The 57,671-nt window shown below is 67.5% G+C and carries 46 protein-coding genes (1 of these 46 running past the window's edge); 25 read left to right on the forward strand and 21 right to left on the reverse strand.

The features are described from left to right. On the forward strand, window positions 1-341 hold a 341-nt coding region (locus ABGB08_RS30280; protein ID WP_347596793.1), incomplete at its 5' end, for a hypothetical protein. A 1,092-nt stretch (window positions 342-1,433) separates the two neighbouring features. On the opposite strand, the gene ABGB08_RS30285 is transcribed toward ABGB08_RS30280, so the two are convergent. Both ABGB08_RS30285 and ABGB08_RS30290 read right to left on the reverse strand, forming a co-directional pair. Beyond that, window positions 1,434-2,111 carry an MAE_28990/MAE_18760 family HEPN-like nuclease gene (locus ABGB08_RS30285; RefSeq protein ID WP_347596796.1) on the reverse strand — a complete coding sequence of 226 codons (678 nt, stop codon included), beginning with the start codon at window positions 2,109-2,111 and terminating at the stop codon, window positions 1,434-1,436. Continuing rightward, window positions 2,111-3,274, reverse strand: a complete 1,164-nt coding sequence (locus ABGB08_RS30290; protein WP_347596799.1) for a DUF262 domain-containing protein — start codon at window positions 3,272-3,274, stop codon at window positions 2,111-2,113. Before ABGB08_RS30290 ends, ABGB08_RS30285 begins: the two co-directional genes overlap by 1 nt. 1,375 nt (window positions 3,275-4,649) lie before the next feature. On the opposite strand from ABGB08_RS30290, the gene ABGB08_RS30295 reads away from it, so the two are divergent. Together ABGB08_RS30295 and ABGB08_RS30300 are read left to right on the forward strand one after the other, a co-directional pair. Beyond that, window positions 4,650-4,856 (forward strand): CopG family transcriptional regulator, encoded by a 207-nt coding sequence (locus ABGB08_RS30295; protein WP_347596802.1) that lies wholly within the window; start codon window positions 4,650-4,652, stop codon window positions 4,854-4,856. After that, entirely contained in the window at window positions 4,841-5,290 is a 450-nt protein-coding gene (locus ABGB08_RS30300; protein WP_347596804.1) for a PIN domain-containing protein, read from the forward strand. The genes ABGB08_RS30295 and ABGB08_RS30300 overlap by 16 nt, the downstream gene beginning before the upstream one ends. 21 nt (window positions 5,291-5,311) lie before the next feature. Here ABGB08_RS30300 and ABGB08_RS30305 read toward each other — a convergent pair whose 3' ends face one another. After that, window positions 5,312-5,629 carry an ATP-binding protein gene (locus ABGB08_RS30305; RefSeq protein WP_347596807.1) on the reverse strand — a complete coding sequence of 106 codons (318 nt, stop codon included), beginning with the start codon at window positions 5,627-5,629 and terminating at the stop codon, window positions 5,312-5,314. Continuing rightward, window positions 5,626-7,563, reverse strand: a complete 1,938-nt coding sequence (locus ABGB08_RS30310) for an ATP-binding protein (protein WP_347596808.1) — start codon at window positions 7,561-7,563, stop codon at window positions 5,626-5,628. Before ABGB08_RS30310 ends, ABGB08_RS30305 begins: the two co-directional genes overlap by 4 nt. 227 nt (window positions 7,564-7,790) lie before the next feature. Between ABGB08_RS30310 and metH the strand changes: the two genes are divergently transcribed. Both metH and ABGB08_RS30320 read left to right on the forward strand, forming a co-directional pair. Beyond that, window positions 7,791-11,393, forward strand: coding sequence for a methionine synthase (gene metH / locus ABGB08_RS30315; protein WP_347596811.1), 3,603 nt, complete (start codon window positions 7,791-7,793; stop codon window positions 11,391-11,393). Window positions 11,394-12,151: 758 nt separating this feature from the next. After that, a complete protein-coding gene (locus ABGB08_RS30320; RefSeq protein WP_347596814.1) occupies window positions 12,152-12,787 on the forward strand; it encodes a DUF4240 domain-containing protein in 636 nt (211 codons plus the stop codon). Here the strand turns inward: ABGB08_RS30320 and ABGB08_RS30325 are convergent. From ABGB08_RS30325 to ABGB08_RS30345, 5 genes are all read right to left on the reverse strand, one after another. Continuing rightward, complete coding sequence (locus ABGB08_RS30325; RefSeq protein WP_347596817.1) at window positions 12,784-13,143, reverse strand: hypothetical protein; 360 nt, start codon at window positions 13,141-13,143, stop codon at window positions 12,784-12,786. The two genes, ABGB08_RS30320 and ABGB08_RS30325, sit on opposite strands and share 4 nt — an antisense overlap. A gap of 157 nt (window positions 13,144-13,300) precedes the next feature. After that, window positions 13,301-14,023: a dienelactone hydrolase family protein gene (locus ABGB08_RS30330; protein WP_347596820.1), complete on the reverse strand. Its 723-nt coding sequence runs from the start codon at window positions 14,021-14,023 to the stop codon at window positions 13,301-13,303. Window positions 14,024-14,185: 162 nt separating this feature from the next. Beyond that, on the reverse strand, window positions 14,186-14,470 hold the full coding sequence (locus ABGB08_RS30335) for a PepSY domain-containing protein (RefSeq protein ID WP_347596823.1): 285 nt from the start codon (window positions 14,468-14,470) through the stop codon (window positions 14,186-14,188). Window positions 14,471-14,516: 46 nt separating this feature from the next. Beyond that, window positions 14,517-15,776, reverse strand: coding sequence for a HAMP domain-containing sensor histidine kinase (locus ABGB08_RS30340; RefSeq protein WP_347596826.1), 1,260 nt, complete (start codon window positions 15,774-15,776; stop codon window positions 14,517-14,519). Window positions 15,777-15,879: 103 nt separating this feature from the next. Next, complete coding sequence (locus ABGB08_RS30345) at window positions 15,880-16,560, reverse strand: response regulator transcription factor (protein ID WP_347596830.1); 681 nt, start codon at window positions 16,558-16,560, stop codon at window positions 15,880-15,882. 92 nt (window positions 16,561-16,652) lie between these two features. Here ABGB08_RS30345 and ABGB08_RS30350 point away from each other — a divergent pair, with 92 nt between their 5' ends. After that, a complete protein-coding gene (locus ABGB08_RS30350; RefSeq protein ID WP_347596832.1) occupies window positions 16,653-17,108 on the forward strand; it encodes a hypothetical protein in 456 nt (151 codons plus the stop codon). Between the two features lie 174 nt (window positions 17,109-17,282). Here ABGB08_RS30350 and ABGB08_RS30355 read toward each other — a convergent pair whose 3' ends face one another. Further along, window positions 17,283-18,698 carry an LCP family protein gene (locus tag ABGB08_RS30355; RefSeq protein ID WP_347596835.1) on the reverse strand — a complete coding sequence of 472 codons (1,416 nt, stop codon included), beginning with the start codon at window positions 18,696-18,698 and terminating at the stop codon, window positions 17,283-17,285. Window positions 18,699-18,813: 115 nt separating this feature from the next. Here ABGB08_RS30355 and ABGB08_RS30360 point away from each other — a divergent pair, with 115 nt between their 5' ends. Continuing rightward, window positions 18,814-19,815 carry a glycosyltransferase family 2 protein gene (locus tag ABGB08_RS30360; protein ID WP_347596838.1) on the forward strand — a complete coding sequence of 334 codons (1,002 nt, stop codon included), beginning with the start codon at window positions 18,814-18,816 and terminating at the stop codon, window positions 19,813-19,815. Here the strand turns inward: ABGB08_RS30360 and ABGB08_RS30365 are convergent. Together ABGB08_RS30365 and ABGB08_RS30370 are read right to left on the reverse strand one after the other, a co-directional pair. Further along, on the reverse strand, window positions 19,766-21,424 hold the full coding sequence (locus ABGB08_RS30365; RefSeq protein ID WP_347596841.1) for a CDP-glycerol glycerophosphotransferase family protein: 1,659 nt from the start codon (window positions 21,422-21,424) through the stop codon (window positions 19,766-19,768). The genes ABGB08_RS30360 and ABGB08_RS30365 overlap by 50 nt on opposite strands. A 78-nt stretch (window positions 21,425-21,502) precedes the next feature. Continuing rightward, the gene (locus ABGB08_RS30370; RefSeq protein ID WP_347596844.1) at window positions 21,503-22,885 is read right to left on the reverse strand and encodes a bifunctional cytidylyltransferase/SDR family oxidoreductase; all 1,383 of its coding nucleotides are present in this window, start codon (window positions 22,883-22,885) and stop codon (window positions 21,503-21,505) included. Between the two features lie 242 nt (window positions 22,886-23,127). Here ABGB08_RS30370 and ABGB08_RS30375 point away from each other — a divergent pair, with 242 nt between their 5' ends. The 6 genes from ABGB08_RS30375 (at window position 23,128) to ABGB08_RS30400 (ending at window position 28,966) form a co-directional block, all read left to right on the forward strand. Further along, window positions 23,128-24,576 carry a CDP-alcohol phosphatidyltransferase family protein gene (locus ABGB08_RS30375; protein ID WP_347596847.1) on the forward strand — a complete coding sequence of 483 codons (1,449 nt, stop codon included), beginning with the start codon at window positions 23,128-23,130 and terminating at the stop codon, window positions 24,574-24,576. Beyond that, window positions 24,573-25,196, forward strand: coding sequence for a DUF5941 domain-containing protein (locus tag ABGB08_RS30380; protein WP_347596850.1), 624 nt, complete (start codon window positions 24,573-24,575; stop codon window positions 25,194-25,196). The genes ABGB08_RS30375 and ABGB08_RS30380 overlap by 4 nt, the downstream gene beginning before the upstream one ends. Before the next feature lie 98 nt (window positions 25,197-25,294). Next, entirely contained in the window at window positions 25,295-26,026 is a 732-nt protein-coding gene (locus ABGB08_RS30385) for a phosphocholine cytidylyltransferase family protein (RefSeq protein WP_347596853.1), read from the forward strand. Between the two features lie 122 nt (window positions 26,027-26,148). Beyond that, window positions 26,149-27,189 carry an iron-containing alcohol dehydrogenase family protein gene (locus tag ABGB08_RS30390; protein ID WP_347597035.1) on the forward strand — a complete coding sequence of 347 codons (1,041 nt, stop codon included), beginning with the start codon at window positions 26,149-26,151 and terminating at the stop codon, window positions 27,187-27,189. Next, a complete protein-coding gene (locus ABGB08_RS30395; RefSeq protein WP_347596856.1) occupies window positions 27,167-27,925 on the forward strand; it encodes a CDP-alcohol phosphatidyltransferase family protein in 759 nt (252 codons plus the stop codon). Before ABGB08_RS30390 ends, ABGB08_RS30395 begins: the two co-directional genes overlap by 23 nt. Before the next feature lie 159 nt (window positions 27,926-28,084). Beyond that, entirely contained in the window at window positions 28,085-28,966 is an 882-nt protein-coding gene (locus ABGB08_RS30400; RefSeq protein WP_155361570.1) for a glycosyltransferase, read from the forward strand. Here the strand turns inward: ABGB08_RS30400 and ABGB08_RS30405 are convergent. From ABGB08_RS30405 to ABGB08_RS30425, 5 genes are all read right to left on the reverse strand, one after another. Further along, entirely contained in the window at window positions 28,963-29,691 is a 729-nt protein-coding gene (locus ABGB08_RS30405) for an acetoacetate decarboxylase family protein (RefSeq protein WP_347596860.1), read from the reverse strand. The genes ABGB08_RS30400 and ABGB08_RS30405 overlap by 4 nt on opposite strands. Before the next feature lie 41 nt (window positions 29,692-29,732). Continuing rightward, window positions 29,733-30,818 carry a glycosyltransferase family 4 protein gene (locus ABGB08_RS30410; protein ID WP_347596863.1) on the reverse strand — a complete coding sequence of 362 codons (1,086 nt, stop codon included), beginning with the start codon at window positions 30,816-30,818 and terminating at the stop codon, window positions 29,733-29,735. 60 nt (window positions 30,819-30,878) lie between these two features. Next, on the reverse strand, window positions 30,879-32,900 hold the full coding sequence (locus ABGB08_RS30415; RefSeq protein WP_347596866.1) for an acyltransferase family protein: 2,022 nt from the start codon (window positions 32,898-32,900) through the stop codon (window positions 30,879-30,881). 243 nt (window positions 32,901-33,143) lie between these two features. Beyond that, window positions 33,144-35,267 (reverse strand): LCP family protein, encoded by a 2,124-nt coding sequence (locus ABGB08_RS30420; protein WP_347596869.1) that lies wholly within the window; start codon window positions 35,265-35,267, stop codon window positions 33,144-33,146. Between the two features lie 268 nt (window positions 35,268-35,535). Continuing rightward, window positions 35,536-36,675, reverse strand: a complete 1,140-nt coding sequence (locus tag ABGB08_RS30425; protein ID WP_347596872.1) for a hypothetical protein — start codon at window positions 36,673-36,675, stop codon at window positions 35,536-35,538. A gap of 705 nt (window positions 36,676-37,380) precedes the next feature. On the opposite strand from ABGB08_RS30425, the gene ABGB08_RS30430 reads away from it, so the two are divergent. From ABGB08_RS30430 to ABGB08_RS30475, 10 genes are all read left to right on the forward strand, one after another. After that, window positions 37,381-39,438 carry a hypothetical protein gene (locus tag ABGB08_RS30430; protein ID WP_347596875.1) on the forward strand — a complete coding sequence of 686 codons (2,058 nt, stop codon included), beginning with the start codon at window positions 37,381-37,383 and terminating at the stop codon, window positions 39,436-39,438. 31 nt (window positions 39,439-39,469) lie between these two features. Continuing rightward, window positions 39,470-40,333 carry a hypothetical protein gene (locus tag ABGB08_RS30435; protein ID WP_347596878.1) on the forward strand — a complete coding sequence of 288 codons (864 nt, stop codon included), beginning with the start codon at window positions 39,470-39,472 and terminating at the stop codon, window positions 40,331-40,333. A gap of 87 nt (window positions 40,334-40,420) precedes the next feature. Beyond that, a complete protein-coding gene (locus tag ABGB08_RS30440) occupies window positions 40,421-41,314 on the forward strand; it encodes a glycosyltransferase family 2 protein (protein ID WP_347596881.1) in 894 nt (297 codons plus the stop codon). Beyond that, on the forward strand, window positions 41,311-42,387 hold the full coding sequence (locus ABGB08_RS30445) for a glycosyltransferase family 4 protein (RefSeq protein WP_347596884.1): 1,077 nt from the start codon (window positions 41,311-41,313) through the stop codon (window positions 42,385-42,387). The genes ABGB08_RS30440 and ABGB08_RS30445 overlap by 4 nt, the downstream gene beginning before the upstream one ends. A gap of 140 nt (window positions 42,388-42,527) precedes the next feature. After that, on the forward strand, window positions 42,528-43,370 hold the full coding sequence (locus tag ABGB08_RS30450) for a class I SAM-dependent methyltransferase (RefSeq protein ID WP_246269223.1): 843 nt from the start codon (window positions 42,528-42,530) through the stop codon (window positions 43,368-43,370). Window positions 43,371-43,377: 7 nt separating this feature from the next. Further along, on the forward strand, window positions 43,378-44,307 hold the full coding sequence (locus tag ABGB08_RS30455; RefSeq protein ID WP_347596888.1) for a lysylphosphatidylglycerol synthase domain-containing protein: 930 nt from the start codon (window positions 43,378-43,380) through the stop codon (window positions 44,305-44,307). Window positions 44,308-44,528: 221 nt separating this feature from the next. Beyond that, entirely contained in the window at window positions 44,529-45,668 is a 1,140-nt protein-coding gene (locus ABGB08_RS30460; RefSeq protein WP_347596891.1) for a glycosyltransferase family 1 protein, read from the forward strand. Between the two features lie 15 nt (window positions 45,669-45,683). Beyond that, window positions 45,684-46,781, forward strand: a complete 1,098-nt coding sequence (locus tag ABGB08_RS30465) for an NDP-sugar synthase (RefSeq protein ID WP_347596894.1) — start codon at window positions 45,684-45,686, stop codon at window positions 46,779-46,781. 4 nt (window positions 46,782-46,785) lie between these two features. After that, complete coding sequence (locus ABGB08_RS30470; RefSeq protein ID WP_347596897.1) at window positions 46,786-47,730, forward strand: DNA-3-methyladenine glycosylase 2 family protein; 945 nt, start codon at window positions 46,786-46,788, stop codon at window positions 47,728-47,730. Window positions 47,731-47,779: 49 nt separating this feature from the next. Continuing rightward, window positions 47,780-50,386 carry a bifunctional FO biosynthesis protein CofGH gene (locus ABGB08_RS30475; protein WP_347596900.1) on the forward strand — a complete coding sequence of 869 codons (2,607 nt, stop codon included), beginning with the start codon at window positions 47,780-47,782 and terminating at the stop codon, window positions 50,384-50,386. Window positions 50,387-50,568: 182 nt separating this feature from the next. Here ABGB08_RS30475 and ABGB08_RS30480 read toward each other — a convergent pair whose 3' ends face one another. Continuing rightward, on the reverse strand, window positions 50,569-51,354 hold the full coding sequence (locus ABGB08_RS30480; RefSeq protein ID WP_347596903.1) for a MerR family transcriptional regulator: 786 nt from the start codon (window positions 51,352-51,354) through the stop codon (window positions 50,569-50,571). A 131-nt stretch (window positions 51,355-51,485) separates the two neighbouring features. Here ABGB08_RS30480 and ABGB08_RS30485 point away from each other — a divergent pair, with 131 nt between their 5' ends. Beyond that, window positions 51,486-51,974, forward strand: a complete 489-nt coding sequence (locus ABGB08_RS30485) for a hypothetical protein (protein WP_347596906.1) — start codon at window positions 51,486-51,488, stop codon at window positions 51,972-51,974. 382 nt (window positions 51,975-52,356) lie between these two features. Here the strand turns inward: ABGB08_RS30485 and ABGB08_RS30490 are convergent, their stop codons facing one another. The 3 genes from ABGB08_RS30490 to cofD form a co-directional block, all read right to left on the reverse strand. Continuing rightward, window positions 52,357-52,890 carry a hypothetical protein gene (locus ABGB08_RS30490; RefSeq protein WP_347596909.1) on the reverse strand — a complete coding sequence of 178 codons (534 nt, stop codon included), beginning with the start codon at window positions 52,888-52,890 and terminating at the stop codon, window positions 52,357-52,359. A 251-nt stretch (window positions 52,891-53,141) separates the two neighbouring features. Next, on the reverse strand, window positions 53,142-54,419 hold the full coding sequence (locus ABGB08_RS30495) for a coenzyme F420-0:L-glutamate ligase (RefSeq protein ID WP_347596912.1): 1,278 nt from the start codon (window positions 54,417-54,419) through the stop codon (window positions 53,142-53,144). Between the two features lie 466 nt (window positions 54,420-54,885). Beyond that, window positions 54,886-55,827: a 2-phospho-L-lactate transferase gene (gene cofD, locus ABGB08_RS30500; protein ID WP_347596915.1), complete on the reverse strand. Its 942-nt coding sequence runs from the start codon at window positions 55,825-55,827 to the stop codon at window positions 54,886-54,888. Window positions 55,828-56,218: 391 nt separating this feature from the next. Between cofD and ABGB08_RS30505 the strand changes: the two genes are divergently transcribed. After that, on the forward strand, window positions 56,219-57,671 hold the 5' portion of the coding sequence (locus tag ABGB08_RS30505) for a hypothetical protein (protein WP_347596918.1). 209 nt of this gene lie beyond the right edge of the window; only the first 1,453 of its 1,662 coding nucleotides appear in the window; its start codon is at window positions 56,219-56,221; its stop codon lies beyond the right edge, outside the window.

The following is a 57,671-nucleotide window of genomic DNA, read 5'->3' on the forward strand; positions in this document are numbered from 1 at the left end:
ACGACCTCGCCGCCCACAGCCTTGCCGATCAGGCCACCGCCCGCGCATCACGATCCGGAGTACGGCGGGACAGCCTCCCCTTTTCACGCCGCAGCGGCGTCACCCCGGGGCACGAAGGACTCATTCATGACACGCTCGGCCGCAGGCAGATAAAGACCCGGATGCTCATGCACGATCCGCCGCGTCAGCCTGCCCCACAACACCTCATCGACCAGCTTTCGGACATGCTCCCGATGCGGCAACTCGGCTCTGAGCGGGGATTCGGGGAACAGCTCGGTCATTCCTCTGCCAGCCTTGCAATCCGCGCCGCCGCCCTGGTGTCGAACACCTCGATACGCTGATCCCGGCTGCGGCCCCAGGTGAAAACCCAAGCTCCATCCGTAAACCACGCCATCACCCGTATCGGGCCACGCGCCCGCGAGATCCGCACCGCGGGCACCCGCTCAGGCCCAAGCTCAACAGCCGGACTCACCCCCAGCGTGTGCAGATCCCACGCCAGCCGCACCAAGTGCACGTACTGTTGCTGTCCAATCTCCAAGGTCGAGCCTTGCTCAGTCGCCGCCGAGCTCATCTGGATTCCCGGGATCCGTGGTACCGCCGCAGGCCGCTCCATCACGCACCCTCGTTTGCAATCGCTATGGCAACAGCCGGCGCCGCCACCGCGTTGGCGGCCAGTCCCGTGTTGACCAGGTGCGCACACGCGATCGGAGGGTTACTGCATAGGGGGTGCATATCGACTCCCGACGTCTTTGGCGATACGTCGTTGAGCCTCGTACAGCGCTATAGTCCCTCTACACCGCGACTAAGGACGTCTTGGGACATCTTGAAGAAAGTGTAGTACGTCCCTTCTCTTCCGGCCTTATGGCATGACCGCGATCCGCGCAGGCTTCCACTTAAGGCATCGGGTGGCCAGGCCGCAACGATCGCTCACTTCGGTGCGCGTCGTACAGGGTCGGGGCGATCGACGCCGTGCCCTCCTTCGTCGGGCCTCGGCACCGTGTTGGCATGGCTCGCATGGCAATCTTTCCAACGGATTCGCTAACGCCGACCGCCCAAGAGCGCATCGGAGACAACCAGATCTTGGTGGGAGTCGGGAGGCCCTGCCGCGCGGGATATGCGCGGGATGATCTTGCGAGGAGTCATGCTCAGCTTGAGTTTGGACGCAGGTCAGAGACTAGGTACTGGCACCACGCAGAGTGGTCTTGAAGCCGCTGAGCCAAGTTCTGCTCTCGCAGATTCGAGAGCTGGCCGCAAAGCGTAATGCCGAATTGTTCTCATAGGTGATCAAGGTCGGCACTTTGTGCCGCGCGGCCCTGCGCTCTGCCGAGAGGCCGTTCTCGCATGCGGCCGAACATGGGTCGCAGTGATCGACCGCGGCACAGCCTTTCTGAACCAGTCCGAAGCCGTTATGGCAGCATCAATCGAAGGGGTGATCAACGCAAGTAGGTCTCATCTCTCACAGATTGATAAATTTCCCGCATAAGAGTTTCGCAGAGGCCAAATATTCGCCCCTCTAGCTTCAGGAACGCCGGGTCGCTTGGCAACGTAGCACGCTCTCCGTGAGCAATATTGTTCCTAAGTTTCAGGAGGCCATCCATCGTGCTCGTAAACTGATGAAAATCGCTTTCGTCAAGAGCAAGGAGCGCCAGGTTACGTCTTAACACGGACGCGGAAAGATTGGAGTCTGCGGACGCGACAGAACGGGCATCAATAGTTGCAATTTGGCCCTGAAGTCCAATAATAGCTTGTATTAGCTCAGCATCCTTCATTACTTGTCGAGCGCGAGTAGCTGATGAGTCGTAAGGGTCTGCCACTTCAGATGCCCGATAATTTTTAAACCGATCAACGAGACAGGCCGCATAAAGTTGAGGCTTTAAATGCATGATCTGCACTTGGGCGTTATTAATCACGATGGCATACTGCTCAAGCGAGAATTTGGCGAAACCTTCAAGATGCGCATAGAGCATGACTAATAGCGCTCGTCGGCGCACTGCATCCGCTTCAATTTTCGCGGACGTAAATAGATTCCGCAAGTGCCGGATCTCATCTCGGCGCCATGTTAACTCATTCTCTAATACAGCCCGTATCGCCGCGGCTTCTCTGGTTGACATCACTGAAGTATGGCGGAGAGTTTTTCGGAAAAGTAGTCGATACGCTGCCTGTACGCTTGGGCAGTGTTCTTCCCCCCGCCAGTTAGAGATCGCATGCCCGGAGATTTCTTTATTTCAGCTATGAGGCGCCCAAGGCGTTCCATCTGATTTGAATTTTGGGGATCTAGCTCACCAAGAATTGGCTGAATTCCTAGCGCGAGGCCCTCGAAGTGGTAGACCGCAAATTGCCCTCGAATGTTCTGCTTTGAGTCAACAGACCCGAATATGCGTTGCCCCAATTCCGCAGCACATGCTCCCCCCGCAGCTGCAAGCACCTCGAAAGTGCGCAAGAAAATGGGTTCAGCCGTTTCTGGCGTGAAGGGGTTAACGTCGCCATCCGGAACAAGACCGGAAGCCGCCTCCATGTAATCGGTGAGAAAATCTCCCACCTCATGGCGATATCTTCCCCCCCAATGCAAGAATGCAAAGAAGCGGAGTACCAACTCCTGGTCATACCTCTTCTCTCTTTGGCCCTCTGCCACAGTTCCTGTACAGTAGCGGAAACTGGGCGTCTTGGACAAACGGATGATTGTGTCATTGAAGTCGGCGCTTAGTAGACGAATTGTGCAATTGCGAATCTCTTGAGCCTCGAGCGACTCCCCACCGGAGTTGAGCCGCTTAAACATGTAATAGCGCAGTCGGCGATCGCTCTCCTTTCTCAGGATCTCAGCCCGTATAAAGTTTCTTTTCAGTCGCCGGGAGAGGGCCGCCGGCAGCGTATCGTAGGTATGATCATTCAACTCTGTGACGATGTCACAGTCTTCCAGCCTTAGGGGTCCTTTTTCGGCCCCTTCCTTCGGAGGAAGCAAGCCACGGAAGTTTAGATACGATGAAATCCGCTGAAGCCCATCAATGAGTTCGAAAACGTTCTCCTCAACCTCCATCAGGAATATTGGGGGGATCGGTAGTTCGAGAATTAGGGTCTCAATAAAACGAGATTGGGCGCCGGGGGTCCACCTAAACAAGCGTTGATATTCCGGTTGGATAACTAGCTCACCTGTTGTGTACATGTCTGCTAGCTCGTTGAATGAGATATCGAGCTGTCGCGTTCGGACATTCGATACTTTGTTGTCAACCGCATCGATGAGCCGGACATCTTGGCTCAAAGTAGGATCAGTAGTCATATTTCTCCTCGAGGAGGGTTCCACGGCTTAGGGTATCTAGTCGGCACATGATCGGAGAGACTTGGCGCTGGTTAAGCGTTCGGGATCAGCGATAGATACCAGCCTGTGACACAGCCTCGCCCACGTCCTCCGCCACCTCGAGAGAGGTGGGCCACTCCAGGACGCGCACTTTAACCTCCGGGTGGTCATACACGTACTCGTCGGAGGGCGGTGTGGAGTAGGTGTGGCAACCGCTGCGGCGTCCGTAGACCGTTTCTCCCTTACGATCGCCTGACTTCGGTCGGCCGCCGTAGGTGGTTGGGGGCGATCGGCGGGTTGGGACTTCGTTTCTCAGCTCCAACCCAACGGACACGTAGGCCGGGGTTGGCGGAAGTACTGCAACGCGTACTGCAACGGAGGCACACAACGCCTCGCGTTCACGTGCTCCGGCACTTGGTCACGGTCGGATGGTAGTCCCCTAGTCACGGCCCGGATGGTCCTGATAGAGAAGAGGTCAGCTGGGCCGGATAGGCCAGCCAGTTGCCTTGCGAGTGGTCGGCGATCTTCCAGGAAGAGCGGGGGGAGGAGGGCGGCGCGGGAAGTGTCTGGCGACCTGTCGTGGGAGCTACCCCCCCGCTAGGGTGTGGATCCGACTGCTCCGGGCCGTGGGGAACATGTGGAAATGGTCAGCATCGACAGGCTCAAGATCCGGGACGTTGTTCCAATTAGTCATAGGAGTCGAGCGGTTTCCTTGGCGTAGGCGGGCGGGCTTGTGGCAGACGCGCCAGCGGTCGAGAGTAAGCCGTATCACTCGCGGTGATGAGGCGAGAGCCTTTAGAAAGCGCCACCGAGCGCCTCCTGATCATGGTCTGTTCCGTGACTGTTCCGTGGGAGCGCCGAAACCGGCGGCAACCGATGAAAGGTCGCGGAAAGCTTATGCCCTGGTCAACGGCTAGATCCATGGGCTCTTGCAGGTAGCCCAAGAGTGCATCGGAGAACACCCAGATCTACGAGGGCACCAACCAGATCCAGCGGATGGTGATGGCCCGCCAACTCCTGAAGTAGCCCCTGACATACAGGAACCCCGCCATACGGGGTTCGATGGCGGGGTTCCTTGTGTCCGATTCGACATCCTAAACGATCACTGTTCGGTCCCTGCTCCGAGAGATCGGCTGCGGCCAGAACAGGCGGTCGTCGATTGCCTGCCGGGCGTGATCGTGGGAGCCCGGCATCATGTGGGCGTAGAGCGTGAAGCCGGATCGGCATGCCTGGCCGGTTCAGAGCCAGGAGACGTCGCGGATGATGTAACCGGTGGTCATGAGCGCCGGATGTCTGGGCATGCCAATCCTCCCCCTGGTAGGATTGGAGTATGGGTGAACCGTTGAGGAGCGACAAGATGAGCATCACCGTGCCTTCAGATGTTGCCGCCGAATTGCGGGCCCGGGCAGGGCAGGGCAACGTCTCGGCGTATGTCACCCATGCGCTGGTCCGGCAACTGGAGCACGATCGGTTGGGAGACCTGGTAGCGGAGCTCCGGGAGTTTCATGGCCCGGTCACCGAAGAGGAGTTGGCGGCGGCGCGGGCTGAGTGGCCGAGGTCGTGAAGCGCCGACAGCGGGTACGTCCGCGCGAGCTTGGTGCGCTCATCCTCGACAACGAAGGCCTGTCGCGTGCGGCGACGGACAGGGCGATGTACGTCCGATTGCACGCGGCACACCTGGATGGTCGGCGTGTCCTCACGTCAGCCGCCATTCTGGCTGAGGCGCTGCGTGGTACACCACGTGACGCCGGGATACATGGTGTCCTCGGGGGTGTGGTGGTCGAACCGGTCAGTAAAGAACTGGGGGAGCGGGCCGGGAAATTGATCGGCGCGGCGGGACTGGCCACGGACCAGGCCGTTGACGCCATGGTGGCGGCCACGGCATTGGCCCAAGAAGGCCCTGTCGTGATCGTCACGTCCGACGTGCCGCACCTCACCGCTTTGACGGCGGGCCATGAGCGCGTACAGACCGTCCATGTCGACAAGATCGGCCGGTAGCTGCCGGTCGTAGCCGAGCCATCACTTCTCGTACGGCAGCCGCACAGTAACGGCAAGGCCGCCCTCGTCGCGTGGCCGAGCGGTGACCGTGCCGTCGTGCGCGCTGGCGATGGCCCGGACGATCGACAGGCCGAGGCCGCTGCCGCGGTCGGAGTTCAGCCGGTCGCCGCGTAGCCGCCGGAACGGCTGGAAGATCGCCTCGATCTCGTAGGCCGGTACGGCAGGGCCGGTATTCTCGACCACCAACTCCACCATGTCGCCGCGCCGCCGGCTGGTCACCCATGCCGCGCTGTCCCGCAGGTTGTGCCGGATCGCGTTCTCCGCAATGGCCCGGATCACCTCACCGCGACCGTGTCCGGTACGACTTCTCCGTGTACTCGCTGAAGATATTCCACAGCGTGCTCCGCGGCCGGGTCGTGGTTCAGCCGCTCCCGGTAGAAATGAAGCCGATCCTCGCAGTCGTCGATGATCTCGCTCCACGTTCGGGCCCAAATGCGTACGCCTCCCTCCCACTCGGCGATGCAGCCCGGTGGGCGGTTCGGTGCGCTGGCATCCCGCCTGACGATGTCCGTCATCTCGGTTGAGACGACCCAGAAGTCCCAGGCAACGCGGGCGTCACGGAATTGCGGGTCGCTGACGATCGCCTCCGCGTAACTCTTGATCTGGGCGACCTCTACCTGGCCGATCTTGACTTTGGGAGCCTTGAGCTCGACTACAAGGTGTTCTCGCCCGGCGCTTCCGCGGTGTGCGCGTCCGAGTAGGAGGTCGACGATGCCTGTCCTGCCGTCGTCGCGACGGACCGGATTCAGCTCGCCATCCTCGGGCTCACGGCCCAATTCTTTGAGATGACGTATCAGCACCGCATCCAGGCTCTGGTCGCTGACCATCAGCGCGTAGGCGTCGCCGAAGATCCAGGTCTCACGTTCCAGGATTTTGTGTAGTTCGCTTCGTTCCTTGATGGTTCGGCTGATCTCTGGCTCGAAGACGAGTTTCTTCAGGGCCGCCAGGAAATCGAGCCGGTCACTTACCTGTCCGGTTGCCTTGATCACTTCGGAGAGGCTCGTCCGCTGGAGGATTCGTTTGAGCTCCTCCTGTTCCGACTGGGGCAGCCGGAAGAGTTCGTCCAGCACCGGATAGAGGCCGCTCGGGTCACGAGAGATGATCTCGCGGAGAAGGCGCAGAGTAGTCCTCTTGCTCTGCGTCACGCCGGGTAGACGCCGAGAGATCCTGGTGGCCACCTCGTCGAACATCTCGCGTTCGACCGCCTGGGCTGGCTGGGCGGGCTCCTCGGAGTAGGGATAGACCCCCTCGGACTTCCATTCCTGGATGAGCCTGACTCGGCGCTCCTGGTCGCGTCTCTTGACGTGCGCACGCAGCGTTTCCCGCGCGAGCGCGAGGAGGGGGCCGATCTCATCCATCTCCGCCAGCGGCAGGTCATTCCGACGCTCGACGAAGCCGTCCCAGAGCAGGTACGCCGTGAAGTGGTAACCGGGTGCTTGAATACCAGGCGAGGGTTCATCCAGTACGACGCCATTGGCATCACAGAGAGCGAGCACCCGGCCGACATCCTTCGGCCATTCGATGACACGGAGCCTTGGTTCGGTGTGACCGTCCGTGTCTGGCCAGGGCACCCGGTATTCGGCCATGTCGGTCCACACTGTGGCGGGATCAAGGGCCGTGCCCTGATAGACGATCCGCACATCGAGATTGGCTGCCAGAAATGGCGCGAAGGTCGAGGCCAGCTGCTGAGCTGTGTCGTCCTGGGTAAGTCGGGTAACGAAGTCCGCGGGGACCGACGCTTCCACCCGCGTCCCATACGGCTCCCGTACGTACTCTGGTTCGGAAATATCGAAATCAGCAGGTCGGTCGACTGCTCCGCTGATCACCGTTCGTTCGATCCGACCGTCTGCCGCCTTCGCGACCGTGACCCAGCGAACTTGCTCGCCGAGCGCGAACGCGCGGAGCCTGCCTTGCCCGCTGCGCCCGTGGAGCCCGCGCTTCAGCTCCGGGGAGACCTTGGCGGTGGTCTTCCAGGACCCGCCTAGGCCCCCGAAGTAGTTCGCGCAGGAGGCATTTGGCATGCCATGGCCGTTGTCGGTAACGCGAACCGACTCCACACCGTCCAACTCATTGAGCTCAACGTCGACGACGACGAGGCTCGCTTCCGCGTCCAGCGCGTTCCAGATCATCTCCGCGACCGCACCCACCGGGTCCTTCTGCTTGGCAAGGCGCAGTAGATGGTCCGGTTTAGCCTCGATGTGAACGGTACGCACGCGGCCACTATCCCAGACGACGTGCGAAATCGCGCGCAAGATCGCTAGATCAGAGCACGCTCAAGGGCTACTCGGATTGCTCGCAAGATCTTTGAGTTCCAGCAGAAGGATCCCGGGCTCGGGTAATATCGACACAGGTCGAGAGGCGCTGCAACGGGCGGGAGCCCGCCACGCTCGGCTGGAACCACCCTCTCAAGGTCGCCTCCCACCGTGGGAGGAGCCTCTCTGTGAACCGGACGAATGCGCTGCGGAACCTGCTGAGCGAGCGGGTCGCCGTCCTGGACGGCGCGTGGGGCACGATGCTTCAAGGCGCGAATCTGGCCCCTGAGGACTACCGGGGTGAGCGCTTCGCCGACCACGAGCGTGATCTCACCGGCGACCCGGACATTCTCAACATCACCCGGCCGGACCTCATCCTCGACGTGCACCGGCAGTATCTGGCCGCCGGCGCCGACATCACCACCACGAACACGTTCACCGCGACGCGCGTGGGGCAGGCCGACTACGGCGCCGAAGCCTACGTACGGGAAATGAACCTGCGCGGCGCGCAGCTCGCCCGGCAGGCGGCCGACGAGTTCGGCGGCAGGTTCGTGGCCGGGTCGATCGGACCGCTGAACGTCACGCTCTCCCTCTCGCCACGGGTGGACGACCCGGCCTACCGCGCGGTGACGTTCGACGACGTGCGCGCCGCCTACGCGGAGCAGATCGAGGCGCTGGCCGAGGGCGGGGTGGACCTGCTGCTCGTCGAGACGATCTTTGACACGCTCAACGCCAAGGCCGCCATCGCCGCCGCCCGCGAGGTCGCTCCCGACCTGCCTTTGTGGATCTCGGTGACCATCGTGGATCTCAGCGGGCGCACCCTGTCGGGGCAGACCGTCGAGGCGTTCTGGCGTTCCATCGAGCGGGCCGAGCCGCTGGTGGTCGGCGTGAACTGCTCGCTGGGCGCGACCGAGATGCGGCCGCACGTGGCCGAACTGGCCCGACTCGCCGGGACGTACGTGGCGTCCCACCCCAACGCGGGCCTGCCCAACGCGTTCGGCGGCTACGACCAGACGCCGCAGGAGACCGCCGAACTGCTGGCCGACTTCGTCGGTGCGGGCATGGTGAACATCGTCGGCGGTTGCTGCGGGACGACCCCGGCCCACATCGAGCGCGTCGCGTCGGCGGTTGCCGGGCTCGCTCCGCGCGAGATCCCCGCGCCCGGCAAGGCCACCCGGTTCAGCGGCCTGGAGCCGTTCGCGATCGGGCCGGACACGGGCTTCGTCATGATCGGCGAGCGGACCAACGTCACCGGCTCCGCTCGATTCCGGCGGCTCATTGAGGGCGGCGACCACCAGGGCGCGGTGGACGTGGCCTTGGAGCAGGTGCGCGGCGGGGCGAACATTCTCGACGTGAACATGGACGCCGACCTGCTCGACAGCGAGCAGGCGATGACCACGTTCCTCAATCTCATCGCCACCGAGCCGGAAGTGGCCCGAGTTCCGATCATGGTGGACAGCTCGAAGTGGAGCGTCCTCGAAGCGGGGCTCAAGTGTGTCCAGGGCAAGGGCGTGGTCAACTCGATCAGCCTCAAGGAGGGCGAGGAGCCCTTCCTCGCCCAGGCCCGGCGGGTACGCGACTACGGCGCCGGTGTCGTGGTGATGGCCTTCGACGAGCAGGGCCAGGCCGACACCACCGAGCGTAAAGTGGCCATCTGCGGCCGCGCGTACGACCTGCTCACCCAGCAGGCCGGCTTCGCCGCGGAGGACATCGTCTTCGACCCCAACGTGCTGGCCGTGGCCACCGGCATCGCCGAGCACAACGGGTACGCCAAGGCGTTCATCGACGCCCTGCCGCTCATCAAGGAGCGCTGCCCCGGGGCCAGGACCAGCGGCGGCATCTCCAACCTCTCCTTCTCCTTCCGCGGCAACGACGTGGTCCGCGAGGCGATGCACTCCGCGTTCCTCTTCCATGCGGTACGAGCCGGGCTCGACATGGGCATCGTCAACGCGGGCCAGCTCGCCGTCTACCAGGACATCCCGGCCGACCTGCTGGAACTCGTCGAGGACGTGATCTTCGATCGCCGGGCCGACGCCACCGACCGGCTGGTCTCCTTCGCCGAGACGGTGAGCGGCCGCGGCACCGCCCGCGTGGTCGACCTGGCCTGGCGGGACGCGCCGGTGCGGGAGCGACTCGCCCACGCTTTGGTGCACGGCATCGTGGACTTCATCGAGGCCGACACCGAGGAGGCCCGCCAGCAGGCGGAACGCCCGCTGGACGTCATCGAGGGCCCGCTCATGGACGGCATGAAGATCGTGGGCGACCTGTTCGGCTCGGGCAAGATGTTCCTGCCGCAGGTGGTGAAGAGCGCGCGCGTGATGAAGCGGTCGGTCGCCTACCTCGAGCCGTACATGGAGGCGGAGAAGGAGCAGGCCCGGCTGGAGGGGCGCCTGGACCCGGGGCGCGGGCAGGGCACCGTCGTGCTCGCCACCGTCAAGGGCGACGTGCACGACATCGGCAAGAACATCGTCGGGGTCGTGCTGGGCTGCAACAACTACAAGGTGATCGACCTTGGGGTGATGGTGCCTGCGTCGGTCATCCTGGACACCGCGATCGCCGCGAACGCCGACGTGATCGGGCTGTCGGGACTGATCACCCCGTCGCTGGACGAGATGGTGACCGTCGCCGCGGAGATGCAGCGGCGCGGGCTCAAGACACCGCTGCTCATCGGCGGCGCGACCACCTCGCGCCAGCACACCGCCGTCCGGATCGCCCCGGCCTACAACTCCGCCACGCTGCACGTCCTCGACGCGTCGCGGGTGGTCGGCGTCGTCTCCGACCTGCTAGACCAGGATCGGGCCGAGACCCTCGCCGCCGACACCCGCGCAGAGCAGGCGCGCCTGCGCGAACTGCACGAATCGCGGGTACGGCAGCCGCTGCTCCCGCTTGCCCAGATCCGGGCCAACCGGTCCCAGATCAGCTTCGACGATCTGCCCGTGCCGGCCTTCACCGGCGTACGCACCGTGACGCCCTCGATCGCCGAGCTGCGGGAGTTCATCGACTGGCAGTTCCTCTTCCTCGCCTGGGAGCTCAAGGGCAAGTACCCGGCGATCCTCGACATGCCCGAGGCTCGCGAGCTCTTCGACGACGCGAACACGATGCTCGATCAGATCATCGCCGACGGCTCATTCAAGACAGTCGGGGTGTACGGCTTCTGGCCCGCCCACGCCGAAGGCGACGACATCGTGGTGAACGGCGTCCGCCTGCCGATGCTCCGCCAGCAGACCGCGAAGCCGGAAGGCCGCCCCAACCGCTGCCTCGCCGATTTCGTCGCCCCAGCCGACGACCATCTCGGTGGTTTCGCCGTCGCCATCCACGGCGCCGACGAGCTCGCCGCCGCGTACGAGGCCGAGCAGGACGACTACCGCGCCATCATGGTGAAGGCCCTGGCCGACCGCCTGGCCGAGGCGTTCGCCGAGTACATCCACCTGCGGGCACGCCGCGACTGGTTCGAACCCGACGCCAACCCCGCCATCCCGGACCTCCACGCCGAGCGCTTCCGCGGCATCCGCCCCGCACTCGGCTACCCGGCCACCCCCGACCACAGCGAGAAGCGCGAACTCTTCGACCTGCTCGGCGCCGAACCGCTGGGAATCGGCCTGACCGAGTCGTACGCGATGACTCCGGCCGCCGCGGTAAGCGGCCTCCTGCTGGCCCACCCCGACTCGCGCTACTTCACCGTCGGCCGAATCAACCGCGACCAGGTGGCCGACTACGCCGCCCGCCGCGGCGTCCCCCTGGCAGAAGCGGAACGCTGGCTCCGCCCCAACCTCGCCTACGACCCAACCTGACCGGGCAGAATCGAGCGGCTGCCGATCACTGCGGCTGGTCGGCGGCCTCGCCTACTTCTTGTTGCTGCGATCGTAGGTGCCCCCCTTGCAGTTTGGGCAATCCCTCCAACGCCAGGGCAGAAAGGCGGAGTACAGCTTCCCCGAGCCATCACACCGCCCGCATTTCGACTTCGGATGGCGCGATCCACTGTTCCACGCCATTACGAGGATAAGGATCACGATGCAGGCGAACCAAAATCCGCCCCATTGCACATCGGTCATGGCATTGGCCTTCCAGCGGTCAGCTGTCCATTACCTTGACGCTATGTCGGGTATGTCACAGGGCAATGGAGTTAAGACATTGTGACTCCAGGATTTTTATGCCGGGTCGCCTGCGACTGACCAGGGAGCCGGGCTCCCTGCAAACCGGGAGCGTGACTAAGACGTGAACTCGGCTGGCCTTAAGGCGCCTCAGCACAGAAGATCCCGATGTCGAAATCAGCAAATGCGAACGACGCATGCTTAACGGCTGGGGGGCCCTTGACATGCGGTTGAGGTTGATTAGCCCGACGTTGGGGCGGTGGGATTCCAGATCAGGGGTGGAGCTGGTGGTCCTGCTGGCGCACCTTGCGCTAATTCACCGTCGGCCGGATCAACCGTGACCAGGTGGCCGACTACGCCGCCCGCTGCGGTGTCTTGCTGGCCGAAGCAGAACGCCGGCTCCTGACCGCCACACGCGATCTTGGCAGCGGGGTTCGCGACTGGGAGCATTGCGCCCCATGGATATCGAGGGTTTCTGGGATCTGATCGAACGTTCCGGTCGTGAGGCCGCAAGCCGGAAGGAACGCTTGGCTTGGTTGGAAGGTGAGCTCTGCCGTCGGTCGGTCGAGGAGATCGTCGACTATCAGGCCTGCTGGGACGTGACCGCGAATCGCGGCTGCAGGTTCGATCTGTACGCGGGGTACTGGTTTGTATTCGGGAGCGGGTCGATCGACGGGTTCGAGTACCTCGTGTACTGGCTGATCAGTTTGGGCCGTGCGACGTTCGAGGCCGTAGCCGATTGCCCGGATCATCTCATCGAGCAGCCCCAGGTGCTTGCCGCGCGGAAGGGGGAGTACGCGTATTACCACCTCTCACGGAGAAAGCAGAAAGAGTCGACCTGGACGGAGGAGGACCGGTACGAGTTCGAATTGCTGGCCTACGTGGCGTTTGACGCTTACGCGAAGGTCACTGGAGAAGGCGACGACGACGTCTTCGAGGCTGTTCGTGCTCGGGGAATCCGCTCCGAATTCCCGCTCATGCTGGGAGTCGATGGTAGTGATCTTCGAGGCGAACACTGGGATCTAGGTGATGATCAGGAATTGGCGCGCAAGCTCCCCCGGATCGCCCGCTACCGAAACTCAGGCGAACTCTAAAGATAGAGCGGATTCACCACGGGTACGGCCCACTCGACACTCTGCTCTTGCGTGACCTTCAGCCGGTAGGCACTTCCGGGACGTTCAGGCGCCCATCCCTCGCCAAGCGCCACCGTGATGCACCTCGCGACGAGAGCGGGGCGAACGCTGACGCCTTCGAGGTACAGCCAGTTGTCTAGGCGGTGGTAGGGGAGGGTCACCATGAGGACGCTGCCGGGGTCGGCGGCCAGCTGGACGCCGAATGCCATGGGTGACCAGCCCATCCCCTGGTCATAGGTGGGCTTGTGGCGAACCCGCCAGCGGTATGACGTGTCACCGACAGTGATGAGGCGGGAGCCCTTCTTTGGCAGAGTCACGGGATCTCCTGATTCTTATCGACCTTGTGGAAGTCCCTGTCCACTGACGAGACCTGCCGATGATGTTGTCCGGCTTGTCATCGAGCCCCTCGACCTCACTAAATCAGTTTCACCCTTGAAGGTGAAATCCATTTACCCTTCTGTCGGAGCGGGCACGTTAGTGCAGGTGGTGGGCGAAGAAGGTGGTGATTCGGTGCCAGGCGTCGGGGGCCGAGGTGGGGTCGGGGCCGATGCCGGCTACGCGGAGGAGGGGGCGGAGGAGGCGGGGGCCGGAGAGTTCTTCGTTGAGGAAGGCGTGGCCCGCGGTGGCGTATTCCTTCACGTCGTGCGGGATGTTGGCTTTGGTGAGGGCGGATTCTAGTTTGGGGGCCGCGTTTCTGAGGGTGCGGTCGCGGGCGCCGTACGTGGCGACGATGGGGCAGGAGCCGGTGAGGGTGGTGTCGAGGTCGCGGGGGAGCGGGCCGTAGTTCGTGGAGGCGGCGGCGAAGCCGGTTGTGGTGGTGAGGAGGGCGAAGGCGCCGCCCATGCAGAAGCCGATTACGCCGATTTTTCCGGTGCAATCCGGGGATGTGGTCAGCCAGGTTCTGGCGGTTTCGATGTCGGCGAAGGGGCGGCCTTCGCGTTTGTTGAGGGCGCGCATGGTGGAGACGAGGCAGCGGCGGGGGCCGCCCGCGCTGAACAGGTCGACGGCCAGGGTCAGGTAGCCGGATTGGGCCATGCGGTCGGCGTGGCGGAGCATCATCGGCTCCAGGCCCATGATCTCGTGGATCATCACCAGGCCGGGCCAAGGGCCCTCGCCTGGAGGTGTCGCGAGATATCCGCGCAAGGGTTGGGATCCGCCGAATTGGGCGGCTTGCTGGGTCAGGTCGATCTCGGTCATGTGGGCTCCCGCTCGTAACCCTTGCGTTTGAGCGTGACCCTATGCGGTGTATTCGGCGTTCGTACGAAATACCTGGTGGCCGGAGAACTTCCTTGGTTGTACGGCCCGGGAAGCACGCCCCTCAGATCGGATCCAGGGCGCGCTTCCCAGGGCGGTCGTGCGTCAGTCGCGGTCGATCTTCATCTTGATGACCTTGCCGGTCTTGATGGCGATGTAGAGGTCGTACTCCCAGCGGCCCTTCTGGAGTTCGATTTTCCAGGTGCGGTAGCCGTGCTCGTATTCACGTTCCACGTCGGTCACGCGGCCACCGGGAACCGCCTTTTTGGCGATCTTGATGGCCTTGGCGCGAGTGATGTCGGCCTGGGCCGTCGCGGAGGCGGCGGTGGCGCCGGTGAGCAGGAGGGCGGACGCGGTCAGGGCGCCGACGAGGGCGGGTTTGATTCTCATGGCTTTACGGTGGCTTGGGGTTGGCTATAGGCGCGCTTTGCCACGGTTAAGGGCTGGCAAAGGTGAGCGTGACCGTGGTTCCGCCGCCGGGCGGGGTGTCCACCGTCATCGTGCCTCCGGCGGATTGTGCGGTACGGCGTGCGATGTCGAGCCCCAGCCCGGTCGAGTTGCCGCCGCTCCGGCCGCGTTCGGCGGGCGCGGGGATGCCAGGGCCGGAGTCGGTGACGGTGAGTTCGGCGCCGGGGGTGGCCGGCGTTAGCCGTACCGACATGGGGACGCCTTCGGGGGTGTGGGCGAACACGTTTTCCAGGAGGGCGTCCACGGCGGCGGCGAGGTCGTCGGCGGAGGTGGCGACGGGGAGGGGGGAGTCGGGGAGCGACAGGGTGAGGGGGCGGTTCTGCTCTTCGGCCAGTACGGACCAGAAGGTGACGCGGGCGGCGACGACGGCGGTGGCGTCGCAGGAGCCGCGTTCCCGGGTTCTGCGGCGGACGTCGACGATCACGGAGGTGACGGCGCGGTCGAGGGCGTCGACACGGATGCCGAGGCGTTCGGCTTCCTCCGGGTTGGTCAGGGATTCGGCTTCGAGGCGGAGGCCGGTCAGGGGGGTGCGGAGGCGGTGCGAGATGTCGGCGACGGATTCACGTTCCTCGTGGAGGAGGGCGTCGATCCTGGTCGCCAGGTGGTTGAGGGCGAGGGCGGCGGCGCGGATCTCGGGCGGGCCGGTGGGGGCGGCTCGGGCGGCCAGGTCGCCGCCCGCGAGGCGGTGCGAAACCTGGGCGAGGCCGGTCATCGGGCGCGTGAGGGCCACCGCGAGGCGGTCGGCGACGATCACACCCAGGCCGATGAGGATCAGGCCGAGCAGGAGCAGGCCAAGCCAAGCGGCCTGTACGCCTCTGCTCAGATCGTTCGCCGAAAGCAGCACGCGGACCACGCTGGTGCCGGATTCGCCCTGGACGGCGACGAGGATCTCGCGGCCGCCGCCGGGGGCTTCCGCGGACAGGCTCCGGCCGCGGGCGGCGAGTTCGACGGCGGGGGAGCGGGTGGCCTGGGCGCCGACGGCCGTTCCGTCGGGGAGGAAGACGGAGATCTGGTGGCCGCTCGCGGCTGCTGAGCGGTTCGCCGTCAAGGCGAGGGCGGCGGGGTCGACGGTGCCGATCACGGCGGCGACGGATTGGGCTTCCGTGGTGGCCTGGGCGACGGCGCCGTTCTCGGCGGCCGAGCGGACCAGTAGTGCCATCGGCACCAGCATCGCGATCAGCACGAGCGAGGTGGTCGCCGTGACCAGGAGCGCCAGCCTTCGCCTCATGGCACCTCGATACGTGGATGAGCGCCGATCATCGAGAACTCCCTGAGCGCGTAACCTCCCGACGGCACGATGATCGCCGCCGTGGAGACGTCTTCAGGGGGAGTCAAGTCGGGTCGACCAGTTTTACGCCTACGCCGCGCACAGTGTGCAGGAAGCGTGGCTCCTGGGCGGTTTCGCCGAGTTTGCGGCGGAGCCAGGAGAGGTGGACGTCGACCGTTTTGTCCGTTCCGCCGTAGGGGACCTGCCAGACCTCGGTGAGAAGTTCGCGCTTGGTGACCACGCGGCCGGGTCGGGACGCCAGGTAGAGCAGCAGGTCGAACTCGCGTGGGGTCAATTCGATGGGCACGCCGTTGAGTACGGTCTCGCGGCCGCGGATGTCCATGTGCAGGCCCCCGACGGTGACCGTGGTGTCGGTGTCCTCCTGGCCGGTACGGCGGAGCACTGCCCGGATTCGCGCGTCCAGATGTGTGGCGGTGAATGGTTTGACCACGTAGTCGTCGGCGCCCGCGTCGAGCAGGCGGACGGTTTCCGGTTCGCTGTCGCGGGCGGTGGCGACGATGACGGGCATGCGGCTCACCGCTCGGAGCATTCGCAGGAGTTCGGTGCCGTCCAGGTCGGGGAGTCCCAGGTCGAGCACGACAAGATCGGGCCGGGTATCGAGGGCCAGGCGCAGGCCGTCGAGGGCGGTGGCGGCCGAGGACACGGCGTGACCACGATCGCGCAACCCTCGGACCAGGGCTGTACGGATGGTGACGTCATCCTCGACAAGCAGGACGTTTGCCATTTGCGGCCACGTTAGCCGGTTGTCGATAAGCGCATAAGTCCGTTATCGGTGCCTTAACTTCGGCTTAGCGTTGGATCAGCGAAGGTAGGGGGGTGAATCGGCCTACGTTGCTCGCGGTTGGCGGATGGGTGGCGGCCGTCGTTGTCGCGCTGGTCGCGGGCGTGACGGTGACGAACTCCCTCAGCTCAGCCGTCACCGGCCCAAACATCCGCCCGCTCTCCGCTGACCAGGTACGGCAGGAGCTGGCGATCCCCATCACCGTCTCCCCCAGCTCGACCCCCAAATCCACCCCGACCCCAACACTTCCCACCCAAGCCCCCCGCGAACTTCGCGTCTTCGCCACAACCGGCGGCACCACCGTCGCCGCCTGCATATCCGGCCAGGCATCCCTCCTCTCCTGGACCCCCGCCCAGGGCTACCACGTGGACGACGTCGACCCCGGCCCCGACAACCACGCCAAAGTGAAGTTCGAGGCAGACGACGCCGAGGTCGAAGTCGAGGTCCACTGCGAGGCAGGCCACCCGATCTCCCGCGAGAAGATCGACTGAACGGGGTTCTCCCACCCGCCCACCCTTTGTTTTCCCTCGGGCTCCGCCCGTCCCCGCCTTCGCCGTGGATTACCCCGAACGAAGCGGCAGCTTGATCGGCGTGGTTCTCGCACCCGCCCAGCCCATTGATTCCTTCGCGCTCCACCCGGCCCGCAACACAACGCCGTGGGGGAGCTATTTGCAGATGTTCTGCGTCGCCGTCTTGGTAGTAGGAGTCGATGCAGCGGTCGGCGTCGGCTTAGGCGTGGCAGTCACAGGCTTGCGAACCGTATGGTTCTCCGCTCCAAGAATCACTTCAATGCCATCGATATCCACCTGTCGCAGTTCAGCTCCAGGAAAAGCCGCGGCAACAGTCCGGACCGAGTCGGCGCGCGTCGGGCCGTACCGGATGATCGTGTTCTTGTACGTGCGCGTGGCGGTGTCCCCCGGAACGGTAGGAACGAGAAAACCCGCGGCGAGCAGGGCGGACTTGGTGCGTGCGCCCAGGCCGGTGATCAAAGTGCCGTTCCGGACGCGGATGGCGATGCGGTTGGGAGCGATCGTCGCGGCGGTGGGCGACGGGGTAGCCGTAGGGGACTTCGAAGGCTTCACGGGCGGGATCAGCGGCTGGTCGGTGTTGATGCGATGGAACAGATCCCGGGCCGCCGCCTTGTCCCAGAGGACGGCGGATTCGCCGGTCGCGGTGCGGTAATTGACGTCGGCGAGGGGGACCGTCACGAAGGACACATTGTCGGTGGAGACGTCTTTGAGTTGGGTGGCCAGGCCGAGAAAGTCGTCGGAGAGGGCGGCGTCGACAGTGAGGGTGCGCAGCGTGGAGTTCACCAGGGCGCCAAATTTGGCGGGATTCGTCAGGGTGTCGCCGCTGATGGCCTTGGCGAGCAGGGCGGAGATGACCTGTTGCTGGCGGTCGATGCGGTCGAGGTCGGCGCGGCCGGTGGCGCGGGTGCGGGCGTAGTGCAGGGCGTTGACGCCGTTCAGCTCGTGGGTGCCAGCGGCAAGTTTGAGCTTGGTCTTGTCGTCGTCGATGGGGACGGGCGTGCAGACGGTGATCCCGCCCAGCGCTTCGACGACGTCGATGAAGCCGAGCACGTTGACGGCGATGTAGTGGTTGATCCGCAGCCCGGTCGCCTGCTGCACGGTCTGCACCGCGAGCTTGGGCCCGCCGAACTGGTACGCCGAATTGATCTTATGCTCGCCCTTGCCCGGAATATCCAGCCAGGTATCCCGAGGCAGCGACACCACGGTGACCTTGCGATGATCCTCGGACAGATGGATCACCATCATGGTGTCCGTGCGTTGCCCGTCCTGCCGCCCCAGATGCAGCAGGTTCTGCTCCTTCCGGGTGAGGTCATCGCGCTTGTCCACCCCGACGAGCAGAATGTTCATCGCGGAACGCGACGACCCGGCCGTCCCGGCGTCCACGGACGTGATCTGCGCGCTCAGATATCCGGGAATGGCCCACGCGAATCCCGACCCCACGAGCACCAGCCCGGACAACGATCCGGTGATCATCAACGAGCGCAGGCTGGTTCGCGCACGACGGGTGCGAGGTGCGGTGACTCGGACCCCGCCGTAGGCGTCGCCGCCCACGTGCACACCCGAGTCCTCCACGCGGTCCCCCCTTGAGGTTGCCGTCTACGCCCCTTCGTACAGTAGCGTGAGCGCAGCCGTGAACCCCTTCCCCGACGCGCCCCTAACGAGTGTCATGAGCCCTTCGATCTCCGTCATCATGCCGGTCCTCAACGAGGAGCGGCACCTGCGCGAAGCCGTGCAGCAGGTTCTGGATCAGGATTACGACGGCGCGATCGAGGTCGTGCTGGCCGTGGGCCCCTCGCGTGATCGCACCCAGGAGGTGGCGGCCGCGATCGCGGCCGCCGAACCCCGGGTCTCGGTGGTCGCCAACCCCACCGGGCGAACGCCGAACGCGCTCAACGCGGCCCTCGCCAAGTCGAGCAACCCGATCGTCGCCCGGGTCGACGGGCACGCCATGTTGCCGAAGGACTACATTCGCACGGCGGTCGAGACGCTCCAGGAGACCGGCGCGGACAACGTCGGCGGGATCATGGCCGCCGAGGGGATCACGCCGTTCGAGCAGGCGGTCGCCCGCGCGATGACCTCGAAGATCGGGGTCGGCAACGCGGCCTTCCACGTGGGCGGCGAGGGCGGCCCGGCCGACACCGTCTACCTCGGCGTGTTCCGCCGGTCGGCGCTGGAGCGGGTCGGCGGCTACGACGAGCATTTCCAGCGCGCCCAGGACTGGGAGATGAACCACCGCATCCGCGAGACGGGCGGGCTGGTGTGGTTCCAGCCGAAGATGCGCGTCTCCTACCGGCCCCGGCCGAACGCCCGCGCGCTGGCCAAGCAGTATTTCCACTACGGCCGCTGGCGGCGGGTGGTGGCCCGCACCCACCAGGGCACGATCAACTTCCGCTACCTGGCGCCCCCGCTCGCCGTGCTGGGCATCGTGCTCGGCCTGGCGCTCTCGCCGCTGTTCTGGCCGGCCGTGCTGATCCCCGCCCTCTACCTGGTGGCGATCCTGGCCGGCGCGCTGCTGACCGGCCGCGGCCTGCCCGGCGCCGCGCTGGTACGGCTCCCGCTCGTGTACGCCACGATGCACTTATCGTGGGGCACCGGCTTCCTCACCAGCCCTCCCCGCCTCAGCAAGCCCCGCCCGGCCGGGACGAACCTGCAGGATCTCTTTCACTGACCCGGCAGGCGTTTTCCACGGCCAGGTTGAACCGCGCCATCGGATCCCCGTCCCCCAGCAGGTAACCGCGCTGTTCCCGCCGTGCCTCCGCCAGCTCGTCCTCGTCCTTGTCCAGCTGGGCGAGGATCTCCGGCAGCTCGTTCAGGTCCTGGCTGAGCAGGTAGGCCGCCCGCGCGGTCGGATAGCGCTCCCGGAAGTCGGGCAGCCCGGCGACGTTGCTCACCACGTAGGGCTTGCCGCTGGCCACGAAGTCGGCGACCACGCTGGAGATGTCACTGACCAGCAGGTCGGCCTGGTTGAAGCAGGAGTAGAGGTCATCGGTGGCCACCCGACACGAAGGCCGTCCGGCTTTGGCGATCATGGTCAGGATGCGCTGATGCGCCGCGCGGGTGGCGGAACAGCGATGGCCGGTGAGCGGGTGCGGCTTGTAGATGAGATGCACGGAGTTGTCCATCAACGCCTGGACGAGCTGCGGCCCCAGCGCGGCCACCGACGTGTGGTGCAGGTCGTCGGTCCAGCCCTCCCACGTCGGGGCGTACAGGACAGTCCGGTACGGCATTCCGGGCCCGTCGCTCGAAATGCCCGCCAGCTGGGGCCGCCCGACTTCGACGATCGAGGCGTCCCGCACCCCGACGGCCGCCCGCTGGTAACGGTCGCGACCGGCCTGCCCGGCCACCCAGACCTCGTCGTACACCTTCGTGAACGGGTTGAACGACGCCTCCTTGTCGCTGTCGCCGTGGCCGATGAAGACGCTGACCAGGCCGGGCCGGCGGAGCATGTGGATGTTGTTGCCCACGTTGGAGGCGAACAGGGCGACCCTGGCCGTGTCCAGGCCGCGGAAGTTCATCAGCTCCACGGCGGAGGGGATGCAGAGCACGGGCAGCGTGGTCGGCCCGAGCACGCGCATCAGCGGGCGCTCCCGCAGGACGATCACGGCCCGGCGGTCGATGTTCTCCAGGACGGGCAGCCACATCGACGCCTGGTAGATGGAGTTGGCGGGCCCAGAGAAGTAGAGGAGCACCTCGGGCCGGTATTCGCGGACCTGCTGGTCCACCTCCCAGATCACCCGCCGCCGGTCGGCCAGCGGCGCGGCCCGCCGGACATGCCAGGTCAGGGCGAGTACGGCACTCGCCATCAGCAGCAGCGCCACGCCGACCCCCAGCGCCCCGAGCCAGTCCACCCCGGCCAGCGCGCCGAGAGCCGTCAGCCCGACCGGCAGCACATCCACGTACAGCAGCCGCACCCCGTGCCAGTTGACCAGGGTCTCCGGCGGCGCGGCGGGGAACGCCACCCCCAGGTTGCGGCTGTCGACCGGCTTCTTGCTGTGACAGCGCTTGAGATACAGCGCCAGCCCGGTCTGCGCGGCCCGCACGCCGTGAAAGAGGAACAGCCCCCCGGCCAGCAGCGCGAACCATCGCGACTGCGGCCCGACCGTCCGCGCCAGCAGCAGCACGGCCGCCATCTCCCGGGTGAGGAAGCGCACGGTCGCCCCCAGATGCACCAGGCTCAGCCGGTTCGCGATCGGCTTCGGCAGCTTCGCCTCCGCCGCGTACGACACCACCGCGAACGCGGCGAACACCCACGGCAGCGGGCACAGCGCCGCTACCACTAAGACCGGATAAGACCCCAGAAGTACGGTCGTGACCAGGGCATTGATGCTCCGGAATGATCCCCCCATGTGGGGTGCTTACCCAATGAGGCGCACATCGACCACTTGTCCGGTCAGGTGAGAGATCAGCACTTCTACGCTGGTCCGGGCCACATCCTTGGGCGCCAGCAGGCTGGTCGGCGGCTCCTCGCCGAAGGCGCGCAACCGCATCGGCGTCGCCGTACGTTCGGGGTTGACGCAGTTGACCCGGATGCCGTGCTCGGCCCATTCGTCGGCCAGCGCCTGGGTGAGGTTGACGACGGCGGCCTTGGCCGAGGAGTAGAGGCTGTAGTCGGCCCGGCCCCGGGTGTAGGAGCTGGAGGTGTAGAGCAGCAGGTGGCCGCGGGTCTTCGCCAGGTATTTGAAGGACGCCCTGGCGATGTTGACCGGGCCCAGGTAGTTGACCCCGATCATCTCCTCGATGGTGCGGTGCTCGGCGTCGCCGAGCTTGCCCATGTGCAGCACGGCGGCGGTGTTGACCACGTAGTCGATCCTGCCGGTCTCCGCGTACGCCTGGGCCAGGGCTTCGGCGACCGCGGCCTCATCTTGGACCCGGGTGCCGGTCTCGGTGCGGGAGAAGGAGTAGACGGTGGCGCCGTGCTCCTTGGCGAGGTCCACGATGTCGGCGCCGATGCCGTACGAGCCGCCGAACACGACCAGGGTGCGGCCGTCGAGCTCGTCGGCGTACGAGACGGGGACGGGCGCCGTGGCGGCGGCGAGCTGGAAGAGCTTGTCGGCGATGAAGACGTCGACCGGGTGGGTGACCTTCATGTTGTGCTCGCTGCCCGCCACGATGAAGATCGGCACGTCCGGGCGGTAGCGCAGCAGCACGCCGCAGTCGTCGGTGGCGGGCTGCTTGTCGAAGTCGGGATCGGCCAGCGCCCGGGCGTACGCGTCCCTGATCACCGACAGCCGGAAACACTGCGGCGTCTGCCCGCGCCGCAGCCGCGACCGGTCCGGGATGTCCCTGATGAAGTCCCCGCCCGGCCCCGGCACCACGACCATCACCGTGTCGGAGGACGGGATGGCCACGTCCACGGCCTGGTGCCTGCCCAGGGCTGTCACGCAGTCGGCGATGATGCGCGGCTCCACCAGCGGGCGCACCGCGTCGTGCAGCAGCACGTCGCACTCCCGATCGCCGAGCGCCCGCAACGCGATCCAGGTGGACTCGGTCCGGCTCGCGCCCCCGTCCAGGATCTGGCTCACCTTCGTGAACCGATTCTTCGCCACCAGAGTGGCCACCTCGTCGGTGAATCCAGGAGTCATCAGCACGACGACTTCGTCGATGTCCGGATGGCTGTCGAAAGCCGCGATCGTGTGCTCCAGGATGCTCTTCCCGGCGATCTTCAACAGCTGCTTCGGCGTGTTCAGACCAATCCGCTGACCGATGCCTCCGGCCAGCACCACACCAACGGTCGGCAAACGTGCATCCATCATCATGATCCTCCCCGACGAGCACCATACCCTTCTGTGACATGGCCGATCCTCCGGATCGGCGGGCTCGGCCGCTGGGGGAGCCTGCGTCTTCCCTCGTCACTCCGGCCGCTTCGCGACCTGCGTTCCTCAGTCCAGACACAGGCGCGGCCGAGCCAGGTGATTGCTCATCAGTGATCACTCGATTACTTTGCGAGGTACGCGGTCGTCTCTGAGCGAGGGCGGTCTACATGGGGGAACAGCGGCCGGACACTGTCGCGGTGGTGCTGGCGACACCCGGTTCGGCCTGGCTGGCGAACGCCGACACCACCCTGATCGACCGGCTCACCGAACAGCTGGCGGCCCTGCCGGTCGCCGATCTTTACGTGCTGTCCGCCGAGCAGGGCCTGGCCGAGGAGCTCCGCCAGGTGGCCAAGGTCGCCCGGGCGTCCTCCGCCCCGGTGGCCGTGTTCTCCGGCGAGGTGGTCGCCCACGCCGAGGCCCTGGCCGCGCTGCTGGAGCACCCGTCCCGGAGCGCCGGCGCGCTGATCGGCACCGGCCTGGCGAGCATGCTGTGCACCCCGGTCCGGGTCGAGCACGGCCGGGTGGCCGCCGCCGGGAACTCCTTCCACCAGGTGGATTCCGCCAACGCCTCCTTCAGAGGCGTGCTCCAGGTCGGCGGCGACCAGCTGAAAGCCCTGGCGCTGGTCGCCGAGGAGCTCGCCGACCTGGCTCAGGCCGGCAAGCTGGGCATGGCGGACGAAACGGAGGCCGTCGATCTGCTGCTCGCGGGCCTGGTCCGCTCCGGACTGCCCGTACGGGCCGCTCGCCTGGGCGCGCTGCACTGCGATCGAGCCCCCGACCAGGCCGCCGCGGACATCGCGCTGCTCTGCCTGGCCGAGGTGGACGAGGACCGGGCCCGGCTGGACGCGGCGATCAAACAGGACGACGGCTTCTTCAGCACCTACTGCGTCAGCTCCTGGTCCCGCCACCTGGTCAAGATCGCAGACCGGCTCGGGCTCACCCCCAACGCCGTCACCGGCATCTCGGTGGGCCTGGCCGCCATCGCCGCCATCTGGTTCTCCGCCGGCGACCGGCAGTCCCAGCTCGCCGCGTCGGTCGCGCTCTACCTCTCGTTCGTGCTCGACTGCGTGGACGGCCAGCTGGCCCGCTACACCCGGCGGTTCTCCCCGCTGGGCGCCTGGCTGGACGCCACCTTCGACCGGGTCAAGGAATACGTCGTCTACGTCGGCCTGGCCCTCGGCTACGCGGCGGGCGCGCCGATGACCGGCACCGGACCCGGCGGCATCTGGGCGCTCGCGGTCGGCGCGATGATGCTCCAGGCCGTCCGCCACATGATCGACTTCTCGTACGCCGGGGCGGTCACCGACGCCGCCAAGGTAGGCGTCTCCTGGGCCCGGCCCCACCGCTCGCTCGCCCTGGCCACGGATTCGGCCAGGAACACCGCCGCCGTGCAGCGCGAGAACGCGATCGTGCAACTCGCGGGGAAGCTGGAAGGCGACAGCGTGACCCGCTGGCTCAAGAAGTTCATCGTCCTCCCGATCGGGGAACGGATGGCGCTCATCGCCATCACCGCGGGCCTGTTCAACGCCCGCGTCACGTTCCTGGCCCTGCTCGGCTGGGGCACCGTCGCCGCCCTCTACACCCTCACCGGACGGATCGCGAGGTCGTTGTCATGACCAGCCTGCACATGGCTCGCATCCCGTCCAGTTCGGTGACGGCCTACCGCGACGACGGCCTGCTCTCCCGCGGCATGGGCGCCATGGTCGCCGGGCAGCTGCCCCCGCTCCCCCCGGCCATCGCGGCCTTCTTCATCACCGGCGTGCTCCTGCTGGTCGGCATCGCCGCCACCGACGGCCTGGCCGTCTTCGCCCCCGTGGTCGCCCTGCTGCTGGCCGGCCCCGGCTCCTCGCACCGCCACGACGGCCGCCTGGACTGGCTGGTCCCGGTGCTCCTGCGCATCATCGAATACGGCTTCATCGCCAGTGTCGGCTTCGCCCACGGCGTGCCCGCCATCGTGATCATGATTTTGCTCGGCGCGATCACCTTCCACCACTACGACGGCGTGTACCGCATCCGCCAGCACGTCTACCCGCCCGACTGGCTGGCCACCGCCGGGCTCGGCTGGGAGGGCAGGATGATCGCGGTGGCCGCGGGCGGCCTGCTGGGCGCGAGCACGGCGATGTTCATCCTGCTGGCCCTGTATCTTTGGGCGTTGTTCGGCTGGGAGAGCCTCACCTGCTGGCTGGCCGCCCCCCGATCCGGGGTGGAAGCGGCGGATCTGGGCGCGCACGACTGATCCCGATACACGATCAGGGCGCTTTGGCAACTAACCTGTGGGGTTATTGACTTTGCCATCGCGCGACCGTGCGATGAACAGATCGTGAGGAGTGCACGTTGCTGGGAATGGTGCTGGCCGCCGGGGCCGGAAGACGCCTGCGGCCCTACACCGACACGCTGCCCAAGGCGCTCGTGCCGGTCGACGGGGACACCACGATCCTCGACATCGCGTTGCGCAACCTGGCGGCGGTGGAGCTGCGGGATGTCGTGGTGATCGTGGGGTATCAGGCGCAGGCCGTACACGAGCGGAAGGCGGCGCTTGAGGAGCGGCACGGGGTGCGGCTGACGCTGGTGCACAACGACAAGGCGGAGGAGTGGAACAACGCCTACTCGTTGTGGTGCGCGCGGGAGCACTTCGCCAAGGGCGCGCTGCTGGTCAACGGGGACACCGTGCATCCGGTCTCGGTCGAGCGCACCCTGCTGGACGCGCCGCACACCAGCGACATCCTGCTCGCCGTGGACGACGTGAAGGCGCTGGCCGACGAGGAGATGAAGGTCACCCTCAACGACGGCGCGCTCAAGCGCATCACCAAGCTGATGGACCCGGCCGACGCGTACGGCGAGTACATCGGCGCCACCCTGATCAGGCCCGCCGCCGCCGCCAAACTCGCCGACGCGCTCCAGGCGACCTTCGAGCGCGACCCCCAGCTCTACTACGAGGACGGCTACCAGGAGCTGGTCACGCGCGGCGAGAGCATCCACGTGGCCCCCATCGGCAAGGTCGACTGGGTCGAAGTCGACAACCACGACGACCTCGCCAAGGCCCGCACGATCGCCGGCACCTATTAACCAGAAACCCGTCCCATAGAGAGCCGCATAGCCGCCGATCAGGCGACTCACCGCTGCGGCTATCCAGATCACGACTTTCTAATTAATACATCTAGGGAGGTCACGTGCCGATTCTGGCAAGAATGCTCCCCGCGCCGCTCCACATGGAGGTGCGTAGGGGCGCGATCGCGCAGCTCGGCCCGCTCCTGGCCGACAGCAGGGTGGCGACATCCGGGCGGGTGGTGGTCGCGGTCGGCGCCGGCCAAGGGGACAGGATCGCCAAGATGATCGCGCCCTCGCTCGGCGAGGCGCGGGTGCTGCGGGTGCCGGACGGCTCGGTCGACGCGGCCATCTCGCTCGGCGCGGACCTGCGCAAGGGCGGCTACGAGGCGGTCGTGGGCATCGGCGGCGGCAAGACCATCGACTGCACCAAGTACGCGGCGTCGCTGGCCGGGATCCCGATGGTGGCGGTGGCCACCAACCTCTCCCACGACGGGATCTGCTCCCCGGTGGCGTCCCTGACGCACGACGGCGGCAAGGGCTCGTTCGGGGTGCCGATGCCGCTGGCCATCATGGTGGACCTGGACTTCGTCCACGACGCGCCCCCCGCGCTGGTGCGGTCCGGCGTCGGCGACGTGGTCAGCAACCTGTCCGCGATCGAGGACTGGCAGCTCGGCAACAGCGAGCGCGGCGAGCCCATCGACGGGGTGGCGGTGTCGATGGCGAGGACCGCGGCCGAGGCCGTGCTGGGCCAGCAGGTGTCGATCGAGTCCGACCATTTCCTGACGATGTTGGCCGAAGCTTTGATCCTTTCGGGGATGTCGATGGTCATCGCCGGGTCAAGCCGTCCGACGAGTGGGGGAGACCATGAGATCCTGCATGCCGTGGATCAGCTTTTCCCCGGGACGTCCAACCATGGCGAGCTGGCCGGGATCGGCGCCGCGTTCTGCTACTTCCTCAGGGAAGACGACGCGCGCCTGACCCAGGTCATCGACTGCCTGCGGCAGCACCGGCTGCCCGTCACCCACGCCGACATCGGCCTGACCGCGGCGCAGTTCGCCGAGGCCGTCATGCTGGCCCCCGCCACCCGGCCGGGCCGCTACACCATCCTGGAACACCTTCGGCTCTCCGAGGCCGAGATTCGCGATCGGGTTGAGGGTTATGTCGACGCCGTCCGTGGCTGAACTGCGCGCGAAGGCGCAGCCCGAGATGACCATGGAGCGGCGCAACGGCGAGCACTGGGCCGGGCTGCTCTACATGCGCAAGCTGTCCATCTACGTGACGTGGGTGCTGGCCAAGACGCGGATCTCGCCGAATCAGGTGACCGGGCTCATGATCCTTTCCGGTCTGCTGGCCGGGGTCGTGCTGGCCCTGCCGGGACTGGCGGCGGCGATCGGGGCGGCGCTGCTGATCCAGCTGTACCTGCTGCTGGACTGCTCCGACGGCGAGCTGGCCCGCTGGACCGGGCGGACCTCCATCACCGGGGTCTACCTGGACCGGGTCGGGCACTACTTCGCCGAGGCGGCGCTGCTGATCGGGCTCGGCTTCCGGGCCTCGGAGACGATGCCGGACTGGTATACCGTGCTCGGCTTCGCGGCGGCGCTCGGGGCGATCCTGATCAAGTCGGAGACCGACCTGGTGGACGTGGCCAGGGCCAGGTCCGGGCTGGTCGCGGCGACCGAGGCCTCGGCCGCGCAGTTCCAGTCCGCGAAGATCCGGATGGCCCGGCGGGCGGCGGCGGCGCTGCGCTTCCACCGGGTGATCCAGGCGGTGGAGCTGTCCCTCATCGTGGTCGTCGCGGCCGTGCTGGACCTGTGGTTTCCGGCCACCCGCATCCTCACGGTGGCCTGCGCGATCATCGCGGGCGTTCAGCTCGTCCTGCACCTGGTCAGCATCCTGGCGTCCCGGCGGCTGGCTTGAAACCAGCTCTACCGGACACTTGCCGTTTGGTGGGTGTTCGCCGACGGTTCCGATACCCTTATTCCGCAGCTATAGGTATAGATCCGGATTTGACCGCCCATACAGACTCGGTGATCATGGAATCGTGTGTTACCCGCCCGGTGTTGGGGCGATGACGCGATGAAGATTTCGTGTGTCATCCTCACCATGGGCAACCGGGTCGCCGAGCTGAACCGGGCGGTCGAGTCCGCGCTCACGCAGGTCGACGGCGATGTCGAAGTGGTGATCATCGGCAATGGCGCGGACGTGCCCGAGCTGTCCGCCACCCCGCCGCCGGGTTCCGCCGCCACCGTCAAGACGGTCCGCCTGAGTCACAACGCGGGCATCCCCGAAGGCCGGAACCGGGGCGTGCAGGAGTGCTCCGGCGACGTCGTGCTCTTCCTCGACGACGACGGGTGGTATGCCAGCGACAAGGTCGCCTCCCACGTCCGGGACCGGTTCGCGGCCGAACCCGACCTGGCGGTGATCTCCTTCCGGGTGATGGACCCCGACGGCAAGGTGGTGCAGCGGCGGCACGTGCCCCGGCTGCGCGCCGGCGACCCCGAACGCTCCTCGCCGGTGACCACGTTCCTTGGCGGCGCGTGCGCGATCAGGCGCTCCGCCTACCTGCAGGTCGGCGGCCTGCCGGAGAAGTTCTTCTACGCGCACGAGGAGACCGACCTGGCCTGGCGGCTGCTCGGCGAGGGCTACCGGATCGAATACGACGCCGAACCCGTCATGTACCACCCGCTGGTGCTGCCCAGCAGGCACGCCGACTTCTACCGGCTCAACGCCAGGAACCGGGTCTGGCTGGCCCGCCGCAACCTGCCATGGCCGCTGGCCGTGCTCTACCTGCTCGACTGGGTGGTGCTCACGCTCGCTCGCGAGCGGTCGTCGATGGCCCTCAAGTCCTGGTTCCGCGGCTTCGCCGAGGGCCTGCGCGAACCCGCGGGCGAACGCCGCCCGATGACCTGGAAGACGGCCTGGCACATGTTCCGCCTCGGCCGTCCCCCGATCGTCTAGACGGCGGGCCCGAAGCTCATCCGCAGGTGGGCGATGGTCGCGGTCAGCAGCGCGTGCTTGGGCAGGCCGAGCTCGCTCAGCTCCTTGGCGATCGGATGGTTGCCCAGCCGGATCAGCGCCCCGCCGGGCCGCGCCCGCACCCCGCTCGGTTTCATCGTCCAGGTCGTGCGCCGGGTCACCCCGTCCAGCTGGGTGTAGGCGTGCAGCGGCACCACCTGCCGCGGCGGCACCGGCAGCCCCGGCCGGATCAGGATGTCCAGCACCAGCCGCCCGTCCCGCCGCACCACACACCGCTTGTACGGCGAGGACAACCGCAGATCGATGTCCGCCAGCTCCTTCGGGAACCCCCAGATCTCCCGCCCCGCCGCCATCGTGAACACCTGATCGACCGGCAGCCAGTGCACGAACACCCCGGACCCCGCCGTGCGCAGATCGGTCAGCCCCGCCCGGAGCGAGCGCCGTGGCGGCGGCCCGGCGTCCGGCGGGCGCACCAGGAAGGCCACCCCGAACTCGTGGTAGGAGTCCAGGTCCGACTCCCGGTATTCGGCGAACATCAGCGTGCACAGCGCCTTGCCGGGCAGCACCTCGGTCACGTCGAGACCCGAATACGCGATCACCGCTCGGGCGGCGTCGGCCCGGACGAGATACATCGCCGTGCACGCCGTCGCGTCCCGGATCTCGACCGGGAGGTCGATCCGGCGGCCCTGGATCTGATGGCTTGCCATATCGTCCAGTAGACCAATCGTTGGCCTGAGCCGTACAGGCCTCAGGCCGGAACGGCGCGGCGGGCGCTGTGGGTGGCGACCGTGCTGGGCACGTTCGCCCAGGCCTCCAGGTGCCCCACGAACTCGGCCGCGCGGTCCGGCCAGTGGTAGTGGGCCCGCGCGTCGGCGTGGCCCGCGACGCTGAGCGCCGCGCGCCGCGCGGGATCGGCCTTCAGATCGAGTACGGCCTGCGCCACGGCCTCAGGATCCCCGAACGGCACGAGGACGCCGTTGCCGTTGAGCGTCTCGACCGCCCGGGGCAGCGGCGTGGAGATCACCGGGACGCCGCGCGCCAGGTATTCGACGATCTTCGTCGGCAGCGACTCCCGATGGGCGGGCACGTCATGCAGCAGCGACAGACCCGCGAGCGCGCCCTCGGTCATCCGGAGCGCGTGCTTGTTGGGCACATATCCGAACCAGTCGAGCAGCCCGGAACGCTGGGCGTCGCGCAGTCGCGGGCGGATGTGCGGGTCGGCCGGGCCGATCAGGTCCAGGCGGATCTCGTACGGGCGGAGCAGCCGGGCCACCTCGATCAAGTCCGCCGCGCCCCGGGTCTCCGACAGCCTGCCGAGGGCGACGATCCGGTTGTCGCCCGACGGTTTGGCCACCTCGTCCGGCACGTACGTATGATTGGGCACCACCGGGTGCTCGCGCCCGAACCGGGGGGCCTTCTCCGCCAGGATCAGGTGCAGCCGCCGCTCCGCGCGGGACTCCAGCCGCCGGATCAGGCGGGGCATGGTCCGGCCGTCCATCCGGGCGGCCATGTCCTCGTGCACGTCCCACACCGTCGGCGGGCGGTGGCGGGGCAGGGCCAGCAGCAGGTCGAGGTCGTGCACCAGCAGCAGGTCGGCATCCCGGGAGCCGCGGCGCAGGGCCGTACGGGCGGATCTGAGGGCGCGGGCGCGGTGCAGGCCGACGGCGCGGGGCACGTCGATCGCCCGCAGTTCGGGCGCGGGGGTGACGTTGCAGTCGGTGAACGGCGCGACGTAGGTCACCTCGTGCCCGGCGTCGAGCAGCGCGCGGATCTGCCGGTGCATGATCCTCGCGTCCTCGGGATGGCGGGTGACCGTGCCGACGCATACCTTCATAGAGCGAGGCTGACCCCCGGTTCCGACGTATCCGGATGCGTCACGTTAATCCGGGCCGAACTACCGCTGAACTTCCGGCTTCTGATCGTCGGGAACGGCCACCTGCGGGGTCGGTTTGCGATAGAGCCAGGTGAAGCGCGGTTCGAGCAGCCACTTGAAGAGCGTCCTGGTGACCGGCAGGCACAGGATGATGGCGACCACGAACGCGCCCGCGATGATCGCCAGCGTGCCGATCGGGCCTTCCAGCCAGGGCAGCTTGAGCCAGCCCAGCTCTTTGGCGATCAGGACCGGGATGCCGTGCAGCAGGTAGCAGTAGAGCGTGCGGACGCCCAGGTCGGAGAACCAGGTCTCCTTGCGCGGGATCAGCGCCAGCACGGCGGCGCACAGCACCAGCACGCCGGCCAGGAAGGCCAGGCGGAAGCCCATGCCGTACCACCAGGTCATGTTGAGGTCCTGGTAGCTGAAGCGGAAGTAGAAGACGCTTAGCTTGAGGCGGGATGCGTAGACCGCCAGGAAGCCCACCCAGACGGCGAGCACGATGGCGCTGAGGACCTTGACCCAGGTGCGCTTGAGGAAATCGAAGTGCTCGGGCTTGAGGACCATGCCGAGCACGAAGAACGGCATCAGCCCGAAGAACCGGTCCATGCTGAAGTCCTGCTCCAGCTGGGAGAAGCCGGAGAACAGGTAGACCCCGATGGCCACCACCAGCGGGTAGCGCATGCGCTTCCACACCGGCGTGGTGAGCCGCCACAGCAGCAGCGCCACCAGATACCAGTTCAGCCAGGCCGGGTCGGTGATGGTGAGGCTCCACTTCTGGCCCAGCGCGTAGCGGAGCGCGGCGTAGCCGACCTCGACGATCACGTAGGGGATCAGGATGGTGTCGACCAGCTTGTTGACCTTGCCACGGGAGTCCCAGAAGGTCCGGGACAGATAGCCGCTGATCATCACGAACAGCGGCATGTGGAAGGAGAAGAAGAAGATGTACGCGGCCCGGTTGGCGTCGTCCCCCACCGTGTCGCGCAGCGAGTGCGACGCCACCACCGTCGCGATGAGCAGGAACTTCACATTGTCCAGGTACGGCTCCCGCTGCTTCTTCGGCGGCGCGGGCGGTTCCGGCCCCTCCTCCCACTCAGAGCGTGGCTGCGACCACGGCGTGCCCCGGGTGGGGATCTGGTGCTGGGTGCCCTGGGCCCAGGCGGGCAGCGGGATCGGGTCGTTGGGGTTGCGCGCGTAGTCGGTGGCCGGGTCGAAGGAGGCGGGGGGTAACGGGGCGCCGGGCTGGTCGTAGGGGTTGCGGCGGCGCCACGGGCTCCACTCGTCGGGCGCGTTGATCGGGCCGCCGGGGTGCTCCGGCCACTGCGGGCCGGGGTGTGGGCCGGGGTGTTGCGGCGGGGCTGCCGGTTGGCCCTGGGCGCGGGCGGGGGGATAGTTCAGGTCGGGCGCGTAGGGGTCGGCCTGCGGGGGGCGCGGGGCGGCGGCGGGGAAACCCGGTGTGGGGGCTTGCGAGATGCCGTGGCTTCCCTGGGCGCTGTGGGCGCCGTGGATGCCGTGGGATCCCGGGGCACCGTGGACGCCGTGGGTTCCCTGAATGTCCTGGGGTCCGTGAACGCCCTGCGCGCCGTGAATGCCGTGGGTTCCCTGAATGTCCTGGGGTCCCTGAACGCCTTGGGCGCCGTGGATGCCCTGAGTGCCGTGGATGCCCTGGCTGCTTTGCGGGCCCAGGGGATCGTTGTACCCGTAGGGGTCGTTCGGCTGGGGCGGCCGGGGGGCCGATCCGCCCCCGACTCCGCCGCCGAAGTAGTCGAACGACTGGGGCGCGCCGCCGGGCTGCTCGTGAGCTCCCCGGTTGCGCGGCCGGCGGACCGGGAGCGGGTCGCCGGGGCCCTGCATGGGCGGCGGTAACTGCCGTTCGGGTTCGCCTGCGCCCGGAGGAGCGGACATGTCGTCGGTGATCCTGGTGATCACGCCGGTCGGTTCGTCCTCGACGATCCGTCCCATCACGCCCGTTGGCGCGTCTTCGACGTCGGGATCGACGTCAGGTCGCGAAGCCGGAACCGAGGGACGGTGTCGGAGCTCACTCACGGGGAAACGCTCAGCTATCTGTCGGAGACTGGGGGGCCGGCCGTGAGCCGGAGCAATCCGAGTCACGCCCTAGTCGGACATTAGCGAAGGCGCCCCAGAGGATCAGGCGAACCTGGGAAGCGGGACGCGTCCACAAGAGCCTTTACTTTACCGCGCCCCGCCGTCGAATGTCCCCTCAGGTAGGGAACGTGATCAATGCGACATCGGGCCGGAGTGGGATTTCGGTCCACTCCGGCCGCGATATCAGGTCTGGCAAATGTCGGTGTCGGCGTCGACCGTGGACGCGTCCTCGGTCGCCGAGAGCGGGATCTTGACGCCCTTGAAGTCCTTGCCGATCACCAGCTGGATGACCGGGCCGATGGCCTTCTTGTCCGCCCCCGGCGGCGGCGTGGCCGCCGTGAACGTGTTGACGGCCGACCCCTTGATGGGCTTGGTGTCCGGCTTCACCTCATGCATCATGACGCCGGCGAGGAGCTTCGAGCCTTCCCAGCCCGCGCCCTTGTAGCTGATCGTCGTGGTCGGCCGGTCGAGGCCGTCCGCGCCGACGCCGTTGCCCAGGGTGGTGACCTTGAACCCCTGCGCGCTCAGCTGGTTGGCGACCTCCGCGGCCTTGCCGGCGGTGTTGGTGCCGTTGATGACCTGCACCCTCACCTGGGCTGCCTCGGTGGGCTTGGGAGTGTTGTCCACCGGCGCGGACGGGTTCGCCGACGCGGCGGGCTTGTCCGGCACGACCTCGGTATCGGTGATGATCGAGGAGAACAGGTTCTTCGCGCCCGGCTCCTTCCACTGCACCCGGTTGGTGTCCCCCGGGTACGCCTCCCACGGCACCGTGGTCGCCTTGAAGCCCTTGGCGGTCAGCTTGCGTGCGCTTAACGCGATCTCGAGCAGCCGTTCGGTGTTGAGCCGGTCGTCCATCTGGACCGACTTGCTGGCCGCGTCGATGAAGGCGTTCAACCGGCCCACGTCGGTCAGGATGGCGCTGCTGGTCACCTTCTTCACTACCTGCGTGATGAAGATCTGCTGCCGCTCGATCCGGCCGATGTCGCTGCCGTCGCCGAGCTGGTAGCGCGCCCGCACGTAGGCCAGGGCGGTCTCGCCCTTCACTGTCTGCTCGCCCGCCTTGAGGTTCAGCTTGGCCTTCGGATCGACCACGGCCTGCGGCACGCAGATGTTGATGCCGCCCAGCGCGTCCACGATGCTCTTGAAGCCGGTGAAGTCGACCTTGATGTAATGGTCTACCGGGATGCCGGTCAGATCCTCGATGGTGCGCCGGGTGCAGATCATCCCGCCGTTGTTGAACGCCTCGTTGATCTGGGCGAGGTGGCTGGGCTTGATCACACCGGTCTTGGCGTCCTTGCACTCCGGGATCTGCACCATCGAGTCACGCGGGAAGCTGATCAGGCGGGCCCCGTCCCGGTTGGGCGTGATGTGCAGGAGCATGATCGTGTCGGTGCGTTCGGTGGTGTCCTCGCGGGAGGCCTTCTGGCCGTACTTCGCGTTGTCCCCGGCCCGCGTGTCGGAGCCGACCAGGAGCACGTTGATCGCGCCGGTCTGGTTTTCCGGGCGGTTCTTGTCCAGCTCGTCGGTGGACTTGCCGAAGTCGATGTTGGACCGGGTGCGGGCGAAGAGCGTGTAGGCGGTGAGGGTCCCCAGCACCATCAGCGAGGTGAGGACCACGCTGGTCCAGCCGAGCGCGCCCAGTCCGCCGCCGCCCTTGCCTTTGCCCTTCCTGGCGGCGGGTTTCGGGGGCGGACCCGGCGGGCTCCCGATCGAGGAGCCCACGGCCGCCGCTGCCGCGGTGGCGGGAAGCGGATCGTAGCCGTCGTCGGCTTTCTTGCGCCTGCCCCAGCGCAGCCGGCGCGGCTCCTCGTCGTCATCGTCGTCGAAACGATCGCCGACGCCCCAGCGATGCTGCTCGAAGTCCGGATCGGGGCCCTGCTCCGCGGAGCGCCGCCGCCCGCGCGGGGCCGGCTCCTCGTAGGGCTCCTGCTCGTATCCCTGGTAGTTCTCCTGCCCGTACGGCTGCTGCTGCGGGTACCCGGCGGGCGGGTATCCCTGCTGCTGCGGGTACGGCTCCTGCTGGTACGGGCCGGGCGGGTACGGCGGTTGCTGCGCCTGGTAACCGGGCGGCTGCTCGTACTGCTGCGGGTTGTACTGCTGCTGGTTGTACTGCGGTTCGTGCTGCTGGTCGTACTGCGGTTCGCGGGGCGGGCGTCGGCGGCGGGAGCCGTGGCCGTAGGTGACCGGCTCGTTGTGGGTGCCGTAGACGGGCTGGTCGCCGGTGCCGTAGGCGTGCGGGCCTGTCTCTGCCTGCCCCCAGACCGGCTGGTCTGGATCGTGCGAGGGGCGGTGCCGGTGGTCGCTCATACCGTCTCCTCGCGTGACGTCGCTTCGAGGGCACGGGCGAAGCGGAGGCTCGGTTTGCTGGTTCGCTCGCTCATTGCGCTCTTGAGGGTAGGTCACCGAACCGGGTCACGGCGCGGCGATCTCGGGTTTTCGCGGGGGTCCCACCCGAAGGTTCGCCCGGGTGATCTAGCCGCACAGCATACTCAAACAGGGACATTTCACGGTATGCGAATGGGGTCTGCTTTACCTGGAGTTCGCGAAATTCGCAGGTGAGCTGGGATGGATCGGCTTATGTTCGGATCTTGTGACGTGGGGTCAGGGAGCGGGCGGCGGCCAGGCAGGCGAGCGGGACGGCGGGTAGGACATATCGGTAGTCGAAGACCGCCGTCGCCACGGGGACGACGAGGAGGGCCCAGGCGAGGGCGTAGGGCAAGCCCCAGCGGCTGTCGGTGGGTTGCCGCCGGAATCGGGTGGCCGCGGCGATCGGCGGGATCAGCAGGACGATCAGCACGAGGGTGCCCGGTAGGGCGGCGACGTCCTGGTATGCGCGGATCCAGGCGGCGTAGGGCTCGATGACCTGGGTGGCGATGGGGCCTCGCTCGTACTCCTCGGCGAGTTCCGCGCCGACGGTGGCGACGTAGCGTTGCGGAGGGGGTGGGGTGCGGGCCGGGAACTCGTAGTGGGCGTAGACCTCGGGGTCCGGATATATCGGGCGGCCGAGGACGAAGGTTCTGCTCAGCTCGGCCACGAGTGAGGAGGCGTACTCGACGGGCTGGCTCTTGATCGCCAGCAGGGCGAACCGCTGGGCGAGGGCGTCGTTCTCCTGGGAGAAGGTGATCCCCGGCAGTTTGACCAGGGGTGACTCCGGATCCCAGGCGTAGAACTGGGGTGGCGGCCGTTCGCCCGGCGGCCTCGGGTCGCAGAGCACCGCGACGTCCGGTGGTGGGCGCATCACCGCGCAATCCGCGAACGTCATCGTCCGGACATACAGGAACACGCCGTTGGAGCCCACCAGGCCGGTGCGGTGGTAGGTGGCGTAGAACCAGCCCGCGTACGCCGCGATCGGCAGGAGAGCACCGGCAAGCATGATCGCGACCGTCTTGAGCCCGCCATACCGGAAAAGGAAGAAGCCGAAGACGGCGATCAGCGGAAGGCCGATCGTGCGGGTAAGGGTCGCGGCGGCCAGAGCCACCCCGATGATCAGCGCCCGCCGCCAGCCGAGCGGGCCTATCCCCAGCCAGACCGCCAGCGTGATCAGGAACATGAAGAGCGTGTCCGAGACGAGCAGGTGTTCCAACTCGATCTGGTACGCATCCAGCAGCACCGGCGCGGCGGCCAGCACCCCCACCCACGGCTTCCACCGCCGCACCACCACATAAACCAGGACAGCAGTGGCCACACCCAGCGCATGCTGGACGAACGCCACCACCGCAAAACTGTGAAACGGCTCGAACAACCGCAAGAACATCGAATACCCCGCCGGCCTCACCAGATCCGGCCGCGGGCGCATCGCCGTCACAACATAGCTATACGAATCCGGAAACCACAGCGCAGGCCGATACCCCAGCATCACCCCCAGCCGCAGCACCACCCCAACCCCGGCAACCCCAACAAACCACCGATGCCGCCGAACCCACGGCAAAACCGCCCGGCCACGAGCGAACTCGACTCCGGGGATGGATTCTGCCTGGGTTGCCACGCTCACACCCCTCGATGGACTGCCCGATCACGCTACCGGTCGGCGCCTCCCAGGCGAGCGTCGGCGAATGGCGGTGGGCACCGCCTCCCTCGTCATCCGGCGCACCTGTGCGAGCGTTGAGAGGGCACCATTCATCCTCAGCGCATCCCTGGCGGACGGCGTTGGATGACGAGAGGGCACCACCCGGCCCCCGTCGTTCCGTGCATCCTTTGTGAGCGTTGAGAGGGCACGCTCATCCTCGCCATCCGGCGCGCCCTGGAGGGGGTTGGCGGACGACGAGAAGGCACCACTCGCCCGCATCATTTGGAGCACCCCCGCTGGACGTCTGCGGATGTCGGAGGGGGCCGCTACGCTCGCGTTATTCGTAGGTTCGGGGTTGATCGTTCGTGGTGGCCGTCGGCGGGCAGGGTGCTTGCCGTTGGGTCGGTTGTGCCTGTGTTCGTGTTGGTGGGGTGGTTGCTGGCGGGGTTGCCGCTGGTGCTGGCGGGGTGGTTCTCGCCGGGGGCGATGGCGGTGGTGGGGGTCGCGCTCGCGGCGTTGGTTGTCTGGTATGGGGTGCGGTGGTTGCCGGAGACGGTGGCGGCCACGGGGGCCCAGGTGGGGGCGATCTTCGCTGTCGCGGTGGGGTCGGGGGTCTTCAACGCGATCTTTCACAGTGAGCAGCTGATCGTTCGGCGGGATCCGGCGAGTTATGCGCAGTACGCGATCTGGCTGGCGGGGCATGGCCGGGTGCCGATTCCGGAGGATGTCGCCGCGTTCGGGGGGCCTGATCCGGCGTTGCGGTTCGACAGCATGGGGTTCTTCGCGCAGGACGGCGTGGTGGTGCCGCAGTTCATGCCGGGTGCGCCGATCCTGCACGCCGTGGGGGAGTGGCTCGGCGGGCTGTTCCTGGCGCCGCCGGTGCTGGGGGCGTTCGCGGTGCTGGTGTTCGCGGGCGTGGTCGCCCGGCTGGTGGGGGCGCGGTGGGCGCCGCTCGCGGCGTTGACCTTCGCGGTGTGCCTGCCGGTCCTCTACACCTCGCGGACGACGTTCAGCGAGATTCCGTCGCTGATCCTGCTGTTCGGCGGGATCGCGCTGATGCTGGACGCCCGGTTCCGGGTGCGGAGCGGGCTCACCGGGGTGGGGTATCTTCCGGCCAGCCGTGAGGATCAGCCGGTCGGGGCGATGCGCAGCGCGCTGCTGGCGGGGTTGGCCTTCGGTCTCGCGCTGCTGGTCCGGATCGATGGACTTCGTGATGTGCTGCCGGTGCTTGGCTACGGGGGACTGCTCATCGCGCTCGATCGAGTCTCCAGGGCCTCAGATAAACGGATATTTCCGGATGGGCGGCTTGGCGTCCCGCTGCTGGTCGGGCTCGGGATCGGCAGTGGTTGTGGGTTCGTCGCGGGATACGTGCTTGCTCGTCCGTATCTGGAATACCTGTCCGACTCGTTGGTGCCGTTGCTGGCGATCTGCGCGGTCGTCGTCGCGCTGACCGTGGCCGGAGCCGCCGTCGCTCCCCGGATCCGATGGCGGCCGATCAAGCGCTTGCCCGAGATCGCCGCCGCGCTGGTCGGGCTGATCGTGCTCGCGTTCGCGATCCGGCCCTGGGTGCAGACCGTGCGGCGCGACCCCACCACTCCCGAGGACGAGCTCACCGCCAAGTTCATCGAAGCCACCCAAGCCGCCAACGGCCTCCCCATCGACCGCACCCGGCTGTATTACGAGGAATCCCTCCATTGGGTGATCTGGTATGTCGGGGTGCCCGTGGTCGTGCTGGCGACGCTGGCGGCTGCCGTACATGTCCGGCGATTGGCCCGAGGACGTGGTTTCGTCTGGCTGCTGCCGCTGGCGATCATCGGCTGGACGGCGGTGACCACGCTCTACCGCCCCGGGATTACCCCCGACCACCCGTTCGCGGCCCGCCGCCTGGTGCCGATCGTGCTCCCCGGCCTCATCCTGCTCGCCGTCTGGGGCCTGCGCTGGCTCCGCGACCGCGCCCGCCGCTCCGGCTACGGGTACGGCTCCCGCCTCTCCCGTGTCCTTCTCGCCGCCGGAATGGCCCTGATCCTGGCCCCCGCCGCCATCACCTCGTTCGGCACCGCCTTCACCCGGATCGAACGCGGCGAATCCACCGCCGTCGCGGGACTCTGCCAGGCCATCCCCGCCAACTCCGCGGTCCTGATCGTGGAACGCGTCACCGGCGACCGCTTCACCCAACTGATCCGCGGCCAATGCGGCCACCCGACAGCCCGAGTCCGAACACTGAACGGTATCCCCGCCGAGATCCTGGGCGACATTTCCGCCGAAACCGACGTCCACCGCCTGATCGCCGCCATCCGCGCAACCGGCCGCACCCCAGTCCTCCTGGCGGCGGAACCCTCCCAACTAACGCCTTACGGTCCACCCGCCCACGTGCTGACCTTGCGCACCCGCCAGGACGAACGCTCCCTCACCAGCCCCCCTGACGGCACCTGGACCCTCAACGTGAACGTCTGGATGTCCATCCCGGTTTGACCGGCTTCAAGCCGATCACGATAGTTCGACCATGGACGCGGAGGACTTGTCCCTGGGCGAACCGGAGCGGGAAGTCTGGTTCAGGCGGCACTTGCCGGCGTTGATCGCGGTAGCGGCCATCGGCGCCATCGTCACGGCAGGCTGGTTGTTCCAGCGCGCCGAGCCGCCGTCGACGACGCGCCAGGCCGTGCTCAAGTCCTTGCCGCCGCCCGAATCCTGGCCGACGCAGAACCGCTTCTTCATCCAGGTGTGTGCGAATAAGGCCCGGACGCCTCGATGCGGCGGCAAGAACGCGACCAAAGCCGATCTGATGGCGATCATGCTCGTACGCGATCGGCGGACCACGGCACTCCGGCCCTACGACTCGCTCGAGCGGTACCACCGGCGAACCAACGAATATCTCTACGACGACGCACCCTCCGGCCGCCTCCCTCGGACGGACGTGAATTTCTTCGTGGGCTCGGTCCGGACCCCGGCCGACCTACAGCCGATCATGACTCTTTACCGCGAGATGGCCCGGGTCGCCTGGGTGGATCCGCTGCCGGTGAACTTCTGGGAGTACAACGCCGATGTGCAGGTCGGGCTCTGCGGCACGCTCGGTTGCACCGGGCGTGGACCGGCGACCGACGCGGAGAAGGAGGCGATCCTCGCCCGCGTCCACGCCCTCCCCAACATCGAGGCCGTCTACTTCGAGGACCTGGCCCACCTGCGGAAGACCTACGAGGCGAATTTCGCCGACGCCGAGCCGCTCTACACGGCACGTGCGCCCTACGGGGAGTCGTTCTACGTCAAACTCAAGGAGTGGGGATCGGCCTTCGAGACCATTCGCCTACTGGGCACGATGCCGGGCATTCGTCGTGCTACCACGGTGGATCCCATGCTTCCGCAGAACTGATGTGGGATCGCGAAGCGGCCGGGCAGAGTACCCTCTTCTCGCGTACCCTCGACCGACGTGAGCCTGTCCCCTGAGAGTGGAAGCGCTGTGGAAGCCACCCCCTACGTGACGATCGTCCTGCCCTGTTACAACGAGCAGGATCATGTCATCGACGAGGTCGAGCGCATCTGCGCGGCCATGGACGCGAGCGGATACAGCTACGAGCTGCTCGCCGTGGACGACTGCTCGAAGGACGAGACGCTGGCGCGCCTGCACGAGGCGGCCCCCCGGTTCCCGCACATGCGGATCAAGGCGTTCCACCGCAACGGCGGCTCCGGCACGGTCCGGCGGATCGGGTCGCAGGAGGCGCGCGGCGAGGTCGTCGTGTGGACCGACGCGGACATGACCTACCCGAACGAGCGCATTCCCGAGCTGGTCCAGATCCTGGAGAAGGATCAGACGGTGGACCAGGTCGTCGGGGCGCGGACCTCGGAGGAGGGGTCGCACAAGCTGCTGCGGGTGCCCGCCAAGTGGGTCATCAGGAAGGTGGCCGAGCGGCTGGCCGGGCAGAAGATCCCCGACCTCAACTCGGGGCTGCGGGCGTTCCGGAAGTCGGTCGCCAGGCCGTACTTGCGGCTGCTGCCGCCGGGGTTCTCGTGCGTGACCACGATCACGCTGGCGTTCCTGTCGAACCAGCACGATGTGTACTACCTGCCGATCGACTACGCGAAGCGGGCCGGGAAGTCGAAGTTCAGCTTCTTCTCCGACGCCTACCGCTACATCCTGCAGGTGCTGCGGATGATCATGTATTTCAATCCGCTCAAGGTGCTCATGCCGCCCGCGCTCTGGCTGGTCGCGATCGGCGGGGTCAAGGGCGTGTACGACGTGGTCCGCTACGGCTTCTACCTGACCAGCAACACGATCGTGATCTTCCTGTCCGGCATGCTCATCGGGTCGGTGGCGCTGCTGGCCGATCTCATCGTGAGGTCCAGGGGCGAATGAGGATCGCGATCGTCGGGCCCACGTATCCGTACAAGGGGGGCGGGGCTCAGCACACCACCGAGCTGGCGCGACGCCTGAGCGCGGCCGGGCACGACGTGGTCCTGGAGTCCTGGAAGGCGCAGTATCCGTCCTTCCTGTATCCCGGGCAGCAGACGATCGACGTGCCCGAGGGCGAACCGTTCCCGAACACCAACCGCGTCCTGGACTGGCGCCGCCCGGACGGCTGGATCCGTAGAGGCCGCTTGCTCCGCGACGCCGACCTGGTCATCCTCGTACTGCTCAGCCCGGTGCAGGTGCCGCCCTATCTCGGCATCCTGTACGGCTTGCGCCGCCACACCCGGGTTGTCGTCCTCTGCCACAACGTGCTCCCCCACGAGGGAAAGCCTTACGACCGCCCCCTGGTCAGGGCCTTGCTCCGCCGGGTCGACTCCGTGCTCACGCACTCCGAGCAGCAGGCGGAGCTGGCGCGCGGGCTGACCGGCAAACCCGTGCGGGTGGCCGTGATGGCGCCGCATCTGCCCCTGGGGTCATCGGCGAAAGCCGCCGCTGTCGAGCTTTTCCGGCGGGTGTTGTTCTTCGGGATCGTCAGGCCGTACAAGGGGCTGGATCTGCTGCTCCGGGCGCTGGCCAGGACGCCGGGCGTCGCGCTCACGGTGGCGGGGGAGTTCTGGGGCGGGGAGGAAACGACCCGCGCGCTGGTTGGCGAGCTGGGGCTGGCGGACCGGGTCGAGCTGCGGCCGGGGTACGTGGCCGAGGCGGATGTGCCGGGGTTGTTCGGCCGGGTGGACGCGCTGGTGTTGCCCTACCGGTCGGCCACGGCGTCGCAGAACGTGTGGCTCGGGCATGAGCATGGTGTTCCGGTCATCGCCACCCGGGTAGGGGCGCTTCCCGACAATGTGACCGATGACGTGGACGGGCTGCTGGTCGAGCCGGGGTCGGTGGACGCGCTGGCGGACGCGCTCGGGCGTTTCTACGCGCCGGGCACGCCGGAGCGGCTGCGTGCCGGGGTCAAGGCCGTCGATCCCGAGCCTTACTGGGCGGGGTACCTGTCCGCGCTTCTCGCCAAGTATTAATGAGAAAGGCGTGATCTGGACAGCCGCGGCGGTGAGTCGCCTGGTCGGCGGTCATGCGGTTGTCTATGGGACGGTTTTCTCGTTAACCGACGCCGGGTCGCCGGTACTGTTGGTCCGCAGTCGATGAGGAGTGGGGGCCCGTGGGCAGGGAACGCGCCGCGCAGCTGGAGTACTCCGAGTTCCAGTCGGCGATGCTGGACGAGGCGAAGCGGCGGCGGAAGGCCGCCAAGATCATCGCGGTGCTCGGGCATTTTCTCGGGCGACCGGGTGCGGAGCCGCTCGATGGGCTGACCGTGGCCGATGTCGGGTGTTCCGCCGGGTTCATCGCCGATGAGCTGGCCGAGGCGGGCGCGCGGCGCACGTTCGGGATCGACATCGACGTGCCGGGGCTGCGCAAGGCGTCCGAACGGTTCGGGAAGCGGGTCTCGTTCGTGTGCGCGGACGGGGGCGCGTTGCCGTTCCCGGACGGATCCGTGGACGTGCTGGTTTTCAACCATATTTACGAACATGTCGTGGATCCTGATGCGGTGATCCGGGACATGCACCGGGTGCTGGCCGATGACGGCGTGCTCTACCTGGGGCTGGGCAACCGGCTGGGGATCATGGAGCCGCACTACAAGCTGCCGTTCCTGTCGTACCTGCCGCCCGGGCCCGCCGATCGGTATGTGCGGGCCTTCGGCCGGGCCGACCACTACTACGAGCGGTTCCGGACCCGGGGCGGGCTGCGGCGCATGCTGCGAGATTTCCACATCTGGGATTACACGTTCCCGGTGCTGGCTTCGCCGGAGCGGTTCGCCGGGGGCGAGTTGTTCCCGGGGACGGTCGGGCGGGTCGCCAAAGCCACGCTGGAGAAGACGCCACGTCCGGTTCTGGCGGGGCTCCTCCCGATTGTCCCGACGTACCTGTGGGTGGCCACCAAGACGGCGCGGCGACCGCTCGGTCCCGCGCTGCCGCAGCCACCGGAGCCGGTTCGTCCCCGGTGAACGTCCAGTGAAAGTCCGCAGCCTGGTTCGGGTCGGATTCCTGCTGGTCGCGCTCGGGTTCGGCAGCTGGGCCGTCACCTCGCAATGGGATCAGGTGGCCGCCGGGTTGGCGCGCCTGTCCTGGGGCGTGCTGGCGGGGTCGTTCGTCGCCGTTCTCGCGGCGCTGTTCGCGGGCATGCTGATGTGGCGGGCACTCCTGGCGGACCTGGGCTCGCCGCTCCGGATCACCGACGCGGCGAAGATCCTCTTTGTCGGGCAACTCGGCAAGTACATCCCCGGATCGCTCTGGCCGATGCTCGCGCAGATGGAGATGGGCCGCGACCACGGCGTCCCCCGCGAGCGCAGCGCCGCCGCCTTCTTCTTGACATATCCGATTTATCTGGCGAGCGGGCTCTTCGTGGCCGCCGCCACCCTGCCCGCGTTCGCGGGCGAATCCGTCGCCGAGTACGCCTGGCTGCTCCTCCTGCTCCCCCTGCTCATCGCCGGGCTCCACCCGGCGGTGGTGAACGGCGCGCTCGGCCTCGGCCTGCGGCTGCTCCGCCGACCGCCCATGGAACGCCCGCTCAGCCGCCGCGGCGTGCTCACCTCGGCCGGCTGGGCCTTCGCCGGCTGGGCCGCGTACGGCGTGCACCTGGCCCTGATCGGGTCCGGCCTGGGCGCCACCGGACCACGCGCCGCGATCCTGAGCCTCGGCGCGTTCGCCCTGGCCTGGAGTCTCGGCTTCCTGTTCGTCATCGCCCCGGCGGGCGCGGGCGTACGGGAGATCGCCATGATCGCCGCGCTCGCTCCCGTGCTCGACCGCGGCTCGGCCATCGCCGCCGCCCTGGTCTCCCGAGTGATCATCTCCCTGGGAGATCTGGTGTGTGCCGCCACCGCCGGATGGGCCGCCCGAAATCGCCGCCCGATCAGCGCAAACGCCGATAAATCCGTGGAATAGCCACGGAATCCGTATCGGGGCGGTATCTGGCCATGTGATTTCGCTCACGTATCGAGTAACCGGGCCATAGAGTTGAAGCCGGAAGGGCGAAGGGGGATCGGGCGGCGCCCACAAGGCGGTCCCACCCGGCTGTCGCGGGGATCTCCCACCGCAATTGCGACAAACGCGCTCGCGTCCGGTTCGAGGGTCCGGGCGGCTCGCGGTGAGGGGAGCGATCCTTCGTGAAACCCCGTGTGCTCGTCGACGCGGCGGCCGTTCCCGCCGACCGCGGCGCTCTGATCCGATACGTCGACGGACTTCTCGCCGCGCTGCACCAGGCCGGCGCCGACCTCGCCGTGGTGTGCCAGCGAGCCGACGCCGAGCGGTACCGGCGGATGGCGCCCTCCGCGCAGATCCTGCCGGGGCCGCCCGCCATCACCAACCGGGGCGCGCGGCTGGTCTGGGAGCAGACCGGCATGCCGGTGCTCGCCCAGCAGGCGGGGGCGCAGGTGATCCACTCTCCGTCGTACTCGATCCCGATCGGGGCCGGGGTGCCGTCCGTGGTGACCGTGCACGACGTGACCTGGTTCACCGAACCCGAATGCCAGGGCCCCGCGAAGGCGTCCTACCTCCGCTCCGCGACCCGTACGGCGGTGCGTGGGGCGAGTCGGGTGATCGTGCCGTCGAAGGCGACCAGGGACGAGCTGATCCGGGTGCTGGGGGCGGATCCGACCCGCATCGACGTGGCCTATCACGGGGTCGATCCCGCGCTCTTCCATCGGCCGAGCGAGGCCGAGGTGCGGCGGGTGTCGGAGCGGCTGGGGTTGCACGGGTATCCGTATGTCGCGTCGCTGGGGACTCTGGCGCCGCGGAAGAACGTGCCGAATCTGGTCAGGGGGTTCGCGCAAGCCGTACAGGATCTGGCGGAGCCGCCCGCGCTGGTGCTGGCCGGGGGGCTGATCGAAGCGTCGGGGGGCGACGCCGAAGTGGACGAGGCGGTGCGTGAACTGCCGGCCGGGGTCCGGGTGGTGCGGACCGGCTACCTGCCGTTCTCCGATCTCGCCGGGTTCTACGGCGGCGCGCTGGTGGCGGCTTTCCCGTCGCGGGTGGAGGGGTTCGGCATGCCGGTGCTGGAGGCGATGGCCTGTGGCGCGGCCGTGCTGACCACGCGGCGGACCTCGCTGCCCGAGGTCGGCGGGGACGCCGTCGCCTACACCGAGCCGGACGCGACCAGCATCGGCGCCGCGCTGCGCACCCTGCTCGACTCGCCCGAGCGCAGGGCCGCTCTCGGCGAGGCGGGCGCCGCCCGGTCACGAGAGTTCACCTGGGCGGCGTCGGCGGAGGCTCATCTGGTGTCATACCACCGGGCACTGGAGCGTTGAGCTAACCTCACCCGTGTGACGGACAGTTCTTTGCTCGCGCCTCTTGAGGCGATCCTCCTGGTCGGCGGGCAGGGCACCCGGCTGCGGCCACTGACGCTGTTCACGCCGAAGCCGCTGCTGCCCACGGCGGGCGTGCCGTTCCTCGCCCACCAGCTGGCCCGGGCCTCGGCGTTCGGCGTGCGGCGGATCGTGTTCGCCACCTCGTACAAGGCGTCGATGTTCGCGGACGCGTTCGGTGACGGCTCGGCCTTCGGCCTGGAGCTCGAGTACGTCACCGAGGACACGCCGCTCGGGACCGGGGGAGCCATCCGGAACGCGGCGCGCGCGCTGACCTGCCCGCCGGACGCGCCGGTGCTCGTGCTCAACGGCGACATCCTGTCCGGGCACGACATCACCGCCCAGGTGAACATGCACCTGTCCGGGGACGCCGCCCTCACCCTGCACCTGACCGAGGTGGAGGACGCGTCCGCGTTCGGCTGCGTGCCCATCGACGAGGACGGCCGCGTCCTGGCGTTCTTGGAGAAGACCCCGAATCCGGTCACCAACCGCATCAACGCGGGCTGCTACGTGTTCCGCCGCTCGGTGCTCGACTCCATCCCCCCGGACAAGGTCGTTTCGGTGGAACGCGAGACCTTTCCCACCCTCATCGACTCGGGCGACCGCGTCCTCGGCTTCGCCGACTCCACCTACTGGCTCGACGTGGGCACTCCCGCCGCCTACGTGCAGGGCTCCTGCGACCTGGTCCGCGGCATCCTCGCGTCACCCGCCCTCCCCGGCCCGCCCGGCGAATCCCTCCTCCTCCCCGGCGCCACCGTCTCCCCCGAGGCCAAGGTCACCGGCGGCTCCGTGATCGGCGCCCGCGCCACCATCGGCGCCGGCGCCCTGATCCGCGCCAGCGTCATCGCCGACGAGGCCACCATCGCCCCCGGCGTCACCATCATGAACTCCGTCATCGGCCCCCGCGCCTCCATCGCCGAGGGCACCATCCTCCGCGACACCGTCATCGGCGCCACCGCCACCATCGGCCCCAACAACGAACTCACCTCAGGCGCCCGAATCTGGCCGGGCGTGGTCCTCCCCGAGGCTGCTATCCGTTTTTCGAGTGATACGTAGCGACATGTCTGTGGTTGAGCGGGTCTGGCGGCCGGAAGGGGCGCTTGATCTGCGGTTGACGTTGTCGCCGCATCCGCATGGGGGTGGGGATCCGGCGTGGCGGCGTACGGCGGATGGGGCTACCTGGCGGGCCTGCCGTACTCCGGTGGGGCCGGGGACGCTGCGGGTGGCTTATCGCGGGGGGCAGGTGGATGCGGCTGCCTGGGGGGCGGGGGCGGAGTGGTTGGTGGAGACGCTTCCGGAGTTGTTGGGGGCTTCTGATGATATTTCGGGGTTTGGGGAGTTGGTTCGGGGGGCTGCGGGGGCGGGGGATGGGTCGGTCCGGGCGCGGGCGGCGTTTGTGGGGGAGTTGGCCGCGCGGCATGCGGGGTTGCGGATCGGGCGGTCGGGGCGGGTGTTCGAGGCGCTTGTTCCGGCGGTGCTGGAGCAGAAGGTGGTCGGGCGGGAGGCCTGGCGGGCTTGGCGCTGGCTTGTGCGGAAATATGGGGATATAGCGCCTGGGCCGGTTCCGGAGGGGTTGACCGTGATGCCGTCGCCTGAGGTGTGGCGGCGGGTTCCGTCGTGGGATTGGCATCGCGCGGGGGCGGAAGCCGTACGGGCCAGGACGATTATCAATGCGGCGCAGCACGCGGAGAAGCTGGAGGGCGGGTCGAGCGCGGAGGCCGATCGTTTGCTGCGGGCGCTGCCGGGGATCGGGGTGTGGACTTCGGCTGAGGTGCGGCAACGTGCGCACGGTGACCCGGATGCGCCGAGTGTGGGTGATTATCATCTGCCGAGCGTTGTGGGCTACGCGTTCACCGGCCAGAAGACCGACGACGCGGGCATGCTGGAGTTGCTCGAACCCTTCGCCGGGCATCGCCATCGGGTCATCCGGCTGATCGAACTCAGCGGGATCCGCCCGCCCGCCCGTGGTCCGCGGATGGCGGCCCGCGACTATCGGTCCTTTTAGCCCCAGGCTGGTCCAAAGCGGTCGCGGCCGACCGCGTAGGGTGCGGCCTATGACGCCAGAGCGACCTGACGTAACAGGGGACCGGACCAATGGGAACGCGATGCGGCGGGCGCTGGCTCGCGCGCGCGATGGGAAGACGCTCGATGTCGCCGAGGCCGCCGTGTTGTTGCGGGCCCGGGGAGCCGATCTGGACGTGCTGCTCGAACACGCCGGGCGGGTCAGGGACGCGGGTCTCGCGGCGGCCGGGCGGAGCGGTGTCGTCACCTACAGCAGGAAGGTTTTCATCCCGCTGACGAGGTTGTGCCGGGATCGATGCGGTTACTGCACGTTCGCGACCGCGCCACATCGGCTGGAGAGCGCGTTCCTCGGGCCTGACGAGGTGCTGGAGATCGCTCGCCAGGGTGCGGCGCTCGGCTGTAAGGAAGCCCTGTTCACGCTCGGCGACCGCCCGGAAGATCGCTGGCACCAGGCGCGGGAATGGCTGGACGCCCACGGATACGACGACACGCTGTCCTATGTCCGGGCGATGGCCATCCGCGTCCTGGAAGAGACCGGCCTGCTCCCGCATCTGAACCCCGGCGTGCTGACCTGGCGCGATTTGCAGCGGCTGAAGCCGGTCGCCCCTTCCATGGGCATGATGCTGGAAACCACCTCAGAGGCCCTCTTCCTGACAAAGGGAGCAGCCCACTACGGTTCCCCCGACAAGGATCCCGCGGTACGGCTCCGCGTCCTGGAAGACGCGGGACGGTCGAATGTCCCGTTCACGACCGGAATCCTCATCGGCATCGGCGAAACCATCGAGGACCGCGCCGAGTCGATCTTCGCGATCCGCCGGGTCGCCCGCGAGTACAGCGGGATCCAGGAAGTCATCGTCCAGAACTTCCGCGCCAAACCCGACACCGCCATGCGCGGCCTGCCCGACGCCGACCTGCACGAACTGGCCGCCACCATCGCGGTCGCGCGCCTGGTCCTCGGCCCCCGGACGCGCATCCAGGCCCCGCCGAACCTGATCGGCGCGGAGTACGCGCTGATGCTCCGCGCCGGAATCGACGACTGGGGCGGCGTTTCCCCGCTCACCCCCGACCATGTCAACCCCGAACGCCCATGGCCGCACATCGACGAACTGGCCACCCGCAGCGCCGACGCCGGATTCACCCTCCGGGAACGTCTGACGATTTATCCGGAATATGTGCTCGCCGGGGAGCCGTGGCTCGACCCCCGGCTGCGCGAGCATGTGGCCGCGCTCGCCGATCCGGCGACCGGGCTGGCCCGCGAGGACGCGGTTCCGGTCGGGCGTCCGTGGCAGGAACCGGATGGAGGGTTCGTTTCCATCGGGCGTACGGATCTGCACACGGCGGTGGACTCCGAAGGACGTACCAACGATCGCAGGGATGACTTCGACCACGTTTACGGGGACTGGGACGCGTTGCGGGAGCGCCTGCCCGCCGGAAGCGCGCCGGTGGGCGGGGACGTCCGGGAGGCGTTGCGGCAGGCTGAGAAGGATCCGGCCGGGCTCACCGACGCGCAGGCGCTGGCCCTGCTCGGGCTCGCGGGCGACCAGAACGGTGCCGGTGCCGACGACGACGGCCTGGCCGAGTTGGCCAGGATCGCCGATGGCCTGCGTCGCGACGCCGCCGGGGACGATGTCACTTATGTCGTGAACCGGAATATCAACTTCACCAACGTCTGTTACACCGGCTGCCGTTTCTGCGCGTTCGCCCAGCGGCGTACCGACGCCGACGCGTACACCCTCAGCCTCGACCAGGTCGCCGACCGCGCCGAGGAAGCCTGGGCGGCCGGGGCCACCGAGGTGTGCATGCAGGGCGGCATCCATCCGGATCTGCCCGGCACGGCCTACTTCGACATTGCGCGGGCGGTCAAGGCGCGCGTGCCGGACATCCACGTGCACGCGTTCTCGCCGATGGAGGTGATCAATGGGGCAAGCCGTACAAACCTGTCCATCGAAGACTGGCTGACCGGCGCCCGCGAAGCAGGCGTCGACTCCCTCCCCGGCACTGCCGCCGAAATCCTCGACGACGACGTCCGCTGGGTCCTCACCAAGGGCAAACTCCCCACCCGCGAATGGATCGACGTCATCACCACCGCCCACCGCCTCGGCATCCCCACCACCTCAACGATGATGTACGGCCACGTCGACACCCACAGCCACTGGGTCCAGCACATCCGCCTCATCCGCCGCATCCAAGAACAAACAGGCGGCTTCAGCGAGTTCGTCCTCCTCCCCTTCGTCCACCACAGCTCCCCCATCTACCTGGCCGGCGTCGCCCGCCCCGGCCCCACCCCCCGCGAGAACATCGCCGTCCATGCCCTCGCCCGAATCCTCCTCCACGGCGCCATCGCCAACATCCAATGCTCCTGGGTCAAACTCCGCGACGACCTGTGCCGCACAGTCCTCACCGCCGGAGTAAACGACCTGGGCGGCACCCTCATGGAAGAAACCATCAGCCGAATGGCCGGCTCCGAAAACGGCTCCTACAAAACCATCACCGACCTGGCCGCCATGGTCGCCCCCACCGGCCGCCCCCTCCGCCAACGCACCACCTCCTACGGCACCCCCTCCGCAGAGAGACAGGCCGCGGCCCGGGCCAGCGACGGAGTATGCGGCACCGTGCGACGGGTGCTCCCGCTGGTGTGATCGACGGAGATGGGCCCTCAGGCGTTCGGATTGCCCTGGTCTGTGCCAGGCTCGCGCGAGATTCGGGCGGTGACCGCCTACGACCACTGAACCCTTGGAATAGATCATCTAGCCAATACTCGCCGGTAACGTAGAGTGCGGTGGCGAGGGCGTCCAGATCCGTGTGCACCAAGCCAGCGGTGTCAGCGGGCCTGCCGCACGCCTTCGATGTATTCCATGATCTTCGGCAGGTCATCGGGGGCCAACCACGGGACCTGATTGCTGATCCCCGCGCTGATCTCGGTCTTGTGATCGCGCCACAACGCCCCTGCAGCGGCCGAGATCTGCTGGTTCGCCTGCTGGTCGGCGCTCGCGTACGGGATGCCGATCGTCTCCCAGCGAGCGGTCAGCTCCCGCACGCGGGGGTCGTCCACCGGTGTGCCATCCTCCAGGTGCCGCTTGAACGCGCGGAGGAGTTCCAGCCACTCCATCTTGGTGGCCTCCACGGCCTCTGCGCCCAGGTCCGTCCTGCGCTGGGCCAGCAGTTCGCGCTGCTCTTCCGTGAAGTACGTCTCGTTCACCGAAATCATCTCCAAGGTCGTCATGAATTGATCGGGGTCTGGCATGACAGCGGCGTCGAGTCGCCCGATCAGCCCACGCAGCTGGTCGCTCAACCGGGCTGCGCGGATGGCCTGCGCCTCGAACTCGGCCAGTTGCGCCGCGAACAGGTCGCGCAGCGTGCCCAAGTCGTCCGACGAACGCGTGAGCGCCGTGGCGATCTCCTCCAGCGAGAGGCCAAACCGCTGTAGGGCCCGTACGCGATATAGCCGGCGCACGTCGGACGCCGTGTAGCGGCGGTGCCCGGAAGCGGTCCGCTCCGCCGGGCGGACGAGGCCGATCTCGTCGTAGTGATAGAGCGTCCGGACAGTGATCCCAGTCCTGCGGGACATCTCCCCGATGCTCCAGCGCAGCTCGTCGTCGTTGTGCATGCTCAGAACGTAGGACCTCCCGCTACGGGAGGTGCAAGCCCGGGCAGGGTGAGTCGCATGGCAGCGGAGGGCGCGGGGCGGAGGCCAAAGACGGCCGGGCAGCTTCCCGGCCGCGGGCCCAGCTTCGGCGTGTGCCCACGAAGGCGTCGGCCGCACCGGCAGCTGGTCACACCAGCGCCCGGCCCTTACCGTATAAAGACATGAACGATCTTCCGCGAGGGCAGGAAGCCCTGATGATCAATGTCCGTGAGGCGCTCGTCCTGGCCGGCCTGTCCCCCCACCTCGACCGAGAGAGTGATCCCGCACGTGATCTCGGCGGATTCGGCCTGTCCCCGGAGGGCGAAGCGTCCGTGCGCGTGAGGTGGATGTACCACGGTGACCTGTTCGACGCGATCTACTCCGCCTCCGCCGCACAACGCGATCCGCAAGATCGTCCATCGCCCGCCTGGGCTGACCGGGTCGACGAGATCATGAAGCGTGCGATGGCGGAAATCCTCTGGACCGGCGGGTTCACCGTGACGCTGCGTTCCTCTTCGGCTCCCGGCGATGGCTCACCCAGCGCATCCTCACTACTGGTCGGCCCACCGCATCCCAGAGACGACGCACTGCCCGGAGAATGATGGGACCCGCGCTTAGGTGTGTTGTCCCCTGGTTCGGGTTTGAGGCGGTGCCACCCCGACCCCTGGAATCAATCATCTAGGGCGTGGCGGCACAATTCCTCCCAGCCCTTGACCGCGTCGCTGGTACCGAACCGGATATCCCATTGACCGGACGGTGACCCGGTCTCCCCGCTTGGGGCTCATGCTGAGACCTCCATAGGGCCGAAATCGCCCCTTTGTGGCCTTGCGCGCCTTGGCGTAGTGCGAGGGATCGGCCTTGATTCGGGCGGTTGCCCGCCAGCCTGCGATCTGGCGACGTGCCGAGGGCCATGCCTCGTCAGACGTCACACCTGTTGGGCATGCCAAGCCTGGGTGCGGGGGCGTTGGCGCTATGGGCTGGTGGTTAGCCGGGGTCGCCGTAGTGGTTGCAATGGGGGCAGGCCATTGTTGGGGTGCCTTCGTGGATTGTGCAGGCGCATGGGAAGTGGCCGCAGTAGAGGGAATTGGAGCCTGGGGTGCCGTTCGCGTTGCGGATTTTGGTTTCGCCGAGGCTGATGATTTGGAAGGCGTGTGGGGTCGAGTCGTCGTTTGTGATCTGGATTTGCCAGTTGTTCGCGGGGCGGTCGAGAGAGACGCGTACCAGGTATACGTCGTATTCTTTTCTGAGCCAGGTTGCGGAGCCTACGACATGGTCGTCGGGGTCGACGATGGGCTGGGCGTTGGGGAATTCCGTCAGGGTCACGGATGGGCCTGAGTCGGCCTTGAGTTTGATCATCGGTGGTCGTAGGGGGACGCGGGAGCCGTTGTGGCCGAAGTCGACGACTCGGAGGAGCATCGTGCGCTCGGAGTAGGGGGTGTCGAACCCGACGAAGTGGCTGGACTCTCCGGCGTCCAGGTGGAGCGGAGCTGATGAACTGAGTAGTTGCTCGGATTTCATGACTTAACCACCCACAATCTGATGGTGCTGGTCTCTTTCCGGGCTTTCTCACACCGGTTGATCTATGAGTATTTATTACTTAGAAAGTCGTGATCTGGACGACCGCAGCGGCGAATCGTCTGGTCGGCGGCTATGCGACTCTCTGTAGGACGGGTTTCTGGTTGATATGTGCCCTCATCGGCTGGTCGGTCCACAGAAGGTATGGCAAATTAACGCTAATTCTCGCGCAAGAGTGGGCTGTAGCTGATTGGTCAGCGGATGACGGTGTAGTCGGCTGGATTTCTGGGCGCGCGGTCGCGGGGTGGGGAGGCTGGATGGCCGATGGCTACCGTGCCCATGGGGTCCCATGTGTCGGGGAGGTCGAGGACCTGGCGGACGGTGGGGCGGCAGAACATGGTGGAGGAGACCCAGGCGGAGCCCAGGCCCTCGACCGCCAGCTGGATGAGGAAGTTCTGGACGCCCGCGCCGGTGGCGACGATGAACATCTCGCGTTCCGCGGTGTTCCTGCGGGGGTCGGGGTAGGTGTGGGAGCCGTCCATGACCAGGCAGGGGACCGCCAGGTAGGGGGCGTTTCGCAGGACGTCGCCGCGGCGGAGGCGTTTGGCTATCGAGGATTCGGTGAAGCCGTCGGCGCGGAGGTCGGTGGTCCAGGCTTCGCGCATCGCGTCCAGGAGGGCGGTGCGGGTGGTGGGGTTTTCGAGGAGGACGAAACGCCAGGGGGTGGTGTGGTGGGGGGCGGGGGCGGAGATGGCGGCGGCCACGGCGCGGTGGACCGCGGCGGGGTCCACGGGGGTGGGGGCGAACTCGCGGATGGTACGGCGGGCGTAGACGACGTCGGCGGAGCCGTGGCGGAACAGGTCATCGCCGGCGGGACGGAGGAGGGCGGTGACGCCGGGGCCGTCGGTTTCGGTGATCAGGTGGGGGAGGCCGCGGACGATCGCGATCGGGATCCCGGCGAGCTTTCCTTTGGCCAGTTCGGCGGCGGCGGCGATCTCGTCGATCAGGGCGGTGACGGTGGCGTTGAGGGGGTTGCCGTAGGTGTCCGACTGGCCGCGATGGTCCTCGAGCGGGCGGACTCCAGCCGCGCCGATCGCCAGGTCGGTCAGACCGTGACGCCAAGGCCGCCCGAAAGTGTCGGAGACGATCACGCCGACATCGGCCCCCAGGCGCTCGCGGATCCCCGCCCGAATCCGCCGAGCTGAGGCATCGGCGTCCTCCGGAAGCAAAAGGATCGTCCCAGGCTCGGTATTCGACGCGTCCACCCCAGCGGCGGCCATCACAAAACCCTGCCGCGTCTCCGCGATAACCAGATCCCCGCGCCGCGCCACCACCCGCTGGGTCTCTTCCTCGATGGCCTCAGCCCGGCTCTCTCCCTGCCGCACCCGCCCCTCTGCCTTACTCACAATCTTCGACGTGACCACCAAAATGTCCCCATCGGCGACCTTCACCTGTGATTGGGTCACCAACCCCGCGATGTCATCCCCGGCCAAAACCTCCGGCAGACCTTCGATGCCCTCAATCTGAATCATCGTTCCTCGTCCTCAAGTCCACATTTGTCGGAGACGCCGGGCTGCTCGCCGCTATCCGGCGCCGATCACCTCTGCGTCGCTTCCCGCCGCACCGGCGCCAAAGGTGCCTGCCTTGTGCCACGACGCAGTACGACAGGCTGGTGCCGCTGGCCGTGGTCGCTGGCCTGCTCGCCTCCACCCGGGATGTCGGGCTGCTCTCTGGTTGGCGGTGCGGTACTCGCATGGTCTTGCCCTGGTGGTCGGGTTGGTGCCGCGGGCCGTGGTTGCTGTTCTGCTTGCCTTCGCCGGTCGCTCTCTGGTTGGCGGTGCGGTACTCGCATGGTCTTGCCCTGGTGATCGGGTTGGTATCGCTGGCCTTGGTTGCTGGCCTGCTCGCCTGCGCCCGGGGATGTCGGGCTGCCTCTGGCCGATGGTGCGGTCGGCATGGGGCGGAGGTGCTGGAGTCCGCGGTCATCGTTCGATGGCCTTATCCGGCGGCGAGGCTGAGGGCGAGGGTTAGGGCGGCTTGGGCGAGGGTGCGGGTGGTTTCGGGGGCGGTCATGAGGAGGGGGTGGGGTTCGACTGTTATGTCGGGGTGGGTGGTGGAGGCGTCTTCTTCGGCTACTAGCCAGCCGTTGAGGAGGGGGGTGCCGTACAGGTCGAGGACGGATTGGGCGGTGGTTTCGCGGCCGATGGCGGTGAGGCAGGCGTCGGCCATGCCGCGGACGGGGGAGCCGTTGATGATGGGGGAGACGCCGACGACGGGCTTTCTTTCCAGGGCGGGGCGGATGCCGGGGATCTGGAGGATCGTGCCGATGCTGACGACGGGGTTGGACGGGGGCAGGATGACCACGTCGGCGGCTTCGATGGCGTCCAGGACGCCGGGGGCCGGTTTGGCGTCGGCGGCGCCGACCAGGACGATCTCCTCGGCGGGGATGGCGGCGCGCAGGCGGACCCACCATTCCTGGAAGTGCACGGCGTGGCGGCCGGTGTCGTCGGTGATGACGACGTGGGTTTCGGTGCGGTCGTCGGACATCGGGAGCAGGCGCACGCCGGGGCGCCAGCGGGCGCAGAGGGCCTCGGTGACCTGGGAGAGCGGGTATCCGGCGGCGAGCATCTGGCTGCGGATGATGTGGGTGGCGAAGTCGCGGTCGCCCAGGCCGAACCACTGGGGTTCCATGCCGTAGGCGGCGAGCTCCTCCTTGACGGTGAACGTTTCAGCGGCCCGGCCCCAGCCCTGATCCTCGTTGATGCCGCCGCCCAGCGTGTACATCACCGTGTCGAGGTCGGGGCAGACCCGGAGTCCGAAGAGGGTGATGTCGTCGCCGGTGTTGCCGATCACGGTGATCTCGGCGTCGGGAGCTGCCGCCTGGAGGCCGCGGAGGAATCGGGCCCCGCCGATGCCGCCCGCGAGGGACACGATACGCATGACAGCCATCCTCGCACCGCCCACCGACATCCCCATCGCCCGGCCCGTCACCCCGGGACCCACGGCGTGGAGACGACACGAGAGCATGCCCACCGATATCCCCACCGCCCCCGCCACCCCCGGCACCACCGTGCGGGCGACGGGAGGGCATACCCACCGGCATCCGCACCGCCCCCGCCACCCGCGTGCGGGCGACGCGAGGGCATGCTCGCCGGCATCCGCACAGCCCACCCCACCACCCTCTCCACCTGCGATGACATGTCGGGATTTGTGAGGCATACGACACTCGGGGGATACGTGAGCTTGGTGGGTCAGCCGACGGCAAAGTCAGGCATGTGCGAAACTCGTCTTGGTATGCCCTTTGCATGCCGTTGGCTATCAGGGGGTCACTGTGATCAAGGTTGAACCGGCGAGGCTGCGTGAGCCCGCCGCTTGGATCATGCTCGCGGTGGTGTGCTCGGGCGTGTTATTCGGCCTTCTGACGTTCGTGACAGGCGGGTCCGGAGAGCCGTTCGGCTTGGTCTCGGGGACCGTGCTGCAGACGCTCAGCTCGGCCACCAGAGCGGCCTTGGCGGTGGGCGCCGTGGTGTTGACGACCCGGTTCGGCGCGCCGACGCCGAGGAGCCGGCTGATCGGCCTGATCGCCGCGGGGGCGCTCGCGATCGCGGTGGCGTTCGGTCTGCTCGGCGCGGTGCTGATGCTGTTCGGCGAGTTGAGCTTCGGGAGCAAGATCGTGGTCCTGCTGACCGCGCTGCCCGAGATCGCGCTGATGGCCGTGGCCGCGGTGTACGTGCTCGCCACGCTCGCTCCCGCGGCCGCCAAGCCGGCGAGAGTTCAGGGCAGGAACACGGAGCCGTTCTTCGGCGGCTACCAGAACGACGGATTCCAGGGTTACGGCTCGTACCCGTCCCCGGAGCCCAATGGCGCTCCCGTTCCCGCAGGTCCCGTTCAGGATCCCTCCGTCCCCTCCGCGTTGTCCGCCGCGCCGCACCAACAACATCCCGCACAGCCCGGCCTGGTGTACGACGATCCCGCCGATCGCACCCAGGACGCCTATGCGGCCCCGGTCTACGATCAGGGATACGCGTCCCGGCACGAAGTCGTTCAGCCTTCTGGGAACGGTTTCGGGGAGCCGTACCGCCCGCCCGTGAACGCGGCCCCGCAGCAGGCTCCCCAGCAGGCGCCGCCGCAGGGGCCGGTGTTCGACCAGCACGGGTACGCCGGGGACTCGCCGTCCTTCCCGCCGGTGACCTACAACGAGCCGACCTACAGCGAAACCACCTACAACGCCCCCGTGTACAACGAGCCTGTGTATCAGGAGCCGGTGTACAACGAGCCGGTCTACCAGGATCCCGCGTACCCGGCGAATCAGAGCAATTACGGAGGGTCGCCGTTGTCGGGGTATTCGGGGCCGCAGTTCGCGCAGCAGGCGTACGAGCCGTCCTACGAGGGCGACCTGCGGGAGCAGCAGCTCGCCCAGGCGTACCAGCAGGCGCAGTCCTACCAGCAGGCCCCCACGGCGCCCCAGCCGCCGCCGCAGCAGGTTCAGCAGCCGCAGCAGGTTCAGCAGCCGCAGCAGGTTCAGCAGCCGCAGCCGGTCCAGCCGCAGCCGGTCCAGCAGCAGGCGCTCCCGCAGGCGGTTCAGCAGCCCGCGCAGCCGGTGTACAACAGCCCGCTCGGGCATCCGCAGACGCGTGAGCCGTACCAGCAGGATCGGTTCCAGGGGGACCCGCTCAACGGGCCCGAGCAGACCATCCGTTACGGGGGCGATCCGCTCAGTAGTCCCGATCTTTCGCGTTACCAGGGTGATCCGCTCAGCAGCCCGGACGTTGGCCGTTATCTGG

Source organism: Acrocarpospora sp. B8E8 (genome assembly GCF_039871605.1).
In the GTDB taxonomy this organism is placed as follows: domain Bacteria; phylum Actinomycetota; class Actinomycetes; order Streptosporangiales; family Streptosporangiaceae; genus Acrocarpospora; species Acrocarpospora macrocephala.

Bases quoted from the DNA above. Each gene is read 5' to 3' on its own strand.
- ABGB08_RS30410 (WP_347596863.1), bottom strand. From the start codon at position 30,818: ATGAAGGTATGCGTCGGCACGGTCACCCGCCATCCCGAGGACGCGAGG.
- ABGB08_RS30400 (WP_155361570.1), top strand. From the start codon at position 28,085: ATGAAGATTTCGTGTGTCATCCTCACCATGGGCAACCGGGTCGCCGAG.
- cofD (WP_347596915.1), bottom strand. From the start codon at position 55,827: ATGCGTATCGTGTCCCTCGCGGGCGGCATCGGCGGGGCCCGATTCCTC.
- ABGB08_RS30480 (WP_347596903.1), bottom strand. From the start codon at position 51,354: ATGCACAACGACGACGAGCTGCGCTGGAGCATCGGGGAGATGTCCCGC.
- ABGB08_RS30335 (WP_347596823.1), bottom strand. From the start codon at position 14,470: ATGAGAATCAAACCCGCCCTCGTCGGCGCCCTGACCGCGTCCGCCCTC.
- ABGB08_RS30475 (WP_347596900.1), top strand. From the start codon at position 47,780: ATGACGCCAGAGCGACCTGACGTAACAGGGGACCGGACCAATGGGAAC.
- ABGB08_RS30390 (WP_347597035.1), top strand. From the start codon at position 26,149: ATGCTCCCCGCGCCGCTCCACATGGAGGTGCGTAGGGGCGCGATCGCG.
- ABGB08_RS30490 (WP_347596909.1), bottom strand. From the start codon at position 52,890: ATGAAATCCGAGCAACTACTCAGTTCATCAGCTCCGCTCCACCTGGAC.
- ABGB08_RS30435 (WP_347596878.1), top strand. From the start codon at position 39,470: ATGGACGCGGAGGACTTGTCCCTGGGCGAACCGGAGCGGGAAGTCTGG.
- ABGB08_RS30340 (WP_347596826.1), bottom strand. From the start codon at position 15,776: ATGAGGCGAAGGCTGGCGCTCCTGGTCACGGCGACCACCTCGCTCGTG.
- ABGB08_RS30445 (WP_347596884.1), top strand. From the start codon at position 41,311: ATGAGGATCGCGATCGTCGGGCCCACGTATCCGTACAAGGGGGGCGGG.
- ABGB08_RS30405 (WP_347596860.1), bottom strand. From the start codon at position 29,691: ATGGCAAGCCATCAGATCCAGGGCCGCCGGATCGACCTCCCGGTCGAG.
- ABGB08_RS30330 (WP_347596820.1), bottom strand. From the start codon at position 14,023: ATGACCGAGATCGACCTGACCCAGCAAGCCGCCCAATTCGGCGGATCC.
- ABGB08_RS30345 (WP_347596830.1), bottom strand. From the start codon at position 16,560: ATGGCAAACGTCCTGCTTGTCGAGGATGACGTCACCATCCGTACAGCC.
- ABGB08_RS30295 (WP_347596802.1), top strand. From the start codon at position 4,650: ATGAGCATCACCGTGCCTTCAGATGTTGCCGCCGAATTGCGGGCCCGG.
- ABGB08_RS30290 (WP_347596799.1), bottom strand. From the start codon at position 3,274: ATGACTACTGATCCTACTTTGAGCCAAGATGTCCGGCTCATCGATGCG.
- ABGB08_RS30380 (WP_347596850.1), top strand. From the start codon at position 24,573: ATGACCAGCCTGCACATGGCTCGCATCCCGTCCAGTTCGGTGACGGCC.
- ABGB08_RS30320 (WP_347596814.1), top strand. From the start codon at position 12,152: ATGGATATCGAGGGTTTCTGGGATCTGATCGAACGTTCCGGTCGTGAG.
- ABGB08_RS30470 (WP_347596897.1), top strand. From the start codon at position 46,786: ATGTCTGTGGTTGAGCGGGTCTGGCGGCCGGAAGGGGCGCTTGATCTG.
- ABGB08_RS30495 (WP_347596912.1), bottom strand. From the start codon at position 54,419: ATGATTCAGATTGAGGGCATCGAAGGTCTGCCGGAGGTTTTGGCCGGG.
- ABGB08_RS30375 (WP_347596847.1), top strand. From the start codon at position 23,128: ATGGGGGAACAGCGGCCGGACACTGTCGCGGTGGTGCTGGCGACACCC.
- ABGB08_RS30360 (WP_347596838.1), top strand. From the start codon at position 18,814: ATGAGCCCTTCGATCTCCGTCATCATGCCGGTCCTCAACGAGGAGCGG.
- ABGB08_RS30285 (WP_347596796.1), bottom strand. From the start codon at position 2,111: ATGTCAACCAGAGAAGCCGCGGCGATACGGGCTGTATTAGAGAATGAG.
- ABGB08_RS30395 (WP_347596856.1), top strand. From the start codon at position 27,167: ATGTCGACGCCGTCCGTGGCTGAACTGCGCGCGAAGGCGCAGCCCGAG.
- ABGB08_RS30420 (WP_347596869.1), bottom strand. From the start codon at position 35,267: ATGAGCGACCACCGGCACCGCCCCTCGCACGATCCAGACCAGCCGGTC.